This is a genomic window from Paenibacillus sp. IHB B 3415, assembly GCF_000802655.2.
Lineage (GTDB): Bacteria > Bacillota > Bacilli > Paenibacillales > Paenibacillaceae > Paenibacillus_AQ > Paenibacillus_AQ phytohabitans.
Window position 1 is genome coordinate 115,343 of sequence record NZ_JUEI01000001.1, and the last position, 40,901, is coordinate 156,243.

General features: G+C 49.1%; 40 protein-coding genes (1 of these 40 cut by a window edge). 29 read left to right on the forward strand and 11 right to left on the reverse strand.

The genetic code is table 11. The features are described 5' to 3' along the window. The 4 genes from QW71_RS00490 to QW71_RS00505 all read left to right on the forward strand — a co-directional run. Positions 1-924, forward strand: partial view of an amidohydrolase family protein gene (locus QW71_RS00490; RefSeq protein WP_039291683.1) — the 3' portion only. The gene continues 237 nt to the left of window position 1, outside the view; 924 of the gene's 1,161 nt are visible here — the last part of the coding sequence; the start codon falls outside the window, past its left edge; it ends in the stop codon at positions 922-924. A 153-nt stretch (positions 925-1,077) separates the two neighbouring features. Beyond that, positions 1,078-1,935 (forward strand): Cof-type HAD-IIB family hydrolase, encoded by an 858-nt coding sequence (locus QW71_RS00495; RefSeq protein WP_039291686.1) that lies wholly within the window; start codon positions 1,078-1,080, stop codon positions 1,933-1,935. Positions 1,936-2,293: 358 nt separating this feature from the next. Further along, positions 2,294-3,775, forward strand: a complete 1,482-nt coding sequence (locus QW71_RS00500; RefSeq protein ID WP_039291688.1) for an Lsa family ABC-F type ribosomal protection protein — start codon at positions 2,294-2,296, stop codon at positions 3,773-3,775. Positions 3,776-3,946: 171 nt separating this feature from the next. Beyond that, complete coding sequence (locus QW71_RS00505) at positions 3,947-6,760, forward strand: glycoside hydrolase family 2 TIM barrel-domain containing protein (RefSeq protein WP_235441351.1); 2,814 nt, start codon at positions 3,947-3,949, stop codon at positions 6,758-6,760. A gap of 91 nt (positions 6,761-6,851) precedes the next feature. On the opposite strand, the gene QW71_RS00510 is transcribed toward QW71_RS00505, so the two are convergent. Continuing rightward, positions 6,852-8,300 (reverse strand): DHA2 family efflux MFS transporter permease subunit, encoded by a 1,449-nt coding sequence (locus QW71_RS00510; RefSeq protein ID WP_047013534.1) that lies wholly within the window; start codon positions 8,298-8,300, stop codon positions 6,852-6,854. 302 nt (positions 8,301-8,602) lie between these two features. Between QW71_RS00510 and QW71_RS36750 the strand changes: the two genes are divergently transcribed. From QW71_RS36750 to QW71_RS00530, 4 genes are read left to right on the forward strand one after another with little or no spacing between them, the layout of a single operon-like run. Continuing rightward, positions 8,603-9,148, forward strand: a complete 546-nt coding sequence (locus tag QW71_RS36750; RefSeq protein WP_052769802.1) for a hypothetical protein — start codon at positions 8,603-8,605, stop codon at positions 9,146-9,148. A 49-nt stretch (positions 9,149-9,197) separates the two neighbouring features. Next, positions 9,198-10,433: a methyl-accepting chemotaxis protein gene (locus tag QW71_RS00520; protein ID WP_039291696.1), complete on the forward strand. Its 1,236-nt coding sequence runs from the start codon at positions 9,198-9,200 to the stop codon at positions 10,431-10,433. 29 nt (positions 10,434-10,462) lie between these two features. Then, positions 10,463-11,134, forward strand: a complete 672-nt coding sequence (locus QW71_RS00525) for a response regulator transcription factor (protein ID WP_039291699.1) — start codon at positions 10,463-10,465, stop codon at positions 11,132-11,134. Next, positions 11,131-12,195 carry a HAMP domain-containing sensor histidine kinase gene (locus tag QW71_RS00530; RefSeq protein WP_039291702.1) on the forward strand — a complete coding sequence of 355 codons (1,065 nt, stop codon included), beginning with the start codon at positions 11,131-11,133 and terminating at the stop codon, positions 12,193-12,195. The genes QW71_RS00525 and QW71_RS00530 overlap by 4 nt, the downstream gene beginning before the upstream one ends. Before the next feature lie 138 nt (positions 12,196-12,333). Here QW71_RS00530 and QW71_RS00535 read toward each other — a convergent pair whose 3' ends face one another. Beyond that, on the reverse strand, positions 12,334-13,224 hold the full coding sequence (locus tag QW71_RS00535; protein ID WP_039291704.1) for a LysR family transcriptional regulator: 891 nt from the start codon (positions 13,222-13,224) through the stop codon (positions 12,334-12,336). A 117-nt stretch (positions 13,225-13,341) separates the two neighbouring features. Between QW71_RS00535 and QW71_RS00540 the strand changes: the two genes are divergently transcribed. The 4 genes from QW71_RS00540 (at position 13,342) to QW71_RS00555 (ending at position 16,868) form a co-directional block, all read left to right on the forward strand. Next, positions 13,342-14,136, forward strand: a complete 795-nt coding sequence (locus tag QW71_RS00540; RefSeq protein ID WP_039291707.1) for an SDR family oxidoreductase — start codon at positions 13,342-13,344, stop codon at positions 14,134-14,136. Positions 14,137-14,385: 249 nt separating this feature from the next. Beyond that, positions 14,386-15,093: a response regulator transcription factor gene (locus tag QW71_RS00545; RefSeq protein WP_039291709.1), complete on the forward strand. Its 708-nt coding sequence runs from the start codon at positions 14,386-14,388 to the stop codon at positions 15,091-15,093. Continuing rightward, complete coding sequence (locus tag QW71_RS00550) at positions 15,071-16,492, forward strand: cell wall metabolism sensor histidine kinase WalK (protein WP_039291711.1); 1,422 nt, start codon at positions 15,071-15,073, stop codon at positions 16,490-16,492. The genes QW71_RS00545 and QW71_RS00550 overlap by 23 nt, the downstream gene beginning before the upstream one ends. A 22-nt stretch (positions 16,493-16,514) precedes the next feature. After that, positions 16,515-16,868: an Asp23/Gls24 family envelope stress response protein gene (locus QW71_RS00555; protein WP_039291716.1), complete on the forward strand. Its 354-nt coding sequence runs from the start codon at positions 16,515-16,517 to the stop codon at positions 16,866-16,868. Here QW71_RS00555 and QW71_RS00560 read toward each other — a convergent pair. Next, positions 16,863-17,729 carry a MurR/RpiR family transcriptional regulator gene (locus tag QW71_RS00560; RefSeq protein ID WP_039291719.1) on the reverse strand — a complete coding sequence of 289 codons (867 nt, stop codon included), beginning with the start codon at positions 17,727-17,729 and terminating at the stop codon, positions 16,863-16,865. The two genes, QW71_RS00555 and QW71_RS00560, sit on opposite strands and share 6 nt — an antisense overlap. Before the next feature lie 188 nt (positions 17,730-17,917). Between QW71_RS00560 and QW71_RS00565 the strand changes: the two genes are divergently transcribed. The 3 genes from QW71_RS00565 (at position 17,918) to QW71_RS00575 (ending at position 21,542) form a co-directional block, all read left to right on the forward strand. Continuing rightward, complete coding sequence (locus tag QW71_RS00565) at positions 17,918-18,934, forward strand: Gfo/Idh/MocA family oxidoreductase (RefSeq protein ID WP_039291722.1); 1,017 nt, start codon at positions 17,918-17,920, stop codon at positions 18,932-18,934. After that, positions 18,935-19,924, forward strand: a complete 990-nt coding sequence (locus QW71_RS00570; protein WP_039291724.1) for a Gfo/Idh/MocA family protein — start codon at positions 18,935-18,937, stop codon at positions 19,922-19,924. It abuts the gene before it with no gap. A 538-nt stretch (positions 19,925-20,462) separates the two neighbouring features. Continuing rightward, positions 20,463-21,542, forward strand: a complete 1,080-nt coding sequence (locus QW71_RS00575; protein ID WP_039291728.1) for a hypothetical protein — start codon at positions 20,463-20,465, stop codon at positions 21,540-21,542. An 81-nt stretch (positions 21,543-21,623) separates the two neighbouring features. On the opposite strand, the gene QW71_RS00580 is transcribed toward QW71_RS00575, so the two are convergent. Continuing rightward, a complete protein-coding gene (locus QW71_RS00580) occupies positions 21,624-21,848 on the reverse strand; it encodes a hypothetical protein (protein WP_039291731.1) in 225 nt (74 codons plus the stop codon). Positions 21,849-22,059: 211 nt separating this feature from the next. Between QW71_RS00580 and QW71_RS00585 the strand changes: the two genes are divergently transcribed. The 4 genes from QW71_RS00585 (at position 22,060) to QW71_RS00600 (ending at position 24,162) form a co-directional block, all read left to right on the forward strand. After that, positions 22,060-22,404, forward strand: a complete 345-nt coding sequence (locus QW71_RS00585; RefSeq protein WP_039291739.1) for a YojF family protein — start codon at positions 22,060-22,062, stop codon at positions 22,402-22,404. Positions 22,405-22,442: 38 nt separating this feature from the next. Continuing rightward, on the forward strand, positions 22,443-23,150 hold the full coding sequence (bshB2, locus tag QW71_RS00590; protein WP_039291742.1) for a bacillithiol biosynthesis deacetylase BshB2: 708 nt from the start codon (positions 22,443-22,445) through the stop codon (positions 23,148-23,150). Between the two features lie 109 nt (positions 23,151-23,259). After that, complete coding sequence (locus QW71_RS00595) at positions 23,260-23,802, forward strand: GNAT family N-acetyltransferase (RefSeq protein ID WP_039291745.1); 543 nt, start codon at positions 23,260-23,262, stop codon at positions 23,800-23,802. Between the two features lie 51 nt (positions 23,803-23,853). Continuing rightward, the gene (locus QW71_RS00600) at positions 23,854-24,162 is read left to right on the forward strand and encodes a hypothetical protein (RefSeq protein WP_039291748.1); all 309 of its coding nucleotides are present in this window, start codon (positions 23,854-23,856) and stop codon (positions 24,160-24,162) included. 130 nt (positions 24,163-24,292) lie between these two features. Here QW71_RS00600 and QW71_RS00605 read toward each other — a convergent pair whose 3' ends face one another. Further along, entirely contained in the window at positions 24,293-25,678 is a 1,386-nt protein-coding gene (locus QW71_RS00605; RefSeq protein WP_039291751.1) for an MFS transporter, read from the reverse strand. A gap of 113 nt (positions 25,679-25,791) precedes the next feature. Here QW71_RS00605 and QW71_RS00610 point away from each other — a divergent pair, with 113 nt between their 5' ends. The 5 genes from QW71_RS00610 (at position 25,792) to QW71_RS00630 (ending at position 30,082) form a co-directional block, all read left to right on the forward strand. Beyond that, on the forward strand, positions 25,792-26,673 hold the full coding sequence (locus tag QW71_RS00610; protein WP_039291753.1) for a LysR family transcriptional regulator: 882 nt from the start codon (positions 25,792-25,794) through the stop codon (positions 26,671-26,673). A 15-nt stretch (positions 26,674-26,688) separates the two neighbouring features. Further along, the gene (gene bshB2 / locus QW71_RS00615; RefSeq protein ID WP_039291756.1) at positions 26,689-27,363 is read left to right on the forward strand and encodes a bacillithiol biosynthesis deacetylase BshB2; all 675 of its coding nucleotides are present in this window, start codon (positions 26,689-26,691) and stop codon (positions 27,361-27,363) included. 48 nt (positions 27,364-27,411) lie between these two features. Next, on the forward strand, positions 27,412-27,885 hold the full coding sequence (locus QW71_RS00620) for a MarR family transcriptional regulator (protein ID WP_039291759.1): 474 nt from the start codon (positions 27,412-27,414) through the stop codon (positions 27,883-27,885). 207 nt (positions 27,886-28,092) lie between these two features. Next, positions 28,093-29,328, forward strand: a complete 1,236-nt coding sequence (locus tag QW71_RS00625) for a tetracycline resistance MFS efflux pump (RefSeq protein WP_039291762.1) — start codon at positions 28,093-28,095, stop codon at positions 29,326-29,328. Positions 29,329-29,473: 145 nt separating this feature from the next. Next, on the forward strand, positions 29,474-30,082 hold the full coding sequence (locus QW71_RS00630) for a sugar O-acetyltransferase (protein ID WP_039291765.1): 609 nt from the start codon (positions 29,474-29,476) through the stop codon (positions 30,080-30,082). Here QW71_RS00630 and QW71_RS00635 read toward each other — a convergent pair. From QW71_RS00635 to QW71_RS00645, 3 genes are all read right to left on the reverse strand, one after another. Next, on the reverse strand, positions 30,079-30,753 hold the full coding sequence (locus QW71_RS00635; RefSeq protein ID WP_039291767.1) for a lactate utilization protein C: 675 nt from the start codon (positions 30,751-30,753) through the stop codon (positions 30,079-30,081). The two genes, QW71_RS00630 and QW71_RS00635, sit on opposite strands and share 4 nt — an antisense overlap. Further along, entirely contained in the window at positions 30,750-32,111 is a 1,362-nt protein-coding gene (locus tag QW71_RS00640; RefSeq protein ID WP_373604750.1) for a LutB/LldF family L-lactate oxidation iron-sulfur protein, read from the reverse strand. Before QW71_RS00640 ends, QW71_RS00635 begins: the two co-directional genes overlap by 4 nt. A gap of 62 nt (positions 32,112-32,173) precedes the next feature. Then, positions 32,174-32,923, reverse strand: coding sequence for a (Fe-S)-binding protein (locus QW71_RS00645; protein WP_039291772.1), 750 nt, complete (start codon positions 32,921-32,923; stop codon positions 32,174-32,176). Between the two features lie 169 nt (positions 32,924-33,092). On the opposite strand from QW71_RS00645, the gene aldA reads away from it, so the two are divergent. Next, on the forward strand, positions 33,093-34,538 hold the full coding sequence (gene aldA, locus QW71_RS00650) for an aldehyde dehydrogenase (RefSeq protein WP_268794593.1): 1,446 nt from the start codon (positions 33,093-33,095) through the stop codon (positions 34,536-34,538). Between the two features lie 65 nt (positions 34,539-34,603). On the opposite strand, the gene QW71_RS00655 is transcribed toward aldA, so the two are convergent. Next, positions 34,604-35,026, reverse strand: a complete 423-nt coding sequence (locus tag QW71_RS00655) for an N-acetyltransferase (RefSeq protein WP_160311762.1) — start codon at positions 35,024-35,026, stop codon at positions 34,604-34,606. Between the two features lie 212 nt (positions 35,027-35,238). Here QW71_RS00655 and QW71_RS00660 point away from each other — a divergent pair, with 212 nt between their 5' ends. From QW71_RS00660 to QW71_RS00675, 4 genes are all read left to right on the forward strand, one after another. Continuing rightward, a complete protein-coding gene (locus tag QW71_RS00660; RefSeq protein ID WP_200905862.1) occupies positions 35,239-35,982 on the forward strand; it encodes a metal ABC transporter ATP-binding protein in 744 nt (247 codons plus the stop codon). After that, positions 35,975-36,817 (forward strand): metal ABC transporter permease, encoded by an 843-nt coding sequence (locus tag QW71_RS00665; RefSeq protein WP_144026133.1) that lies wholly within the window; start codon positions 35,975-35,977, stop codon positions 36,815-36,817. Before QW71_RS00660 ends, QW71_RS00665 begins: the two co-directional genes overlap by 8 nt. Next, on the forward strand, positions 36,814-37,737 hold the full coding sequence (locus tag QW71_RS00670; protein WP_039291780.1) for a metal ABC transporter substrate-binding protein: 924 nt from the start codon (positions 36,814-36,816) through the stop codon (positions 37,735-37,737). The genes QW71_RS00665 and QW71_RS00670 overlap by 4 nt, the downstream gene beginning before the upstream one ends. A 221-nt stretch (positions 37,738-37,958) precedes the next feature. Beyond that, entirely contained in the window at positions 37,959-38,690 is a 732-nt protein-coding gene (locus QW71_RS00675) for an SDR family NAD(P)-dependent oxidoreductase (protein ID WP_063776423.1), read from the forward strand. Between the two features lie 275 nt (positions 38,691-38,965). Here QW71_RS00675 and QW71_RS00680 read toward each other — a convergent pair whose 3' ends face one another. After that, a complete protein-coding gene (locus QW71_RS00680; RefSeq protein ID WP_039291783.1) occupies positions 38,966-39,250 on the reverse strand; it encodes a hypothetical protein in 285 nt (94 codons plus the stop codon). Positions 39,251-39,414: 164 nt separating this feature from the next. Then, positions 39,415-40,647 carry an IS110 family transposase gene (locus QW71_RS00685; protein ID WP_039291786.1) on the reverse strand — a complete coding sequence of 411 codons (1,233 nt, stop codon included), beginning with the start codon at positions 40,645-40,647 and terminating at the stop codon, positions 39,415-39,417. Positions 40,648-40,901: the final 254 nt, after the last annotated feature.

The window sequence follows — 40,901 nt, forward strand, 5'->3', positions numbered from 1 at the left end:
GACAGCCGGGAGGTTGAAGTGATGCAGGCAGAAGCCTTCGCAGCCACCTTACGGACTGGTGTAACTACTGCGCGTGATGCCGGCGGTATTCTGCCAAGCACCATCCGTCATCTCGTGAAGTATTATCAGCAGCCGCTCCGGGTGCAGACCAGCAGTGAAATGCTGGGCGCAGCGGATGCCAAGGGAGTTAAGCATCTGGAGGGCCGACTGGCAGAGATCTACGCTACCGGAGCAGGCTGGATCAAAATCATGGCAACAGGCGGTCTAGGCGCGCCTACCGAGAAGGTAACGGAGCCGAACTTCTCTGAGGAAGAGTTCGCCTTCATCGTCCGTCATGCACACGCGAATCAGAAGAAGGTTCTGGTACATACCTGGGGCGGCGTGACGATTGACTGGTCCATCCAGGCCGGAGTGGAGTCCATTGAGCATGGGATGTTCCTGACCTGGGATCAGGCGGGCCGACTGGCCGAATCCGGCGTAGCCTTCGTGCCGACAACCTCGATCTACCGGATCGCAGCCGACCCCAAAGGTGTACTGACGCTGAATCCGGTCATCTGTGAACGGGCCGCCCGTGCAGCCGATGCTCATGCCACGGCCATTGGATATGCCAAGCGGGCGGGAATACGTCTTGGATTCGGTACGGATTATGCAACTCCTTCCCTGCATGGCTACAACTTGCAGGAATTCGATACGCTGTTCGATTACGGCCTGAACCGGGCAGAAGCATGGAAGTCCGCTACGCAAGACGCCGCAGAGATCCTTGGAAGCGGTCATGAGCTGGGGCGGATTGCCGAGGGCTATATTGCCGATGCGGTAATCTTTGCTGCCGATCCCTATCAGGCACAGAATGCAGATCAGCTGCGGAAGAGCATCATCTCGGTGGTTACCGGGGCGCAGGAATCGGATCTGATCCAGACAAATTGATCGTACTCTGCATGCTAAGGATTGTCCCGTTTAACCATTCTATGGTTATGGGTCAGTCCTTTTTCACTTTCATCGCTGAAAATAATCCTTGACCTGGAACGCATTACATAAATTATAGTTCAGAGGAACATTACACAAGGGGGCTGGGGATTCATGAGTCAGAACAGCAGAAAAATAGTCTTCATCGACATTGACGGAACACTTCTCACAGAGAATGGAATCATACCGGAATCGGCGCAGCAGGCGTGCAGACAGGCGAGGGAGAACGGGCATTTGCTCTACCTGTGTACCGGCCGCTCGAAGGCTGAGATCTATGACTCCATCTGGAATATTGGCTTCGACGGCTTGATTGGAGCAGCAGGCGGGTATGTAGAGAACGGCAATGAAATGCTTTATCACAAAAAAGTGACTCCGGAAGACGCCAAACATCTGGTCGATTATTTTCACGCCAATGAGGTTGATTTCATTCTGGAATCCAACACTGCCCTATACGGAAGCCGGAATTTACAGCCGCATCTGGAACGCAGAATTTATGGTGATCTGCTGAATGATCCTGCAGCGCAGGAGAGAAAACGGCTGTCCCCGCATCCTTATATCGCTACACTGACCTATGGGAACGAAGAATTATATTTGGATGATGTCAACAAAATCTGCTTTCTGGAGAGCAGTCTGCCCTTTCATCAGATCCAGGAGGCATTAGAAGGAAGGTTCACAGCACTCCAGAGTTCTATCCCCCTGTTTGGAGAGAACAGCGGGGAGCTGATGATTCCGGGTGTCCACAAGGCATCGGCCATTGCCGATGTACTGAAGCACCTGAACATTCCACGTGAAGACAGTATAGCGCTTGGCGATGGGCTTAATGATCTGGAGATGCTGGAATATGTCCAGGTAGGTGTTGCTATGGGCAATGCCAGAGAGAAGCTCAAAGAGATTGCCGATGACATCACGGACCACATTGAGGAAGACGGACTGTATAACTGCTTCCTGAAATACGGCCTGATCTCAGCTTAAATAGACACTGTATGCATACGGACCGGGTTGATATCCAATAAAGCACATGGTAAAATGCACTTAATTAAACGATTGGAGTTGAATAGTATAGTGTAGGATTCTCTTGCGGTATTAAACAATAAAACAGCTTTATAGAACGGAACTTAAGAATAGCCACGGGTTCATTCATAAGTTCATCTTATAAAGGCGTTATTTCGTGCGCGCGTTTTATTCTTTATATGCAAGAAGGGTCTGCATCTTTTCACTCAATCAATATATCCTTATTCAAGTCCGTCCGGGCTGAATTTGCTGTATTTATTTGAGCTGTAAGAAGATAACCTTCTTGCAGCTTTTATTATTTTGTACAGGAGGATATTGTATGTCATTAATCAATGTGAGCAATCTGACGTTTGCCTATGAGGGCACTTACGATAATATTTTTGAGCATGTGAATTTTCAGCTGGATACCGATTGGAAACTGGGCTTCACCGGGCGCAACGGCCGGGGCAAAACCACCTTCCTGAACCTGCTGCTCGGCAAATATGAATACAGCGGGACGATATCCGCACAAGTAAGCTTTGAATACTTCCCGTTTCCGGTTGCGGACCCCACAAGTCAGACCCTGGATGTAATCAGTGAAACTGACCCGGAATATATACACTGGAAATTAATGCGGGAGCTGAACCTGCTGAAGGTAGCGGAGGATGTGCTGTACCGGCCTTTCAATTCATTGTCGAACGGGGAACAGACTAAGGTGCTGCTGGCTGCTCTTTTTATCAAGGAAAACAGCTTCCTGCTCATCGATGAACCCACCAACCATCTGGACATGAAGGCTCGTAAGCTGGTCAGTGACTATCTCAGCACGAAGAGCGGTTATATACTGGTCTCCCATGACAGAGCCTTCTTAGACAACTGTGTAGACCATATCCTGTCCATCAACAAGACCAATATTGAGATCCAGAAGGGGAACTTCAGCAGCTGGTGGGAGAATAAGACGAGGCAGGATAACTTCGAGCTGGCGGAAGACGAGAAGCTGCGGCGGGACATTAAGCGGTTATCGGCTTCTTCCAAACGAACGGGCGGATGGGCCCATGAGGTCGAGAAGTCCAAGAACGGCACCCGTAACTCCGGCTCCAAATTAGATAAGGGCTATGTCGGCCACAAGGCTGCAAAAATGATGAAACGCTCGAAATCGATCCAGCAGAGGCAGGAATCTGCGATCACCGAGAAATCCAAGCTGCTGCGGAACATCGAAAGCTCGGACAGTCTGGAAATATCACAGCTTCCGTATCATAAGCAACAGCTGGTCCAGCTGGATGAAGTTTCGATCATTTACGGGGAGAAAAGTGTTTGTTCAGAAGTGAGTTTTACGATTGAGCAAGGGGACCGGATTGCACTCACCGGCAGCAACGGTTCCGGTAAATCGAGTATTCTCAAATTGATCTGCGGGGAGGAGATTCATCATACTGGTGTCATACGGAAGGACAGCCAGCTTGCCATCTCTTATGTATCCCAGGACACCTCGCATCTGCAGGGCAGTCTGAGTGAATATGCCAGAGAGCACGGAATTGATGAGAGCCTGTTCAAATCGATTCTGCGGAAACTTGATTTCTCGCGGACTCAATTCGAGAAGGAGCTGTCCACCTACAGCGGCGGCCAAAAAAAGAAAGTACTGATTGCCCGGAGCCTCAGTGAGAAGGTGCATCTGCATATCTGGGATGAGCCGCTTAACTTCATTGACGTGATCTCCCGGATGCAGATTGAAGAGCTGCTGATGGAACATACGCCGACAATCCTGTTTGTGGAGCACGACCGGGAATTCTGCGCGAATATTGCTACAAAGATCGAAGCTTTGGATTAAGATGACAAGCCTCTGCGAGCTGCAGGGGCTTTTTTTCTGCGTGTAAATGGAGTGTGAAGCATTCCGGAAGGTAGGACTGTAATATTTGGCGTAATATGCTAAGCTTATTCAGGAAGAATAGCAGGCAGCCTGCACCATACAACAGAAGCTCAGAGATTACCATGATTAGGAGTGAGGATTTTGCAGACAAAGATCAGCCTCGAAGGCGAATGGAAGTTGCAGTTAGATGATAGTAAGCAGGGACTCGTATTACCTTACACAGATGTAATCACGCTGCCGGGAACAACCTCCCATGCACGCAAAGGACCGAAGAATGAGGAGTTTCTCGTAAGCGCTCTAACGGATGAATATCTGTTCGAAGGGTCCGTCTGGTACTCCAGGGAGATTAACATTCCAGAGGAGCTGGCCGGCAAGAGCAGTTATCTATATTTGGAACGTACACGGCTTACAACGCTGTGGCTGGACGGGCAGGAGATTGGCAGCCGTGACAGTCTGAACACTGCCCATGTATATGAGCTGCCGCAGCTGCAGCCGGGTACGCATACGATCACGGTCCGGGTAGACAACACGGGTTACCCGACCAAAGGCGGACATCTGACTTCGCCGGATACCCAGACGAACTGGAATGGAATTACCGGCCGTATGGAGCTGCAATTCTACGGAGAGTCACAGCTTAGCGGCATCCGCTTGGATTCAGAACTGGCTGCACGTTCCGTCCGCATCGCAGCAACTCTGGAGAGTAAGAGCGAAACTACACTTGTAGTATCTGCCAAGAGCTTCAATAGTGAGGATTCACACACGGTAGAAGAGCAGGAGTACATAGTATCACCAGGTAAGTTCTCAGTAGACTATGCACTCGGTCAAAAGGCGCTGCTCTGGAGTGAATCCGCTCCCAATCTGTATAACATCCTCCTTGTTCTGAAAGACAGCGAAGGCAATGTCATTGACAGGCAGGAGGTTATCTTCGGACTGAAGGAATTCCGGGCAGAAGGCGACAAGTTCACGATTAACGGGGAGCAGACTTTTCTCCGCGGCAAACATGACGGTCTGATCTTCCCTCTGACCGGCTATGCTCCTACAGATGTTGAAGAATGGGTCAGAATTCTTGGCATCGCCAAGTCTTACGGGATCAATCATTACCGCTTCCATACCTGCTGTCCGCCGGAGGCTGCTTTTACCGCTTCAGATATGCTTGGGATCTACATGCAGCCGGAGCTTCCGTTCTGGGGTACGATTACGGTAGAAACGGACGAAGGGCATAATCAGGCAGAGCAGGATTACCTGATCAGCGAAGGCTATGCCATTCTAAGGGAGTTTGGCAATCATCCATCCTTTGTGATGATGTCTCTCGGCAACGAGCTGTGGGGCAGCAAAGAGAAGATTGATTCCTTCCTGAAGGACTACAAAGCGTTCGATGACCGGCCTTTATACACCCAAGGCTCCAATAACCATCAATGGGTACCGGAGGTTCTGGAGCATGACGACTTCTTCAGCGGGGTGCGTTTTACCCGGGACCGCCTGTTCAGAGGCTCCTATGCGATGTGTGATGCTCCGTTGGGACATGTCCAGACCGCTGTGCCCGGCACGATGAAGGATTATGACGACCAGATCGTTCCTCCGGACTTCCTGAATGGAGGAGGACAGGCTGCTGCTGCCGGAGGCGAGATCCAGATCCAGTATGGCACCGAAGCCAAAACGGTGCAGGCTGGCGGAGAATCCGGCGAATGGATTCCGCAGGTTCCGGTTGTCTCGCATGAGATCGGACAATACGCTACGTTCCCTAATTTCGAAGAAATCACGAAATACACAGGTTCGCTCAAAGCTGAGAACTTTGTAATTTTCCGTGAACGGCTGGAGAGCAAGGGACTGGGTCATCTGGCATCGAAATACTTTGAAGCCTCCGGCCAGCTTGCGGTAGCCTGTTATAAGGAAGAGCTTGAGGCTGCCTTCCGCTCGCGGCGGTTGGCCGGCTTCCAACTGCTGGACCTGCAGGATTTCAGCGGTCAGGGAACTGCGCTGGTTGGCGTGCTTGATGCCTTCATGGATTCCAAGGGACTGATCAGTGCCGAGGAATGGCGTACGTTCTGCAATGATGCGGTGCTGATGGCACGATTCCCTAAGTATAATTATACCTCGGGTGAATTGTTCGCTGCCCATGTGGAGCTTAGCTGCTTCCGCAGCGGTATGCCGGATTCCGCTCAGCTGCTATGGCAGCTTGCAGCAGACGGTAATGTAATTGCCGAAGGATCAAACCTAGCGGCCATTCCGGCCGGAAGCCATTATATCGACATCTGCGATCTGGCGGTTACTCTTCCTGTCGTAGACCGGATGAGTAAGATCGCATTATCTCTTTCCATCCAGGGGACGGATATCCGCAAGAGCTACGACCTGTGGGTATACCCTGAGCAGAGCAACAACCCGCTTGAGGACATTCATGTATTCACGGAGCTGTCCGAAGAGGCGCTTGCACTGCTTGAGAAGGGCGGAAATGTGCTGCTGATGCCAGAGCCGGAATCCCTGAAGAATGCAATTGAAGGGTATTACTGCACCGATTTCTGGTGTTATCCGATGTTCCGCTCCATCTCGGAGAGTATGAACCGTCCTGTGCCTATCGGTACAATGGGTCTGCTGATTGATAACAGCCACCCGGTACTTCGTGAGTTCCCGGGTGAGGAGCATTCGACCTATCCATGGTGGAACATTGTGGAGAATTCGAAATCGCTGATCATGGATGATGTTGACCGCAGCTGGAATCCCGTTGTGCAGACCATTGATAATTTCGAACGTAATCATAAGCTTAGCTTCCTTACGGAATGCCGTGTAGGCAACGGTAATCTGCTGGTATGTGCACTGGATGCAGGCAAGGTGAGCGAGACCCCTGAAGGCAGACAGTTCTTGACCAGCGTGGCTAATTATATGAAATCTGCTGAATTCAAACCGCAATATGAGGCAACTGTTGCCGAGCTTCAGGCGCTGATTCAATAGCAGTAACGAACTAATAACACAAAGGAGCGATTCTCCATTCCTGGAGAGTCGCTCCTTTGTGTCTTTTTCAAGAATGTAAGACTTCATCTACTCAGACTTCAGTCGTACCTGCCGTGGTCAGCTTCATTTCGGGTTTAGATTCAGTCTGCTCCCGGGAAGTCTGCTTTACTTGCTTAATGAACAGGGAGAGCAGTAATCCCGCGATGCTGATGCCGATGATGACGAGATAGGCATCATTGATGCCCTGGATGGAAGCCTCCATTAACATATGCTCCCGGGTCATATTACCTGCGCCGCTCCCGGCAGCCATGCTCTTCATAGCAGAGGTTGTGCTGTTAGTCATTACCGTTACCAGCAGGGAAGTCCCTACGGCTCCGGCAACCTGCTTAACCGTATTGGAGATCGCCGTGCCGTGGGCATTAAGCTTGGCGGGTAACTGATTCAGACCTGCAGTCTGGATCGGCATTAGGATCATGGCCAGTCCGATCCGCCGTCCGGTAGACATGATGGCCATATACAAATAACCCGTTGAATCGGTTAGATTAGTGAAGCTGAAGGTAGTGGCGATCATGATCAGCAGACCGATGACGGCCAGCCATTTGGCCCCGAAGCGGTCGAACAGCTTGCCGGTGACCGGCATCAGGAAGCCCATAATTAACGATCCGGGAAGCAGCATTAATCCGGATTCCATGGCCGTGAAGCCGCGGGCATTCTGCAGGTAGAGTGGAAGTAATATCATATCCGCATACATCACAATGGTAACAGCAACATTTATAACAGTCGTTAAGGAGAACATCGGGTACTTGAACGCACGCAGATCGAGCAGCGGATTGGCGGAAGCTAATTGCTTCCAGGTGAACAGGGCCAGGGAGGCGATACCTGCGCCAAGGGAGAGGAGTACTTCCATACTGGACCATCCGGCGGTACCCGCCCGGCTGAATCCATACAGCAAAGCACCGAATCCGACGGTCGACAAGACAACACTGAGAATATCAATCTTCGGATAGGAGCGATTGGACACGTTTTTCAAGTAAATGAAACCGCCGATGATGATAAGTACTGTGAATGGAAGGATACCGTAGAACATAGCTTTCCAGCTGTATTGTTCCAGGATATAACCGGCCAGTGTAGGTCCAAGTGCAGGGGCGAAGATCACAGCTAATCCAACCATGCCCATCGCCGCACCTCTTTTCTCAGGCGGGTATAGCGTTAGAATCACGTTCATAAGCAGCGGCATTATAATTCCGGCACCCACGGCTTGAATCAGCCGTCCAGCCAGCAGTATGGGGAAATTCCCCGCCAGCGCTGATAAGACTGTGCCTGCCAGGAAAATAAGCATGGAGCTCTGGAACAGCTCGCGTGTAGTGAACCGCTGCATTAAGTAGGCTGTGATTGGAATCAGCACCCCGTTAACCAGCATATATCCCGTTGTCAGCCACTGGGCGACCGATGCTGCGATTCCGAAATCAACCATTAACTCCGGCACTGCAACACTCATGATCGTCTGGTTCAGTGTGGCAAGAAAAGCACCTAAAATCATTATGAACACAATAGGTCCCCGTCTTATTGAACTGATGCTTCCCGCTTTCTCTTTACTCACTCTACTCCACCCTCTCTAATGTATAATTCACCGGCCGGTCCATGGCGCCCCGGGCAACAACATGAGTGTGCCAATGAAATGTTGAGAAGTTGTTATACAGATGTTAAAGAGATGTTAAATCAGCAACACGCGCAGACTGTAGCGGAGTTTAACATTTATTTAACAACACTGCGTGATAATGAGGATCATAAAGCGATGAGCAAGTGCTCATCATTGTAATGATCTTAGAAGGAGTGGGGAGAATGGAAGAACGGATGGATATCGGATTCGTGGCTTTTGAGTATATCACTGTGCATGCGGATCCGGAGTTTGCCCAACTGTATGAGGATTGTTACAAGAATCTGGGCTGGATGAAGGCAGAAGAGAATACGCAACGTCAGGTCCCCGGAGCAGCTTACATCAAACCCGGATCTATAGCACTGAAATTTAAGCGGGACCGGAAAATCAGAAAAGTGGACGGTATAGAGAGGCTGCAGCAGGAATGTGATCATGCACTCGCTTCTATTAAACGGCTGGAGAAATCCAAAACCTCCCGCGCTATCATGAATGCGTTGATTACCGGACTTATTGGCACCTGTTTTGTCGGCGGAGCTGTGTTCAGTTATCTGGACAGCAGAATTCTGCTGTGTATCTTTCTGGGACTCATCGGCTTTGCCGGCTGGGGGGCAGCCTATCCGCTATACAACAATGTATACAACAAGGTGACCGCGCAGGCAGGCCCGCTGATTGAGGAGCAATATGAGAGACTATATCAAGCCTGCGAGCAGGCGAGCCGCCTGCTGACTTAAAGCAAGTACAATTAAAGCGGGACACATAAGCTGCTTGGGGGAGCGGGAAATGAATGATAGCTTTTTGAAGACCAATACTATTAAAGTGAATAAGATTATTGCCTGTATTCTGTGGATCACGTTTGCCGCCTTCTGCTTCTTCCTGGGTACCAGTGAAGTTAGAAGTGAGGTCGTGGTGTCGCTGCTTCTGGAGCTGGCCGCCGTCACATGGTTCATTAGCCGGAAGAAACTTGTGCTTCAGACCACTGTTATACTGACAATAGCGATTCTGACCTGTACCATCCCTTACATTGAATCACCGGGTGCAGGAATGCTGATCATGGTTGTGCTCTGTGTGATTGCCCTCTATGTGAATAGAGTGTTGCTGTACGGTTTTGGCGGCTTGTACAACATTTCGTATATTGTAATTTATTATTCGGAGCATCATGTGTTTGATACTACTTTCCTGATGACTATAGGTTTCATAGAACTGACTATTGTGGCATTGTACTTTGTCTGTAAAAGAAGTGCTGATCTGATTGAGTTATCCGCCCGCAAGGAAGCCGAAGCCAAAGAACTGTTAAATGCCGTGGATACTATGGTGAAAGTTGTTCATGAGAATACGACAGCACTTAATACGGATATTGCCCACTGCAGCCGGGATGCGGGAGTGTTACAGAAGATCAGCAGTGTTCTTACAACAAATATCCATGAAGTAGCGGAAGGTATTGTAGATCAATCAGAGAGTCTCACCCATATCAGTACCATGATGAATGAAGCGGGCGGGCAAATGTCGGGTATCCATAGATTGTCGCAAGGTCTGGCAGATACCTCCGGAGAAGCCGGAGCGGGGTTTGCGGTAGTGGCGAATGAAGTCCAGAAGCTGGCCCGGCAATGTATGGATACAGTTCAGCAAATCAATGCTATTATTCATAATATCAAGCGGAAAACACAGCTTGTCGTCGACAAGGCAACTCACGGCAGTCTTGCCGTTATAGAGGGAGAAGCTATCAGCAGTCAAGTGCTGGAGAGCATTGACAGTATACAGAGCACCTTCCGGCAAATTGACGAATACATAATAACCGAACGGAATCTGACCGATCAGGTAAGTTCAATCTTCAATCAGGTGCGTGAGCAAGTGGAGAATATCTCCGGTATCGCCCAGAAGCATGCAGCGGCAACAGAAGAGATGCTGGCTACTACTGAGGAGCAGGAGCATAGCATAGGACTGATCTCAGAATTCATTGGCAGCATTAACAATTCAAGTGTCCGGCTGCAGGCACTGATTGAACACCGTAACGAGTGAATTTGCACTTATAAAAGGAGGGGATCTGCATGATCCGTATTCTAGTGGTTGAAGATGATCTGAAGCTCAATCAAATCGTGTGCTCCTTTTTGGAAGAGAACGGTTATGAACCCGTCAGCTGCAGCACGGCCATGGAGGCTTTTGACAAGCTGGTTGACCATATGATAGATCTGATCATTTCGGATATCATGATGCCGCAGATGGACGGCTTTGAATTTGCATCGTTAATCCGCGACCAGGACAAGACCATTCCAATATTATTCATGACCGCCCGGGATGATATTTCTGCCAAGCAAAAGGGCTTCCGTATCGGCATCGATGATTATATGGTTAAGCCGATCGATATGGATGAGCTGGTGCTGAGGGTCGGAGCGTTGCTGCGCCGGGCGAGTATTGCCAGCGACAAAAGGCTGGCTATCGGGAGTCTGCTGATGAATGCGGATGAACGGACGGCATACGTGGATGAAGAGGAGGTTGCTTTGACGGTCAAGGAATTCAATATCCTGTTTAAACTGCTGTCTTATCCCAAAAAAACCTTCACGCGCAATCAGCTGATGGATGAATTCTGGGGACTGGACAGCGAGAGCAGCCCGCGCACAGTGGATGTATATATCACCAAACTACGGGATAAATTCTCCCATTGTCCGGACTTTGAGATTGTCACGGTGCATGGACTCGGCTATAAGGCGAAGCCGTTATGAGCGGGGGCGGGAACAAGAACAAACGGATCAACACCAGCTTCGTCCTCTGGAAGGACTGGATACTGCTGTCTATCGCCCTGATGATCGTTAACGGCTGTTTTGTGATGATCTACTTCTCGCTTAGAAAAGACGGGATTACTTCCGCACTCCTCATAGCGCCTTCCATGATCGGCTATTTCCTGTTCATCAGCCTGGTCCTCAGTGTAGTCACCGGCATTCTCCGCCACTATTCCTTCAGCCGGCCTATGCGGCGTCTTAGCGATGCTGCCAGGAAGATCGCCCAGGGTGATTTCTCGGTCAGGCTGGCTCCACTGCGCAAGGATGGCAAGAAGGACTATGTAGAAGTCATGTTCGAAGACTTTAACACCATGGCGGAGGAGCTCTCCAGCATTGAGACACTCAAGGATGATTTCATCGCCAATGTATCCCACGAGCTCAAGACGCCGCTGGCCGTTATTCAGAGCTATGCGCGGGCTATACAGCAAGACAAGCTGTCAGATGAGCAGCGGAATAAATATGCAGATACAATCATGAACGCCTCACAGAATCTGTCTGAGCTTATCACGAATATTCTGAAGCTTAACAAGCTGGAGAATCAGGAGATCCTTCCCTTATCGGCGCCCTATGATCTCAGTGAACAGTTGCGGCGCTGTGCTCTGGCCTATGAGAATCTGTGGGAGAGCAAGGACATCACCTTTCAAGCTGATCTGGAGGCGATTGTCGTAAGCTATGACGAGAGTATTCTTGAGGTAATCTGGAACAACCTGTTGTCCAATGCCATCAAATTCACCGCTCCAGGCGGGAAGATCTCGCTTAAGCTGACAACCATAGCCGGTTACGCAGTGGTACGGGTGACGGACAGCGGCTGCGGCATGGACGAGGAGACGCTCAAGCATATTTTTGATAAATTCTATCAGGGCGATACCTCACATTCGCAGCAAGGCAACGGCCTTGGGCTGGCACTGGTGATGAAGGCGCTGCAAATGCTCGGCGGCAAGATTAGTGTAGACAGCAAACCGGGAACCGGAACCACCTTCAGCGTCCGTTTGAACGTCAGATAGGGCAGAGCTCTGCGCAGGGTTCTAAATAAATGTCTGGCACAGCTGATCCAGTATGCTTTCCTGGGAGTTGCCGCGTACATTACGCTGGAACAGATACGAATCACTGCTCAGGGCAATCTTCAGCAATCCCTTATTCCACTATCCCCGTACAGGCTCCAGTGAAGTCTGCTGAATATAGTCCAGAAACCGTCTGGAGGCAGGAGACAGGTAACGGTCATGACGCCATTTCAAGCCGACCTCCCATTCCCAGCCCTCTTCCTCAATCGGAATCCAGACCAGGCCGTCCAGCATCAAGCCCAGCGTCTGCGGCAGTACAGAGACTCCAAGCCCGGCTTTGATGAAGCCGGCTACCGTAATCAGGTCCTCTGCTTCATAGGTCGAGGCCAGCTCGAAATGGGTGTTTTTGAATAGCGAGCTAATCGTAGCTTTGAGTCCGCAGTTCGTTTTCAAGCCGACAAAGGGTTCACCGGACAGCTCAAACAAACTCAGACTGGAGCGTGAAGCAAACCGGTGCTGAGTGGAGACCACAATAAAGATCGGCATTCGCCGGATAATCATCCATTCGTCATCGTTCATTGTGGTTTCTCTGGAAGTGATCAGCATATCCGAAGTGCCAGTCTCCAGAGCTTCATCGATATCCCCATGATTTCCCTGATACAAATCAAACCGGACCTTGGGGTTGTCCGCCTGATAATCCCTGATCAGTGAAGGCACCAGATCAACACCGAGAATATTCAGATATGAAATGTGTACCACGCCTGTCTCCGCATTCGAACATTCATCAATTTCACGAATACCGTTACCGATGTTCTTCATGGCTTCTTCCACCCATTTGCTGAACGTTACCCCATACCGGTTCAACTGAACGCCCCGACCATTCCGCTCAAATAAAGGAACGCCCAGCTCATTCTCCAGTTTGGAGATGGCATGACTCAGCGCGGGCTGGGTAATTCTAAGCGCCTTGGATGCTGAAGTCATATGCTCAAGCCGGGCCACAGTCAGGAAATACTCCAATTGCGTAAGCTCCATTTCAGGACCCCTCTTATATTAATATTAGTAATGGATATAATGAAAATAATAAATTAGACGCATGAGTAAATCAAGCTTAAGATTAAAGAATCAAATGATGAAAAGGGGAACCAAACCATGACAATTACTTATGCAAATCCAATGACTGAATATGAAGGCAAAAAAATACTCGTAACAGGCGGAACTAAAGGTATGGGGGAGGCCATCGTAAACCGGTTTAAGGCTGCCGGTGCTACAGTGATGACTACTGCCCGCACACTCCCGTCCGGATTGGCAGATGCTGACTTGTTCGTACAAGCAGATCTGTCTGCCAAAGAAGGCGTGGAGAAAGTGATTGCGGCGGTTAAGGAACGTTTCGGCAGCATCGATATCGTAGTGAATAACATCGGCGGCAATTCTACGCCTCCCGGCGGGTTCCTGGCGGCAAACGATGAGCACTGGATGGATGCGCTGAACTTGAACCTGCTTGCAGCCGTCCGGCTTGACCGGGGCCTGATCCCCTTGATGCTGGAACAGGGTAAGGGCGTAATTATCCACATTTCTTCTATTCAAAGAGTACTGCCGCTGATCGAGTCCACCATTCCCTATGCTGCTGCCAAGGCTGCGTTAAGCAATTACAGTAAAAGCCTCTCCAAAGAATTCTCCCCGCAAGGCATCCGTGTAAACCGTGTAGCTCCGGGATTCATTCAAACGACAGCTGCAGATGCCATGATGGAGAATATCGCCAAGGTTACGGGCAGTACGGAAAGCGCGCTGCAGTCTGTAATGGATGCGCTGGGCGGGATTCCGCTGGGCCGTCCCGGCTTCCCTGAGGAAGTAGGCGAGCTGGTGGCATTCCTGTCCTCCGACCGTGCGGCTTCCATTACGGGGGCCGAGTATGTTATAGACGGAGGAACCGTGCCTACGGTATAAGCTGCAGCCGTACTTTCACTTTCACTGGCAAACCAGGATCGATTCTACGCTAAAAGATAAAGAACAGACTGGCAAGCCACTTAATGGCTGCTCCAGGCTGTTCTTTTTGTCTGTTTCAGGATATCATTCTTAAGATTAGCAGCTTTAATCTTTAGCTTTTCTTTAGATTTTGTTTAGACTGGATTAAGAATGGCAGGCTATAGTTACAGTTAGCGCAGCTTGCATAACTAGATAGAGGGGGATTTCACCATGTATACCATTCTCATAGCTGATGATGAATCGGAGATTGTAGAGCTTCTGCACCTGTATCTGGAGAAGGAATACAATATTCTGCAAGCACAGAACGGAATTGAGGCGTTGAAGCAGATGCAGAATAACAAGATAGATCTGGCCATTCTGGATATTATGATGCCGGGGATGGACGGGCTGCAGCTGTTGAAGCGGATTCGTGAGCATGAGCATTTCCCGGTGCTGTTCCTGTCAGCCAAGAGCCAGCATCATGATAAAATCTTAGGGCTTGAGCTGGGAGCAGACGATTATATCTCCAAGCCCTTCAATCCGCTGGAGATCGTTGCCCGTGTCGGTGCTCTGCTGCGGCGGGTGCATCAGTTCGATGCCAAGGCTGTGGAAGAAGAGCAGACGAAGGAACAGATTGTGCTCGGACGGTTAACGCTTGACCGGAGCAGCTGTCAGGTTGAGGTGGCCGGCGAACCGGTAGCTCTGACTTCTACGGAGTACAAAATCCTCGAACTGCTGATGGAGCAGCCGGGCCGGGTATTTACGCGCAAGAAGATTTATGAGGCCGTCTGGGAAGATTTCTATGTCTATGAGGACAACAGCATTATGGTGCATATCAGCAATATCCGCGATAAGATCGAGCGCGATTCCAAGAAACCGGAATACCTGAAGACGATCAGGGGATTGGGGTACAAAATTGAAGCACCCATGGAAAAGTAGAGATAACCGCCCGCTGCAAACGTCGCTGACCATCGACTTTCTGCTGTTCAACTGTATGCTGGTGATGCTTGTACTGGTGGTCTATCTGTTCATCCAGAAGGATATCACTCACGTCATCATGGAGAAGCTGATCCCCGATCCGGATCTGTCGGTCGAAGCCGGAGATTACCGTAACGAGCTGGGCCAGGGACCGGAGAGCGACCGGCTGCTGCAAAGCGGAGGGTGGCTGGAGCTGCTCGATTCGGGCAAACAGGTCATCCGCGTTATTGGGGATAAGCAGGACCAGACGATGGGATACGATGAGGGCAGTCTGTTCCAGGGACTGGAGAACCGCAGCGATCAGCCCTATTACTACTCCATTTCTCAAGTAGATAGTGACAGCGGGGTGGCCTGGCTGCTGCTTAAGATCCCGCGTGATGTGGTCAGCGTTTCAATTAACAATGAAATGCTGCTTGCTTATCTGAACCATTCGGTGTTCTTTTATGTGTTTGTGGTCAGCGGGCTGATCCTGATGCTGATTTTTGTATATAGCTACTGGGTCTCCAGACGGATCAAGAAGCCGCTGCGGGTTCTAAATCTGGGGATGAACCGTATGATGGAAGGGCACTACAATACACGGATTGCCCTCTATGCGGAGACGGAGTTTCTGCGGATTGGCAATAGCTTCAACTATATGGCGGATGTTATTGAGCGGACTACGGAGGAGAAGCGGCAGGCCGAGAAGAGCAAGCAGCGGCTGATGGTCGATCTGTCACATGATCTGAAGACACCGATTACCAGTATTCAGGGTTATGCACAGGCGCTTGTCGAAGGACGGGTTACGGACCCCCAACGGCAGACCAAATACCTGAATTACATTTATACCAAATCCGTACAGGTGACGAAGCTGATTCAGCATATGCTGGACCTGCTCAAGCTGGATTCACCGGATTTCATTCTTCGTGTAGAGCGGCTGGAGCTGGGGGATCAGCTGCGGGAGATCATCGCCGACACCTACGGTGAAATTGAGCAAAAAGAGTTCGTGCTGCAGCTGCAGGTGCCTGAAGAGCAGGTGTATGCCCATTATGATCCGGAGCTGTTCGCAAGCGTGATCAACAATCTGATCTCCAATGCGCTGGCCTATAATCCTGAAGGGACACGCATCCGTGTGACGGTCATTCCGGAGGACACGACTGTACGGATTGAGATTGCCGATAATGGAGTGGGCATTCCCAAGGAGCTCTGGTCCACGATCTTCGATCCGTTTGTGCGGGGGGATGAAGCCCGGACGACAGCAAGCGGTGGGACAGGTCTCGGATTATCCATTGCCAAGAAGAACGTAGAGAAGATGGGCGGTTCCCTGATGCTGGAGAGCCGGGAAGGGGAGCCGACGGTGTTCATGATCCGGATTCCCAGATAAATAACTTTCAGGAGGAATAATAATGAAGCAGGATACGTTCAAGGGGCTTGTGGAGATTTCTGACCGGGTAATTTCAAGTATAATCCGCTATGCAGTTACCGAAACACCAGGCATTGCCGGAATGTCCGGCAACCCGGTCAGCGGAAATCTGGCCCGGCGCCTAAGCGGTAAGATTGGCACCAATGGATTATCAGTGGATGTTACGGATGAAGCCGTGGCGATTCAGCTGGATATCATTATTAACTACGGATACAAGATTCCTGAGGTATGCCAGATTCTTAAGGATAACGTCCATCAGGCCGTTGAGCATATGCTGGGTCTGTCTCCGCCTATCGTGAATATTAAGGTCGATAAGCTCGCTTTTCCCAACTTATAGATCTGTCTTCACGTCATCGGTATAGAAATCCTTCACGACTTGCCGGGCAGCAAGCTTGTTCTTCGAGTAGTTGATTCTATAGATGCAGGAATAGATGACATTTAGGACATATTCAAAGGCAATCTGCGAGGAAAAGGTACCGATCTTGGCATGCTTCACTTCATCCTCAGGCACTTGGATACACAGTGTGCTGAGCTTGGCCAATTCCGTACCGTGAGCTGCGGTGATGGTGATAAAGGGGATGCTGTTGCGCGTGAAGTACTTTGCCGCCTGCAAATTATTCGCCGATAACCCGTGATAGGTTAAGAAAATGGCACAGTCCTGCTGCGTAAGATTAACCGTATGATATTCCCACTCCGACAGCTCCGTCGCAATCACGGCGTATTTATTAATTTTGATTAATTTATTCTGGAAGCTCTTCGCCCGGATCTCGGAATCGCCCAGCGCATAGATGAATATCTTGCCGGCCCGGTCCAGGATTTCAGCAGCCTTGGCAAGCTGGGCATCCTCCAGAAAAGCAAAATTCTTCTCTATGGTTGCCTTCATTACTTCCGCAATTTCTTTGGCTACCTGAATGGGAGTTTCACCATGCTCAAACGGATAATTGACATCCACATTAGAAATGCTATGGACATCCATCTGGAACTCCCGGGCCAGCTTTAGAATGAATTCCTTATAGCCCGCAAGTCCGAGTTTATGGGTTAGGCGGTTAATCGCCGAATGCGAGGTATAGGTAGCTTTGGCAAGCTCCTGCATGGACATCGGCAGTATACTTTCCTTATGGGTCAGGATATAGGCAGCAATGCTTCGTTCGTTGGTGGTAAATTGGTTCATTTCCTTTAATTGCAGCAGCAGCTTCATGACTACGATTCACCTCGAGAATTGAATTTCTAAGCTATATAATAGACCCGGCTCTGAACATAATGTTCAAGGATGTACACCGGTAATTACATATGAACGGATAATTGTACCGTTATGCCTGCTAAGTCTTCACGGCGGGTCTTTTTTTTCTATAATTAATGAAAGAGAAGAGAAGAGGAGGAATTATGATGTTAACACTCGGCTATATCGGCAACGGCAAAAGCACCAACCGCTACCACCTTCCATTTTCCATGAACCGCGATCACTTGAAGGTCAAGACGATCTATGCCCGCACGCTTACGAAAGCGGAATGGCCCAGAGTGCCCGGGATTGAATACACGGACGATCTTGAATCCATGATGAATGACCCGGAGATTCAGCTGATTGTAGTATGCACCAACACCGATTCCCACTATCATTATGCCAAAATGGCGCTGGATCACGGCAAGCATGTTCTGGTGGAGAAGCCTTTTATGCTGACGGAAGAAGAAGCGGTCTCTATCTTTCAGTATGCCAAAGAGCGGAATCTTGTCATTCAGTGCTACCAGAACAGACGTTATGACTCAGATTTCCTCACCGCACAGCAGGTTATAGAATCCGGTAAGCTTGGAGATCTGCTGGAAGTGGAAATGCACTTTGATTACTATCGTCCCGAGGTTCCGGCGTCAACTCCGTTCTCTAAATACTACAGTTACTTGTATGGACATGGATGTCATACCATTGATCAGGTGCTGTCATACTTCGGCAAACCGGATACCATTCATTACGACGTCCGCCAATTGCTGGGACCGCAGCAGATGAACGATTACTTTGATCTGGATTTCTTCTACCCTTCGCTAAAAGTATCGGTTAAATCCAGCTATTTCCGGCTCAAAGAGCGTCCAAGCTTCGTACTCTACGGTAAAAAAGGTGTGTTCGTCAAGCATACGAAGGACCGTCAGGAGGAGCATTTGAAGTTATTTTACCTGCCTGAGGGACACAGTGACTTCGGTATTGACCTGCCGGAGCATTATGGTATTCTAACGTATCTCGATGATGAGGGCAAGTACCATGAAGAGAAGGTCGCATCCGCCAAAGGCGATTATGCCCGGGTGTATGACGGGATCTATGATGCCATCGTCCTCGGCAAAGATAAGGTGATTAAGGATGAAGAGACCATAGGCGTTATGCAGATTCTGGAGCAGGGAATGAAGGGGTGCCGCTAAATGAACTTGGGAATAGCCGGAGCCGGAATGATTGTCAAGGATCTGCTCAGCTTCATCGGAGAGATTCCCGGAATATCACTGACAGCCATGTTCGCCAGACCCGGCAGGGAAGACGCTCTGCAGGAGCTGCAGAACCAGTACGGGATAGCCAGGCTCTATACAGATTACAGCGCCATGCTTCAGGATACAGACGTGGATACCATCTATGTAGCACTGCCGAATCATCTGCATTATGCCTTCACGAAGGAGGCGCTGCTTAGCGGCAAGCATGTCATCTGCGAGAAGCCGTTTACCTCTAATCTGGCGGAGTTTCTGGAGCTGAAAGAGATCGCTGAACGAAGGGAGCTTATCCTGGTTGAAGCCATTTCGAATCAATATTTGAACAATGTCGTGGCGGTGAAGGAGCAGCTGGCTGGTCTCGGTTCCATTAAAATGGTGACGTGCAATTATTCGCAGTATTCTTCCCGTTATGATGCTTTCAAACGCGGTGAGATTCTGCCTGCATTCAATCCGGAGATGTCCGGCGGCGCCTTGATGGACATTAATATCTACAACATCCATCTGGTTGTCGGCTTCTTCGGAAGTCCACAGTATGTGGAATACCGGGCGAACATGGAACGTGGAATCGATACGTCTGGGATGCTGCTGCTGGACTACGGTGATTTCAAATGCGTCTGCATTGGTGCCAAAGACAGCACAGCTCCTGGTGCAGTGAACATTCAGGGGACAGAAGGGTACATACAGATCAATGGTTCTGCGAATGGATGCGACTCCTACGATTACGTCCTTAACCGGGAGAAGCCCGTCCGCGTGGATCACAAGGATCACCCCCACCGGATGTATGATGAATTCCTTCACTTCGAACGATTCATCCGAGAGCAAGACAGGAAGACGGCCGCGGAAATGCTCGCACACAGTGAGCGGGTGATGCGGGTTATTGAACAGGCGAAGGCCAGCGCCGGACTTGTATTTGGTTCAGATCGCGGATAATAAAGAGCAGGGCTTCTTCCGGTTTGGGAGAAGCTCTGCTCTTTTGTTTATCTTTTCAGAGGAATGTCACCGGAAATCTCATCTGCAGAGAACGGTTCAAGGCAGAGTGTAATGGAGAAGTAGATTTCAACTAACGAAGCAGATAAAACAGCAGGTACCTCGGAATACGTTCCACAGGTGCCTGCTGTTTTATGGCTGTAGACAACAATGTTGTATGTTTTACAACTTTGAAACATGGGTAACCGGGTGTTTGGGAAGATTGTTGTATAAAATACAAGAATAATCCTGCTAAGCCGCTTAAATAGGTTGAAATCCTGCATTTTATACAACAATTTTGGATTTGGGCCGATATTACGAGGGAAATGTTGTATTTTGTGCAGGATTTTATGAAAGTCACCAGATCTCTGCTACAGAAAGTCGATGATTCAAGGAATTTTGCAGGAAATAATTAACTTATTGTCGAATTTACTGGTTTGGGCTAATCCGGCGTACAGCCAGGGGCAGCTTACATACATTGGGGGAAGGAACTAGAACAACTATGAAAAAGATTGTATTACTGCTCACTACACTGTTGCTCATGATCGGACTGGGGTATCCGGGAGGCACCGGACAGGCAGCGGCAGCCGCAGCACCGAAGTACACGGAGATTTCCACATTTGTGGACGGGACACTTATGATCTCGGCATCCAAGTCTGTACTCGTCAATGGTTCGGCTCATGTACCTGTGAAGCTGCTGAATCAGATTCCCGGCTTTACCGTTGCTACCGCAGCCTCTGTTGTGACCGTCACCGGGAGTAAGGGAAGCGCGAAGTTGAACAAGGACAATTCCATACTGTATAAAAACTCCAACTATGTCGCGTTCAAAACACTGCTTAAGCTTGGAGCCATAGACGGCAAGTATGCCACCAGCTCGTATACGCTGTTCATCTGGAGTACGGAAGAAGGCAAAATAAAGAGCAACAGTATGCTCTACGCCATCAGCAAGCTGCCAGGAACAATGGGCCAGGCTGTGGGCAAGAAGGTCTATCTATATGCACATCCCGGCAGCCACTGGGTGACAGATGTTCAATACGCGGATGATACAAATACTTCTACTTTCACCATGCTGAGCGAAGCTGGAATAACCTGGACGCTCGATCTGGACGACAGTGAGACCGACACGTTGTACACGGAAGAGAATCTCTTTGCTTTCAAAGAAAATTTCAACGGTGATTCGGCTTGGGCTGTAAATGCAAAGATTCCTGACAGTCCTTTTAAGAACATGGAGAAGGTTACGGTCAAAGATTTCCGTTCCAGTCCCGGTGATGGCAGTTTAGAGGTACAAATCCGCCGGGCGAACGGTCAGGAAATCTATATCAGTCTAGACACGACCGTTAACCCTGTTGATTACCTTATGGAGCTATTCTACTTTAAGAATCCTAGAACAGCTTATCCCAGCAGTGATGCCGTATGGGCTGCTATCCGGGATGAGCGGATCATTACCGACATGACGTTTGAACAAGTCTATCTGTCATGGGGAGAGCCCGACAGCTACAACGAAGATTTGGGATATATCGTTTACGGCCATCAATATCTGTATTTCATTAATAACAAGCTGAAATATTATTATGAGCTGTAGATGATTACGCCTAAGTCATTGGTAAACGGTACCTTACTGAAAAAGCCTCACCGTTGAGGCTTTTTGTTTTACGAAGGAAATTTAAAGAGTCTGCGCGGAGCGGTTAAAACCCAACCTTTGTTCATACCCATGAATATAGTTGAGGCCTGAGTGAGTTAACTCACCTGAATTAGCATAACCGGCTTCGTGAATATGGGTCAGGGTAATATTGAAATCTCTTTCGTCCATACCTATTTGATTGAAGCGGGGTTCCTTCTCTTCTTCAAGCAACTTCAGAATCTGATACACCGGGTCCGTACGTAGCAATTCATTCAGCTCCCTTCCTGTAATCAATATGGCTTTAGCATATGCACAAGGAGGGATGTTGGTGACAGTGATTACAAGGACTATTTCGTTTCATGCTCAATAATTTTCTTGTATAATGAATTCACTGGCTCTGGACAAGCTATTGAAAATATTTATTCCTGTCATTAATCATGTCGCAGAGAAATACAATCGTACACTGTAGGAGGACAATATGCAGCTAATTCAACCCAAAGACATCCAAACACAAATCGACCGGTTCACCGGTCAGGACCTTTATATACACCTGGAGCTCACAACTGGTGCTTATGCCAGTCACATTGACAGTTCGCGTCCGCCGGGATCGGCATTCATTAGTAATGCACTTATCCACTACACGCACGGCTCAATTTCGGGAACAGGTCCTTACCGGGTCGGCCTGAAGACAGAGCAGGGCTGGATTTATGCCGAGGGGCTTACCCATGTGGATGAGAACGAAACCGAGCGGCTAATTCTGGCCGGACATGATAATCAAGGCAAGCTGATTGTGGCATTGCAGCTTAGCCGGAACCCTTTTTAATGCAAATGGAGGATCAAGCAACCGTGAATAGCAGACCTATGCGAAATAAGAAGATCTTAGTTGTACTTCCCCATCCCGATGATGAGGCGTACTTTGTATCCGGAACCTTGGCTATGTACATTGAAGAAGGTGCTGAGGTTACTTATGCTTGTCTGACACTCGGCGAGATGGGCCGCAACATGGGGGTTCCGTTAATCGCGAACCGGGTTACCCTGCCGGTGATCCGTAAGGAGGAGCTCGCTGCGTCCTGTCAGGCAATAGGAATTCAAGACTTAAGAATGCTCGGCTTCCATGATAAAATGATCGAGTTCGAAGACCCGAATCTGCTGGATAGTCAGATTATGAAGCTGATTCAGGAACTGGCTCCGTCGCTAGTCATTACCTTTTATCCGGGGTACAGTGTCCATCCTGATCATGATGCCACCGGCGCTGCTGTTATTCGCACCATTGCCCGGTTACCTCTGACAGAAAGGCCAGTTGTACATTGCTCCGCTTTCTCTAACAATCATGAGAAGATGATCGGGAAAGCGGATGTAACTATAGATGTGACCTCATTCCTCGCTGTGAAGATTAAGTCCATTCTATCGCACAGCTCCCAGTTCCAGGAGGACAAGCTTCTTGGCGGCCGTGATATAACAGATGCTGTAATCCGCAGCAAGTTCGGCACCGAACGCTTCTGGACCTATTCATTCGAGGAGCATGATACGACTAACCGGAATGGAGAATTGCTGTGTGCGCAGACATAAGTGTTAAGTACATAGAACAAGTTTCCGTTACCGAACCGGACTATATTACAGTTAATCTCGAGGATGCAGTGAATTATGTGATGAATTTAGCTCGATAGGAGTGTTACAGATGACGGAACAACAAGTGTACGTCCGCTTCCCTGAGGATACAGATGCCGGTGAGCTTACAGCGATGTACAAGCGCAACCGGGAGTTTTTTGAGAAACATTCGCCTGATGTTCCTGAGGAGTTCTATACGGAAGAGTACCAGCGCGACAAGATTTCACAGTATAAGGAAGACAGGGAAGAGGACGAAAGATACGATTTCCTGGTATTCCATAAGGCGGATAACCGGATTATCGGCACCGTAGGGTTGTCTTTTGTGGTGCGGGGACCGCTGCAGAGCTGCATGATCGGGTACAGCCTGGATAAGGATTATAACGGAAAAGGTTACATGACGGAGGCAGTGAAGCAAGTAGTACACTATGCCTTCGAGGAGCTGAAGCTCCACCGGATCACAGGGGAAGCTTCCCCCGGAAATCCCGGGTCGATCCGTGTGCTGGAGAATGCCGGGTTCCACAAGGAAGGAATTGCCCGGCGCAACGTGAAAATCAAGGGAGTATGGGAGGATCATCAGATTCTGGCCATTCTCAATCCTTCAGATCTTATCTAACAGAAGCAATGCAGTCATAGCATTCATAATCTTAATTTCGGAGGTTCATCTATGAGTCAGCGTTTGCGTATCACCCGTTCGATGCAGGAAGGCAATGCAGAGCAAGCTATTACTTTGGAAGAGTGTACACAGTATTTTGCAGACAAACCCGATTTCTCGTACTCACAAGTCTTAACTGTAAAAGGACTCGAGAGCACGATGTCCATTGAGGGTGACTTTTTCATGTGGAGCTATGAAGGGATGGAGCTTCCTTTCCGATTGTACATGGGAGATCTGTACGTAGCGCTTTCAACAGAAGCCATAGTTCCTGTAATGCTCGAGGTTGCCACTGCCCTGCGGGCTGACGTGGTTGAAGGGTAGCTTTTCTCATATAATCATTACTAAAATCGCCCTGGGAAAAGGGGCTATCCCAATCAGCCGTTGCATGGCTTTTAGGGTAGCCCTTTTTTTGATTCATTCTCCAGAAGTTATTCATCTGCCATGGTGAAATTTATTGCGTGGACTGCTGCACGGAATCCATACGCCGCCAGCCCATGTATACCAGAGACAGAGCAACAATGGTGAGGATGATCCCCAGTACCCGGAATCCGCCGAAGCTGAACTGATTACCCATCACGATGCCGATCAGCAACGAAGAGAGAATGGTCCCGAAGTATCTGGACGTACTGAATAAACCGGAGGATACGCCGATGATGTCTTTGGGGGAACTGTTGAACAAGGCCGCTTGCATCGCGACATTGTTCAGTCCGTTACTGATTCCGAAGGCCGCCAGAGCCAGGCATATGCTGATCAACGGGGATGAGGGGTTCAACATCACGATCCATACTGACCCGAGTGTCATAAGGATTGCGGATACTACCATGGCTGGCCTTGGACCGGACACATCGATCCATTTTCCTGCCAGCGGAGAGACAACCAGTGAGCATAAACCCAGACTTAACATAAGAATTCCCGTGTGGAACTCGCTGACATGACGAACCAGCTGCAGGTAAGACGGCAAGCCGAAAAAGACAGAATAAAACAGAAGATTAACCAGCATGAACTGGAGATTGACCCAAGTCAGCGCCGGATAGCTCGCGAAAGTCCGCAGCGGAATAAAGGGTGACTTGGCGATGAGCTCATGCCGCACGAAGAATGCAAGTAGAACGAGTCCGGCCAGGCCGGCTATAACATTGAATAAGGAGACATGTCCGGAGGATTTGGCAGACAGCAGTTGAGCTAGCAGGGCAACCAGACCTACAGAGAAAAGCAGAATACCAGTTACATCCATACGGTTCATCCATTGGCGTACAGACAGCTTATTGGCAGCGGCAGCCAGCGGCTGGTCCTTCGGGATAGTCCTCCAGGCTAACACGAAGCTTGCCGTCACAAAGGGAACATTGATGAAGAAGATGGACGACCAGCCCCATAAGTGAATCAGTACCCCTCCGATAAAAGGCCCAATGGCTGCGGCTCCCGATGTGAACATAGACAGTACAGACAGCGCGGTAGCCTGCTTCTCCGTAATATGAACCCGTACAATAGCCATTCCTACCGCCACCACCATACTGGTTCCAACGGATTGTACAATCCGGAATACGATCAGCCACCCGAAGCCCGGAGCCAAAGGAGCTAATATAGAAGCAACGAAGACGATAACCAGCCCGGTAAGAAAGATGCTCCTGCGGCCGAATATATCACTGGCTTTGCCCATGACAGGTTGAGCAACCGCGCTGGCAATATAGAATGAGAAGATAATCCAGGAGACTACGGTGTAATCAAGCTGGAACTGATGCTGTAATCGTGGTATAGCCACAGAAACCATTGAAGAGTTGAGCGGGTTTAGCAGGATTCCCAGCCCGACGGATATCATTAACCACCAGCTGCGGGTATTCATTGTAATTTCCCCCTATCATTGCGTTAGGGATATCGTACTTGAAATGGGTTATTTACTCCAACGCATTTTATGTTATGATTTCATAGACTTGAGGGAATGAATGGAGGCGGGTTATGGAACTTCTTCAATTGCAATATTTCATCGCAGTGGCCCGTTTGGAGCATATGACCGAGGCTGCACATACGTTGCATGTGACTCAGTCCTCACTCAGCAAGACCATCCAGCGCCTGGAAGAGGATCTTGGTGTTCCCTTGTTTGACCGGACCGGAAGGAAGCTGCGCTTAAATGAGTCCGGCAGCAGATTCCTTCCGCGTGCGGAGAAGGCCTTGTTTGAATTGGAGCAGGGGAGGCAGGAGCTTAGAGATCTGTCCAGCCTGGAGCCGGATACACTTGAATTAGCAGTCACCACCGCAAGCACATTGCCTAATATCCTCCGGGAATTCCGCAAAAAGCTGCCGGCTGTCCATTTTCACGTACAAATGCTGTCCATGCAGGAGATGATTACCCTTCTTCGAAGGGGAGAGGTCGATTTCTGTTTGTCCTCACCTCCGGTATGGGTAGAAGATATGGAGTGTCAAATCGTCTGCACCGACCCTATCTATGTTGCCGTTCCAGCGGGGCACCGTTTGGCAGGCCGCCAGAGCTTATCGCTAATAGAGCTCAAGGATGAATGGTTTGCCGGTGTCACAAGAGGCTACGGGATTCGTGATTTGGTGGACTCCGTATGCCAATCCGCAGGATTTACCCCACAGTATGTGTATGAAGGGGATGAACCGGCAAGGCTCGTCGCCCTGGTGGAAGCCGGAATCGGCTTAGCCTTCATACCCGGCACGGCCAAGAATTCCCAGGATAATATAGTGTTGATCCCTGTTGAGGATCAGGGACTGGTCAGGGAAATCGCCTTGTTATGGCTTAAAAGCCGCTACATTTCACAGGCTGGACGGATATTCCGTGACGTTGTTATTGAATATTTTAATGGAAACAATGAAGAATGAAGGAGGCTGTGACCCATGGATACTAATCAAGTTGAACATAAGCGCGTTCTAGTTGTATTTCCGCATCCCGATGATGAAGCCTTCGCTGCTGCAGGGACCCTGGCGAAGTACATCGACAGCGGTTCCGGGGTGACCTATGCCTGTCTGACCTTAGGGGAGATGGGGCGGAACATGGGAATCCCGCCATTCGCGAACCGGGTTACTTTGCCGGAGATCCGCAAGGAAGAATTGATAGCCTCCTGCCGTGCGATTGGCATACAAGATTTAAGGATGCTTGGTTTCCACGATAAAATGATTGAATTCGAAGACCCGCAGCTGCTGGATAATACACTGCTGGCACTGCTCGAGGAATTGACCCCATCGCTCGTAATTACTTTCTATCCCGGTTATAGTGTCCATCCCGATCACGATGCCACCGGAGCCGCTGTCATCCGGGCGGTCAGCAGGCTCCCGGCTGCGCAGCGGCCAATAGTTCACTGTATTGCGTTCTCCAGCAACCATGAGCAGATGATCGGCCCGGCGGATGTGAACGTAGACGTAACTGCATTCCTAGCGAAGAAAATGGCCTCGATTCAGTCCCACCGTTCGCAATATCAAGCAGCGGAGCTTGTTGGAAGCCGGGAGCTGACCGCGGAGGAGATTCAAATCCGCTTCGGACGGGAATCCTTTTGGACCTACCGGGTGGAATAAGTGCTACAATAATAATGTTAATGCACTAAGGCGTCGGGAGGGCAGGCCATGAACAAAGAAGAACAGGTCCTGATGAATTTCAGGGATTTATTTAACAAGCTGAGCTGGCTGAATAAATCCAAGATGGAAGAGAGTCTTAAGGGGTACAAGCCCTCTGAGGTACATTGCATCGAATATATCGGGCAAAATGCGGATTCCAACGTGACCATACTTGCGGAGCATTTTTATATGACTAGAAGTGCCATAAGCAAAATAACCAAGAAACTTATGGAAAAGGGCTATATCGAAAGCTACCAGAAGCCGGATAATAAGAAGGAAATCTATTTCAGGCTTACGAAGCAAGGGGAAGCGGTCAGCAAAGTCCATGAGGAGCTGCACCAGGAATTCCGCGAGCGGGATAAAGCCGTATTCGAGCAGGTAACCGAGGAGCAATATGACAATATGCTTGGCTTCATAGAGAAGTATAGCAGGCATTTGGATACAGAAATCACAAAACTTGGTGCAGATTTGAAATCGGAATGAATTGAATACTGATAATGAAACCTCAGGCAGCCGGGCTCTTTCGAGAACGGTTGTCTTTTTATTGCATAGAAAGCTGCCGGTGGAGCGGACTGAGGGGCACCCCTGGAGATTTTGTTATTGCGATTTTTGTTGACGAGGAAACAAAAATGCAGTAGGATGATTATGCTTCCTAGGAAACATAATCATCGCATTTGAGGGGAGAATCACATGTTCAAATCCAGATCACACCCTACACAGAATACAGAACAAACCGTAGACAGACACGCTTTAATCTTCGGCCTCATCTCTGTATTTCTGTGCGGAATAGGCTTCAGCATCATCGCACCTGTTGTGCCATTCTTAGTTCAGCCTTATACAAGCAGTCCGGGAGAACAAGCGATAATGGTTACACTGCTGACCTCCGTTTATGCATTCTGCGTGTTTTTTGCAGCCCCGGTACTTGGAGCACTAAGCGACAAATACGGCCGCCGTCCATTGCTCTTAATATGCCTGTTAGGTTCTGCAATCGGGTACTTTATTTTTGGTATAGGAGGAGCTCTATGGGTACTGTTCGCCGGACGGATCATAGAAGGTATAACAGGCGGGAGTATCAGCACGATCTTTGCCTATTTTGCAGACATTATTCCTCTGGAGCAGAGAACCAAATACTTTGGCTGGGTGAGTGCGGTCGTAGGTGCAGGAACCATCATTGGCCCGAGTGTAGGCGGGTTACTTGCCAAGTTTGGTTATGCTGTACCGATGTATTTTGGAGCGGTTGTTACTTTGTTAAATGTTGTATATGGACTCTTGTTCATGCCGGAGAGCCTGGACAAGAATAACAGACTGAAAGAGATTACCTTTGTAAGACTGAATCCATTCTCACAGCTGGCCAGTCTGCTCTCCATGAAGAATCTAAACAGGCTGCTTATCTCAGCATTCCTGCTATGGATACCCAATGGTTCCCTGCAGGCTGTGTTCTCACAATTTACAATGGATACTTTCAGCTGGAAGCCGGCAATCATCGGACTGATGTTCTCCATCATGGGTTTCCAGGATATCCTGTCACAGGGCTTCATTATGCCCAAGCTTCTGAAGAAATTAAATGATAAACAGATAGCCATTCTGGGAATGGTCTCGGAGATTATAGGCTATGGGTTCATTGCCATTTCGTCTCTCTTTACGTTCTATCCACTTTTCATTGCTGGAATGTTCATCTTCGGCTTTGGTGATTCGATCTTTGGACCTTCGTTCAACGGGATGCTATCCAAGTCTGCCGATTCGAGCGAACAAGGGAGGATTCAAGGCGGCAGCCAATCGATTCAGGCGTTGGCCAGGATGATCGGGCCTCTCATTGGGGGGCAAATCTATGTCTCACTTGGACATTCCGCGCCTGCTGTTATGGGGATCATCCTAATCGCAGCGGCAATACCTGTTCTATACAAGAGAACGCATGTAACAATGTAAAATGTCTTGCAGCCCCCCCCGCCAATCGGCGGGGCTGCTTGTTCTTCCCATATAATTATGGTATAACTTATTATAAGTGATTTAATAAGTCGCGATTGAGGTGCAGGTCGGCCGATAACTCTACAAGAAAAGGCAGGAACAAACAATGAACCAGAAAGAAAGAATGCTTGCAGGACTTCCTTATAAAGCCTGGCTCGATGGATTAACGGAAGAGAGAACAGCTGCCAGACTGATGGTCCATCAGTTCAATCTGCTCCGTCCCGATGAAGAAGAGGAGAGAGCAGCACTGATCCGGAAGATTATCGGCAAGACAGGAGAGGTAGTTCATATCGAAGCGCCCTTCCACTGCGATTATGGAACGAACATCTCTGTGGGGAATAATTTCTATGCTAATTTCAACTGTACCATTCTTGATGTCGGCAGAGTCGTCATCGGAGATAATGTCATGTTTGCTCCGAATGTATCGCTCTATACCGCAGGACATCCCATCCATCCGGATTCCAGAAATTCAGGATATGAGTACGGTATTGCTATAACGATCGGCAATAATGTCTGGATAGGCGGCAATGTCATAGTCAATCCCGGTGTAACCATAGGTAACAATGTAGTGATCGGGGCTGGCAGCGTGGTTACCAAGGACATTCCCGATAACGTGATAGCAGTAGGCAGCCCATGCAGAATTATACGTGAGATCACAGAGGAAGACCGGAAATATTATTATAAGAATAGAGAATTTGATGTTACGGATTACTAAATAAGCACATAGGTTGCTCTCAGCGGTCCATGCACACCCACCACGAGTTTCATTTCGATATCGGCGGAATTGGAGGGACCGGAGATGAAATTAATCGATGAGCCCACCGGCTCACCGGCTTGAATTCTCCGGTTAAACGCTGCTGCTGCCTGAGTAGAACGGAGCACAAGCCTCTTTCGCTCAATCACCGCAATATAATGGGCAGGCAGGAAGTGAAGGGAACGGCCCTGATCCGGGCGGCTCTCCACAACAACCGTTCCGGACTCGGCCAGCGCACAGTCGGCGAAGATAATCGCTGTATTCGCTGATTCAGCCCGCCTAATATTCTCCTCTCTTCCTGCCGCTTCCTCCCACATGGCGACATCCGGGAACTCCAGCCCATATTCGGCAAACCGGGGATCTCCGGAAGTCATTACCAGCCCGCCGCCATTCGCTGCTATAAGATCATCCAAGGTCCGCTGCAGAATCTCCGGCTGTGATTCAATCACCTGAGTGTGAATGAAGAAACACTGCTCCTTAAGAATCTCTACCAGATCGTCGTTTGTTAGCTCGCCATAGCTGTCCGGAATCAAGTCCTGTATAACAGGCCGCTGAACATTAGTCTTACGTTCCCGGCCCAGCTTAGCGGCAATTGTATTCAGAAAAGCCTCCTTATTCGAGGATACTGTCATTGCTCTGACCCTCCTTTACGTTTCTCCATCCATGCCCGGAAGCTGTCCTGCTGCTTGACGGGCTGCTTGAGGTCGCGGGCTTGAATCCAGCCATGAATCAAGGCGGGGCCTCTTACGATTCGCCCCTGTTTACTCATCAATCGGCTGGCGGAGTGTGCTAACCGCAGGGTCCGGCCGAACAGGGCAGGGGAGGACAGCAGCCGGCTGGCCGCCTTCATCTGAAGCCTGTCTGCGGCGCCGGTTCTTCGCTGCTCGACAATGTTCTGGCGGTGCATGATCAGCTGCTCATGCAGCGGAATCTTCACCGGGCAGACATCTGTACAAGCACCGCAGAGACTGGAGGCAAACGGCAGCTCCTTATAGTCATCGTACCCGCCAAGCAGCGGAGTGATTACCGCACCAATCGGGCCCGGATAGATTGATCCGTAAGCATGCCCGCCGATATGGCGGTAGATCGGGCAGACATTAAGGCAAGCACCGCAGCGGATACACTGCAACGCCTCGTTAAATTCACTTCCCAGAATATCGGACCGGCCGTTGTCGACAACAACCAGGTGGAATTCCTCGGGACCATCTGTCTCTCCAGCTGCAGAAGGCCCCAATACGGTAATGTAGCTGGTTAATTTCTGTCCGACGGCACTGCGGCAGAGCAGGTTATCCAGAACCTCCATTTCCTCCATGGTTGGAACAATCCGTTCCATACCCATCACCGCAATATGGGTCTTCGGAATGGCAGCCGTAAGATCACCATTGCCCTCATTGGTCACCAGATTGATCGCTCCCAGATTAGCTATGGCGAAGTTGCAGCCCGTGATCCCGACTTCGGCTTCCAGGAACTTCTGCCGCAGAACCGTCCGGGCGAATCCGGCCAGATTCTCCGGGGTTTCATCTCCCGTATATCCAAGCTTCTCGGTAAATACCTTTTGGATTTGTCTCCGGTCTTTATGCAGCGCGGGAGCGACGATATGCGAGGGCGGGTCCCAATCATCCATTTGGAGGATATACTCCCCAAGATCCGTCTCAATCAGCTCACAGCCGGCTTCGATCAGTACACGGTTCAGCTCAATTTCCTCCGTGACCATAGATTTGGATTTTACAACTTTTTTGGCCTGCTTGCGCACGATAACATCTCTTATATAACTGCTGGCCTCTTCTTTGGTAGCTGCAAAATAAATATGGCCGCCTTGTCGCTCCACATTATCAGCGAGCTGCTCGAGATAATAATCCAGATTCTGCAGGGTATGCTGGCGGATAAGCTGGCCTACGTTCCGCCACTGCTCCCAATCCCCTAGTGCGGTGGCGGCAGACAGACGTCTCGTCTTGAGACTGTCCTGCGCAGAACCGACAGCATTTCGCATGAATGAATCCCCAAGGCCATCCAAAGTCCGTTCGTTGAAATTACGTTTATCGGTTTGCAGGCTCAAGTCCGGCTTCCTCCTCTGCTCACAACAGGCTGATGCTGATTCAGCACTTCTGCAATATGCATAATCTTGACAGGCTCACCCTTGCGGGACAGTCGCCCCCCGATATTCAGCAGGCAGCCCATATCCGCACTGATCAGAATATCTGCGCCGGTATCCTTGATACATCCGCATTTCTCGTCTACCATCTGCTCGGAAATCTCAGGCATCTTGACCGAAAAGGTTCCGCCAAAGCCGCAGCAGTTATCGCTGTTCTTAAGCGGCTCCAGCTGCAGTCCTCTGACGTGTTCAAGCAGCTGATATGGAGTTTCCTTCTCACCCAGCAGTCTTGTCATATGGCAGGAACGGTGGTAAGTGGCGGTCCCTTCAAGGCTTGCACCAACATCAGTGACGCCAAGCACCCTGACGATGAACTGAGTGAACTCATAGGATTTCTCTTTCAAAGCAACCGCTTTCAATTCCCACTGCGGATCACCTTTGAAGATCTTCGGGTATTCATGGAACATAGCAATGCAGGAGCCGGAAGGACCCACGACATAATCGGAGTTCTCGAAGGCAAGCATCATATTCTGCATGGCGAGCTTCGAATCCTTCAGATAGCCGCTGTTATACGTGGGCTGCCCGCAGCAGACCTGCGAAGCCGGGAAATCGATCTCACAACCCAGTCTCTCAAGGACTTCAACCATAGCAATACCGACCTCCGGGGTCATAAGGTCTACTAAACAAGTAGAGAAAATACTGACTTTCACAGCCGATCCCTCCAATCAATGTAACCCTATATTCATAGCTTAACTCAAGAAGTCAATGAAAAACAACACAAAAACAAATAGTAAATGTGAATCTTATTGACAATAAATATTGATAGCGTTTACACTATGGTTGGGCAATTGTAATAATCTACCTTGAGGGGGAGAAACAGTGACCAAGCATTTGATGTATATCGATGGCCAATTTACGGAATCCGAAGGTAAAGAATGGATCGAAGTAACCAACCCGGCAACAGATGAAGTAATCTCACAGGTTCCCAAGGCCACAAGGAATGATGTCATACGTGCCATTAATGCAGCGGAAGAAGCCCAATCAGCCTGGGAGGAAACTCCGGCGGTCGAGAGAGGCAGATATTTGCATGCCATTGCAGACGGGATTCGCGCGGAAGCGGACAGCATCGCCAGGCTGATCTCGGAAGAAGTAGGCAAGACACTGGAATTATCTACGGTAGAGGTTAACTTTACAGCGGGTTATTTGGATTATATGGCGGAATGGGCACGGCGTTATGAAGGGGAGATCGTTCAGAGCGACCGTGATAATGAGAATATTTTTGTGTTTAAACGGGCGATTGGTGTAACGACAGGTATCCTGCCCTGGAATTTCCCGTTCTTCCTGATCGCGAGAAAGATGGCTCCGGCGCTGATTACCGGCAATACGATTATCGTCAAGCCAAGTGCGGAATCCCCGAACAATGCCGTGGCCTTCAGCCGTATTGTTGATAAAGCCGGTCTGCCCAAAGGGGTATTCAACCTGGTAACAGGCAGAGGCGGAGAAGTGGGCCATGAACTAGCCAGCAATCCGAAAGTCGGAATGGTCAGTCTTACAGGAAGCGTACCAGCCGGACAAAAGGTGATGGAGGCAGCCGCCGAGAATATCATCAAGGTCAGTCTGGAGCTGGGGGGCAAGGCACCGGCCATTGTTATGAAGGATGCCGATCTGGACCTGGCCATCAAAGCGATTGTGGATTCCCGTGTGATTAATACAGGCCAAGTCTGTAACTGTGCAGAGCGCGTCTATGTACATGAGGCCATTAAGGATGAATTCACCTCCCGCCTGGTTGAAGCTATGAAGGCAGTGAAATATGGAGACCCGCTCAAGGATAAGGATATTCAAATGGGACCTCTGATTAATAAAGCCGCACAAGAATCGGTTCAGCAGAAGGTGGACCGGGCAGTTCAAGAAGGCGCTACAATTGCTCTAGGCGGTAAAAAAGTAGAAGGTGCAGGCAGCTTCTTCGAGCCCACGGTCATCACCGATGCCACCAACGACATGGAGATTGTGCAGGATGAAATCTTCGGACCGGTTATCCCGGTCATTACGTTCTCCACCCTGGATGAAGCAATCGCGCTCGCCAATGACAGTGAATTCGGATTGACCTCTTCGTTATACACTCAGAATCTGAATGTCGCCATGAAAGTGATCAAACGTCTGAAATACGGAGAGACCTACATTAACCGCGAGAATTTTGAAGCGATGCAGGGCTTCCATGCAGGCTGGAGAAAGTCCGGGATCGGCGGTGCCGACGGCAAACATGGCCTGAACGAATACCTGCAGACGCACGTAGTCTATCTACAGTATGACAAGTCAGTTAACTAAATGAACTCATAATTTTCGCGGATATAATAAATGCTCCCAGGCAGTTTGGGAGCATTTTTGCGTGGCTATTCAAGACTTTTCTTCAAATAATATTTCGTTTGGCCTTCCTGGGGACAATCATGGATCTCCCCGAAGATCTCATACCCCAGCTTCTGATAAAAGTGCGGAGCCTGCCAGCTCATGGTGGTTAATTCACTCACTTTACAGCCGCGCAACCGGGCTCTGTCTTCCAGCTCCCTGAGCAGTATTCCGCCTAGTCCGTTGCCTCTATAGGCGGGATCGACAGCCAGCAGGTGAACATTTAGAATCTTCCAGACCATATCACCGGTAATGCCTCCTACATATGTATCACCTTCATACGCTGCCAGTGAGATCACTTCGCGCTCATAAGGCGGGATAGTATCATCCATCCGCCGGCTATGCTCCTCCAGTAATCCCGAGATTTCCTGCTGATTCTGCTCCAGATTTAAATCTGCGATTCTCAACATGCAACCACCCTTTCTGCTGAAATTGTAACACAAATTTAAATTATTATTGACAATTTGCCCGTAGTTAAATATATTGTTCATAAGAATAAAAGTTTCCCGAAGGAAACATTTATGTATCTAGAACTTATTGTTTCGTACAGGAAACAAAATATCAAGGCCCATAACTTCATCAGATTTCAGACAGCAATTAGCAGATAAGGAGTTTGTATATGATCGAGATTAAAGACCTAAACGTTGATTATTTCGGCAGTCCAGCACTGGAGAATGTAAATCTCGAGATCCCGTTCGGGCATACGGTGGGTATCATCGGACCGAATGGCGCAGGGAAATCAACACTGATTAAGGCATTATTAGAAGTGATTAAGAAGAGAACTGGCTCGGTCAGGGTTGAGGGCAGGGATATTTCGGAGTACAAACGGAAGATTGCCTATGTGCCGCAAAAAAACGATATTGATCTCACGTTTCCGATCACGGTGAAGGATACGGTGTTGACTGGAACGTACCCCAACCTGAGAATCTTCCAGCGCCCCGGCAAAAAAGAGCGGGAACGGGCCGAGGAATGTATGGCGATGGTGGATATAAGCGATCTTGCGAATAAGCAAATCAGCAATTTATCAGGCGGACAGCTGCAAAGGGTCTTTATTGCCAGGGCACTCGCCCAGGGAGCGAACGTTTTTTTCCTGGATGAACCGTTTGTCGGGATCGATATGGTCAGTGAGAAGATTATCGTGAATCTGCTTAAGCATCTTCGTGAAGAGGGGAAAACCATTCTCGTCGTTCACCATGATCTGCATGAGGTGGAAGAGTATTTTGACAAAATTATTATCCTGAATAAAAAACTGATCGCCTTTGGAGATGTGAAAGATACCTTCACTACCGAAAATATCCGCGCTGCATATGGTGCCTCCTTGGGCAATGTGATCATCAAAGGGGCAGGAGGGGCCGAACATGATTAATTATATGTCAGACTTGTTCAACATCCCGGTCTACGCGCTTAACGCCGGCTTATCCGCCATCATCCTGGGCATTGTATCGGGGGCGCTGGGCAGCTTCATTGTTCTCCGGAAGATGTCGCTGATGGGCGACGCTTTATCTCATGCTGTACTGCCTGGTGTAGCCTTGTCCTACATACTGGGGATCAACATCCTGCTGGGCGCATCCCTGTTTGGCCTGTTAGCCGCCATCCTCATTCAATTCATTACAAGCCGCAGTACGATCAAAAGCGACACCTCCATCGGCATTATACTCAGTTCATTTTTCGCCCTTGGGATAGTTCTTATTACTTTTGCCAAAAGCGGACTGGATCTGACTCATATTCTGTTCGGAAATATCCTCGCTGTTCCGCAGTCTGAGTTAACGCAATCTTTCATCATCATGCTCGTTGTGATTGCCATTATTGTATTGCTGTATAAAGAGCTGCTGATCAGTTCGTTCGATCCGGTAGTTGCCAAGGCTTATGGTTTAAAAACAGGCTTCTACCATTATCTGCTGATGATGCTGCTGTCTGTAGTTACGGTATCCTCGTTATCGCAAGTGGGGATTGTGCTGGTCATTGCGATGCTGGTGATCCCGGCAGCCACCTCCTATTTATGGACCCATACGCTGATCCACATGATTGTATTAGCCTCTGCCGTGGGTGCGGTATCGGGAATTGTAGGGGTGTATCTCAGCTTTGGCTTTAATCTCCCGACAAGTGCCACGATAGTACTGGTAGGTGTGAGCCTGTTTGCGGTCTCCTTCATACTGTCACCCAAAAATAATTTCTTAAGGAAAGGGCTGAAGCAAGGATGAAACAATTCAAATGGCTATCATTTATCGTACTGATCTCACTGCTCGCTGCTTGTTCTAATACTAATGAGGGGGAAGCGGGTGAGGATAAGCTGCAGATTGTTGCCACGTACTCCATCATCGCGGATATGACCGAGAATATTGTCGGGGACAAAGCTGAGGTATACAGTATGGTTCCCATCGGAACAGACCCGCATATGTACGATCCATTACCCGCAGATACGGGCAAGGTGTCCAGCGCTGACCTGATTTTCTATAACGGGCTGAATCTGGAGACGGGAAAAGGATGGTTCCAGGACCTGCTGAAGGTGACGAACAAGAACGAGGTTGCTTTTGCAGTCTCCGATGAAGTGACCCCGATGTATCTGACTGAGAAAGGCAAGGAAACGCAAGTAGACCCTCATGCCTGGCTGGACATCCAGAATTCCATTAAGTATGTGGATGTGATCACCAAACGTGTAATTGAACAGGACCCGGACAACAAGGAGTATTATCTTAACAATCAGACAGCCTACGTGAAGGAACTGAATGAGCTGGACCAATACGCCAAAGAGGAAGTAAATAAGATCCCGCAGGAACAGCGGATTCTTGTTACCAGCGAAGGGGCATTCAAGTATTTCTCGAAGGCTTACGGCTTCGAATCGGCTTTCATCTGGGAGATTAATACGGACAGCCAAGGGACGCCGGAGCAAATGAAACGGATCATCAGTATTATTGAAGAGAATCAGGTGCCTGCATTATTCCTGGAGACGAGCGTGAATCCCAAGACGATGGAGACCATCTCTAATGAGACAGGAGTGCCTATACATTCTAAGATCTTCACTGATTCCTTAGCTAAAAAAGGGGAAGACGGCGACACCTACATTAAGATGATTCAATGGAATATCGACAAGGTCATCGAAGGGCTGTCACCTGTTAAATGAAGGTAAAGGCACATGAAGAGTGTCCAAAAGGCGGAATCCGCTGCTTGGAACACTCTTTTTAGGTTTCATGGTTTGCTGCGGATGCCCGCTTTGCGAGGTGTTTTGCGGACATTATTACATGAACTGCAAGCATTCCGTTATGGATATGCCACGCCTAGTCTCGTATAATCAACTGGTGTACTGCATTTTACTTACGAGAAATCGGGCAGGAGGTGAGCCTGTTGGAGAATCGATGGGCTATAGTTACGGGTGCTGACCGGGGCGTTGGGCTGAGTCTGGTTAAGGCACTGCTGGAGCAGGGTTATCATGTGTTGGCCGGGCAGTATCTGCAGGAGAGCAATGAATACTTGGAGCAACTGAAGACAGTTTATGATCAGCACCTGCAGGTGCTTACGCTGGATATAAGCGACGGGGATAGTGTACAACAAGCAGTGGAGGCTATAGCAGCTTGCACGGACCAAGTGGACATACTGATTAACAACGGGGCGATTCTGGGTGATATGAGCAAGACGATTCAGGATACGCTGGATTTTGATGAAATGGAGCAGGTCTTCCGGGTGAACACGCTAGGCTCGCTGCGGATGTCGAATGGCTTAATTGATTCTATTCTCCGGAGTGACAGCAAGCTGATCGTCAATATTTCATCAGAAGCAGGCAGTATTGGAACCTGCTGGCGCAACAGCTGGTACGCTTACTGCATGTCCAAGGCGGCGCTTAATATGCAGTCTCAGTTAATTCAGAATCAGATTACGGCGCAGGGCGGCAAGGTAATGGTTATCCATCCCGGGCATGTCCAGACTTATATGCAGGGGAAGCTGGATACAACCGGGAGCCTTACCGCTGATGAATCAGCCGGGTCTATTATGCAACGAATTGAGAATCGCCTGAAGCCGGATTACGGACAGCAAGAGCTCACTCTGATTGACTATGCAGGTAATACGCTGCCCTGGTAAGTGGTGAAGATCCAATATCATTTTAAAATCCTGCACAAATTGCAACAATTTGCTCATTTTTCCGGCGCCAATCCGCAATTGTTGTATGAAATGCAGCATTTCTTCGCTTCCCAGCGGCTTACTGGAATAATTCTTGTATTTTTATACGAAAATAAACGTAGGCTTTAGTAGGCATGAGCTTAGCACGTGTTTTAAAAGTAACTCTTTCGGGATAAACTTAGTCTTAAAGGCGCAAAAAGTCCCCCTACCCCAATCATTGAGCGATTTTTTAAAAATCAGCTCGTTTCAGGGGACGTCACTTGAACCGTTAAGCCTAACTTTTCGATTTGTTTCAAGTAATAAGCTAACGCCTTTTCCTTGGACGTGCTCTCCGGCACGTCTTTTTCTTCGTATCCGGATCTGTTTTTCATTAAGCTGTAAATAATCTTTACCAGTAAATGTGCCGTTGCTACACACGCTTTTTTGTCTCCACGCCGTTTTCGAACCCGCCTAAAGTGCTGACCGATGCGATTGGAGGATTTCTCATTCGCCCATGCCGCCTGGGTTAACGCGCGTTTCAAAAACTTGTTTCCCGGCAGACATTTCGTTTTTTTATACGAAAATAAACGTAGGCTTTAGTAGGCATGAGCTTAGCATGTGTTTTAAAAGTAACTCTTTCGGGATAAACTTACTCTTAAAGGCGCAAAAAGTCCCCCTACCCCAATCTTTGAGCGATTTTTTATAATCAGCTCATTTCGGGGGACGTCACTTGAACCGTTAAGCCTAACTTTTCGATTTGTTTCAAGTAATAAGCTAACGCCTTTTCCTTGGACGTGCTCTCCGGCACGTCTTTTTCTTCGTATCCGGATCTGTTTTTCATTAAGCTGTAAATAATCTTTACCAGTAAATGCGCCGTTGCTACACACGCTTTTTTGTCTCCACGCCGTTTTCGAACCCGCCTAAAGTGCTGACCGATGCGATTGGAGGATTTCTCATTCGCCCATGCCGCCTGGGTTAACGCGCGTTTCAAAAACTTGTTTCCCGGCAGACATTTCGTTTTAGATTTCCGTCCTGCACTTTCCTTGTTTCCTGGGCTGACGCCTGCCCAAGACGTCAATTGTTCCTCCGTTTCGAAACGCTGATGCACCTCCGGACCGAGTTCAGCAAAAATAGCCGCAGCCGTATTGCGTTCAATCCCAGGGATTGAATCGAGCCACTCGAGTTCTTCGGCATACGGTGCTAGCTTGCCTTCAATCCGGGCTTCCACTTGCTCGATTTGCTTCTCCAGATACAACAGATGATCCCAGTGAAGCCGCATCATCTCCCGATGGTGACGGCGCACACGCCCATTCAACGCTTCCATGAGTTCGGGGACCTTTTTCTTTAGTTTTGTCTTCACGAGCCCACGAAGCTGTTCTTCGTCCAGCACCTCGCCATTCATTAATTGCTCCAGCAACAAACGGCCCGATACGCCAAAGACATCCGTGATAAAACTGGACAATTTGATATTTCCATCCTGCAGCAGTTTATGAATCCGATTCTTTTCAGCCGTGATCGCTTGAACCATTTTTACCCGGTACCGGGTCCAGTCCCGCAGATCCCGCAACTGCTCGGGCAGGACTACACTTGCTTGAACCAATCCGCACCGATGCAGTTTCGCAATCCAAAAGGCATCGTTCATATCGGTTTTTCGTCCAGGAATGTTTTTAATCGTCCGGGCATTCGCCAAGACGATGTTGCACGTCGATTCGAGTACATTCCAGACCGGTTTCCATAATACCCCTGTACTCTCCATCGCTACCTCCTGACACCGATTTGCGATAAGCCAGTCCTGAAGCCGCAATAATTCACGCGTTGTCGTTCCGAACGTCGAGATTTGCTTTTGGGGAGTGTGGTCCAGTGGCCCGTTTAGAATACAAGCGACGACCGTTTTGTTATGAACATCGAGACCCGCACAACATTCACGTATAGCATCCATGAATCCATCCTACTTTCTGGTCAATTAACAAATCATGCGCTCATTCGTTTAGAATTTTATACACGCACTTTGATGTGCAATAGGCGGTGCCTGAGAGTCGCAATGGGACAGTTTATACAACAGGGTTTTTGGCCCCAATAAATGCTCGTCCACGGATTTGTTATCTTTAGTTTTTCCAGGTTTTAGGCATAGAAACATAGGGGGACCTATTTTCATTCTAGGAGGTGACGCCGAGGCGTCATGGAAGTTTATAC

Excerpts from the sequence above, each read along its gene's own strand:
- QW71_RS00495 (WP_039291686.1), top strand. The coding sequence starts at position 1,078 with ATGAGTCAGAACAGCAGAAAAATAGTCTTCATCGACATTGACGGAACA.
- QW71_RS00500 (WP_039291688.1), top strand. The coding sequence starts at position 2,294 with ATGTCATTAATCAATGTGAGCAATCTGACGTTTGCCTATGAGGGCACT.
- QW71_RS00510 (WP_047013534.1), bottom strand. The coding sequence starts at position 8,300 with ATGATTTTAGGTGCTTTTCTTGCCACACTGAACCAGACGATCATGAGT.
- QW71_RS36750 (WP_052769802.1), top strand. The coding sequence starts at position 8,603 with ATGGAAGAACGGATGGATATCGGATTCGTGGCTTTTGAGTATATCACT.
- QW71_RS00520 (WP_039291696.1), top strand. The coding sequence starts at position 9,198 with ATGAATGATAGCTTTTTGAAGACCAATACTATTAAAGTGAATAAGATT.
- QW71_RS00525 (WP_039291699.1), top strand. The coding sequence starts at position 10,463 with ATGATCCGTATTCTAGTGGTTGAAGATGATCTGAAGCTCAATCAAATC.
- QW71_RS00530 (WP_039291702.1), top strand. The coding sequence starts at position 11,131 with ATGAGCGGGGGCGGGAACAAGAACAAACGGATCAACACCAGCTTCGTC.
- QW71_RS00535 (WP_039291704.1), bottom strand. The coding sequence starts at position 13,224 with ATGGAGCTTACGCAATTGGAGTATTTCCTGACTGTGGCCCGGCTTGAG.
- QW71_RS00540 (WP_039291707.1), top strand. The coding sequence starts at position 13,342 with ATGACAATTACTTATGCAAATCCAATGACTGAATATGAAGGCAAAAAA.
- QW71_RS00545 (WP_039291709.1), top strand. The coding sequence starts at position 14,386 with ATGTATACCATTCTCATAGCTGATGATGAATCGGAGATTGTAGAGCTT.
- QW71_RS00555 (WP_039291716.1), top strand. The coding sequence starts at position 16,515 with ATGAAGCAGGATACGTTCAAGGGGCTTGTGGAGATTTCTGACCGGGTA.
- QW71_RS00560 (WP_039291719.1), bottom strand. The coding sequence starts at position 17,729 with ATGAAGCTGCTGCTGCAATTAAAGGAAATGAACCAATTTACCACCAAC.
- QW71_RS00565 (WP_039291722.1), top strand. The coding sequence starts at position 17,918 with ATGTTAACACTCGGCTATATCGGCAACGGCAAAAGCACCAACCGCTAC.
- QW71_RS00570 (WP_039291724.1), top strand. The coding sequence starts at position 18,935 with ATGAACTTGGGAATAGCCGGAGCCGGAATGATTGTCAAGGATCTGCTC.
- QW71_RS00575 (WP_039291728.1), top strand. The coding sequence starts at position 20,463 with ATGAAAAAGATTGTATTACTGCTCACTACACTGTTGCTCATGATCGGA.
- QW71_RS00585 (WP_039291739.1), top strand. The coding sequence starts at position 22,060 with ATGCAGCTAATTCAACCCAAAGACATCCAAACACAAATCGACCGGTTC.
- bshB2 (WP_039291742.1), top strand. The coding sequence starts at position 22,443 with ATGCGAAATAAGAAGATCTTAGTTGTACTTCCCCATCCCGATGATGAG.
- QW71_RS00595 (WP_039291745.1), top strand. The coding sequence starts at position 23,260 with ATGACGGAACAACAAGTGTACGTCCGCTTCCCTGAGGATACAGATGCC.
- QW71_RS00600 (WP_039291748.1), top strand. The coding sequence starts at position 23,854 with ATGAGTCAGCGTTTGCGTATCACCCGTTCGATGCAGGAAGGCAATGCA.
- QW71_RS00605 (WP_039291751.1), bottom strand. The coding sequence starts at position 25,678 with ATGAATACCCGCAGCTGGTGGTTAATGATATCCGTCGGGCTGGGAATC.
- QW71_RS00610 (WP_039291753.1), top strand. The coding sequence starts at position 25,792 with ATGGAACTTCTTCAATTGCAATATTTCATCGCAGTGGCCCGTTTGGAG.
- bshB2 (WP_039291756.1), top strand. The coding sequence starts at position 26,689 with ATGGATACTAATCAAGTTGAACATAAGCGCGTTCTAGTTGTATTTCCG.
- QW71_RS00620 (WP_039291759.1), top strand. The coding sequence starts at position 27,412 with ATGAACAAAGAAGAACAGGTCCTGATGAATTTCAGGGATTTATTTAAC.
- QW71_RS00625 (WP_039291762.1), top strand. The coding sequence starts at position 28,093 with ATGTTCAAATCCAGATCACACCCTACACAGAATACAGAACAAACCGTA.
- QW71_RS00630 (WP_039291765.1), top strand. The coding sequence starts at position 29,474 with ATGAACCAGAAAGAAAGAATGCTTGCAGGACTTCCTTATAAAGCCTGG.
- QW71_RS00635 (WP_039291767.1), bottom strand. The coding sequence starts at position 30,753 with ATGACAGTATCCTCGAATAAGGAGGCTTTTCTGAATACAATTGCCGCT.
- QW71_RS00640 (WP_373604750.1), bottom strand. The coding sequence starts at position 32,111 with ATGCGAAATGCTGTCGGTTCTGCGCAGGACAGTCTCAAGACGAGACGT.
- QW71_RS00655 (WP_160311762.1), bottom strand. The coding sequence starts at position 35,026 with ATGTTGAGAATCGCAGATTTAAATCTGGAGCAGAATCAGCAGGAAATC.
- QW71_RS00665 (WP_144026133.1), top strand. The coding sequence starts at position 35,975 with ATGATTAATTATATGTCAGACTTGTTCAACATCCCGGTCTACGCGCTT.
- QW71_RS00670 (WP_039291780.1), top strand. The coding sequence starts at position 36,814 with ATGAAACAATTCAAATGGCTATCATTTATCGTACTGATCTCACTGCTC.
- QW71_RS00685 (WP_039291786.1), bottom strand. The coding sequence starts at position 40,647 with ATGGATGCTATACGTGAATGTTGTGCGGGTCTCGATGTTCATAACAAA.